52 protein-coding genes and 1 pseudogene are annotated in these 55,599 nt (G+C 71.9%); 22 read left to right on the top strand and 31 right to left on the bottom strand.

The annotated features are described in order from the left end of the window. The first annotated feature begins 97 nt into the window (after positions 1-97). Positions 98-349 (top strand): LapA family protein, encoded by a 252-nt coding sequence (locus ACZ6R6_RS19735; RefSeq protein WP_470095205.1) that lies wholly within the window; start codon positions 98-100, stop codon positions 347-349. Here ACZ6R6_RS19735 and ACZ6R6_RS19730 read toward each other — a convergent pair. Beyond that, on the bottom strand, positions 306-1,505 hold the full coding sequence (locus ACZ6R6_RS19730) for an MFS transporter (protein ID WP_470095203.1): 1,200 nt from the start codon (positions 1,503-1,505) through the stop codon (positions 306-308). The genes ACZ6R6_RS19735 and ACZ6R6_RS19730 overlap by 44 nt on opposite strands. Before the next feature lie 50 nt (positions 1,506-1,555). Between ACZ6R6_RS19730 and ACZ6R6_RS19725 the strand changes: the two genes are divergently transcribed. From ACZ6R6_RS19725 to narI, 4 genes are read left to right on the top strand one after another with little or no spacing between them, the layout of a single operon-like run. Then, positions 1,556-5,098 (top strand): nitrate reductase subunit alpha, encoded by a 3,543-nt coding sequence (locus tag ACZ6R6_RS19725; protein WP_470095201.1) that lies wholly within the window; start codon positions 1,556-1,558, stop codon positions 5,096-5,098. After that, the gene (narH, locus tag ACZ6R6_RS19720) at positions 5,098-6,726 is read left to right on the top strand and encodes a nitrate reductase subunit beta (protein WP_470095199.1); all 1,629 of its coding nucleotides are present in this window, start codon (positions 5,098-5,100) and stop codon (positions 6,724-6,726) included. Before ACZ6R6_RS19725 ends, narH begins: the two co-directional genes overlap by 1 nt. Beyond that, positions 6,723-7,301, top strand: a complete 579-nt coding sequence (narJ, locus tag ACZ6R6_RS19715) for a nitrate reductase molybdenum cofactor assembly chaperone (RefSeq protein WP_470095198.1) — start codon at positions 6,723-6,725, stop codon at positions 7,299-7,301. The genes narH and narJ overlap by 4 nt, the downstream gene beginning before the upstream one ends. A 52-nt stretch (positions 7,302-7,353) precedes the next feature. Further along, positions 7,354-8,079, top strand: coding sequence for a respiratory nitrate reductase subunit gamma (gene narI, locus ACZ6R6_RS19710; protein ID WP_470095196.1), 726 nt, complete (start codon positions 7,354-7,356; stop codon positions 8,077-8,079). A gap of 69 nt (positions 8,080-8,148) precedes the next feature. Here narI and ACZ6R6_RS19705 read toward each other — a convergent pair whose 3' ends face one another. The 5 genes from ACZ6R6_RS19705 to ACZ6R6_RS19685 all read right to left on the bottom strand — a co-directional run bounded on the left by ACZ6R6_RS19705 (position 8,149) and on the right by ACZ6R6_RS19685 (position 16,106). Then, a complete protein-coding gene (locus ACZ6R6_RS19705) occupies positions 8,149-9,228 on the bottom strand; it encodes a glycoside hydrolase family 19 protein (protein ID WP_470095194.1) in 1,080 nt (359 codons plus the stop codon). An 87-nt stretch (positions 9,229-9,315) separates the two neighbouring features. Then, entirely contained in the window at positions 9,316-11,355 is a 2,040-nt protein-coding gene (locus ACZ6R6_RS19700; protein ID WP_470095192.1) for a carbohydrate binding domain-containing protein, read from the bottom strand. A gap of 78 nt (positions 11,356-11,433) precedes the next feature. Then, complete coding sequence (locus tag ACZ6R6_RS19695) at positions 11,434-13,119, bottom strand: fibronectin type III domain-containing protein (RefSeq protein ID WP_470095190.1); 1,686 nt, start codon at positions 13,117-13,119, stop codon at positions 11,434-11,436. 8 nt (positions 13,120-13,127) lie between these two features. Next, positions 13,128-14,702: a chitinase gene (locus ACZ6R6_RS19690; RefSeq protein ID WP_470095188.1), complete on the bottom strand. Its 1,575-nt coding sequence runs from the start codon at positions 14,700-14,702 to the stop codon at positions 13,128-13,130. A 711-nt stretch (positions 14,703-15,413) separates the two neighbouring features. Continuing rightward, a complete protein-coding gene (locus ACZ6R6_RS19685; RefSeq protein ID WP_470095186.1) occupies positions 15,414-16,106 on the bottom strand; it encodes a nitroreductase family protein in 693 nt (230 codons plus the stop codon). Between the two features lie 107 nt (positions 16,107-16,213). On the opposite strand from ACZ6R6_RS19685, the gene ACZ6R6_RS19680 reads away from it, so the two are divergent. Further along, entirely contained in the window at positions 16,214-16,687 is a 474-nt protein-coding gene (locus ACZ6R6_RS19680) for an Lrp/AsnC family transcriptional regulator (protein ID WP_306856678.1), read from the top strand. Positions 16,688-16,779: 92 nt separating this feature from the next. On the opposite strand, the gene ACZ6R6_RS19675 is transcribed toward ACZ6R6_RS19680, so the two are convergent. After that, the gene (locus tag ACZ6R6_RS19675; RefSeq protein ID WP_470095184.1) at positions 16,780-17,835 is read right to left on the bottom strand and encodes a sigma-70 family RNA polymerase sigma factor; all 1,056 of its coding nucleotides are present in this window, start codon (positions 17,833-17,835) and stop codon (positions 16,780-16,782) included. A gap of 73 nt (positions 17,836-17,908) precedes the next feature. Between ACZ6R6_RS19675 and ACZ6R6_RS19670 the strand changes: the two genes are divergently transcribed. Then, entirely contained in the window at positions 17,909-18,745 is an 837-nt protein-coding gene (locus ACZ6R6_RS19670; protein WP_470095182.1) for an alpha/beta fold hydrolase, read from the top strand. A gap of 194 nt (positions 18,746-18,939) precedes the next feature. Beyond that, entirely contained in the window at positions 18,940-19,590 is a 651-nt protein-coding gene (gene leuE, locus ACZ6R6_RS19665; RefSeq protein WP_306856675.1) for a leucine efflux protein LeuE, read from the top strand. Here leuE and ACZ6R6_RS19660 read toward each other — a convergent pair. Further along, positions 19,571-19,915, bottom strand: coding sequence for a luciferase domain-containing protein (locus ACZ6R6_RS19660; RefSeq protein WP_306856674.1), 345 nt, complete (start codon positions 19,913-19,915; stop codon positions 19,571-19,573). The genes leuE and ACZ6R6_RS19660 overlap by 20 nt on opposite strands. Positions 19,916-20,240: 325 nt before the next feature. On the opposite strand from ACZ6R6_RS19660, the gene ACZ6R6_RS19655 reads away from it, so the two are divergent. Beyond that, complete coding sequence (locus tag ACZ6R6_RS19655) at positions 20,241-20,876, top strand: VC0807 family protein (protein WP_470095179.1); 636 nt, start codon at positions 20,241-20,243, stop codon at positions 20,874-20,876. A 141-nt stretch (positions 20,877-21,017) separates the two neighbouring features. Next, positions 21,018-21,863: an arginase family protein gene (locus tag ACZ6R6_RS19650; RefSeq protein ID WP_470095177.1), complete on the top strand. Its 846-nt coding sequence runs from the start codon at positions 21,018-21,020 to the stop codon at positions 21,861-21,863. 103 nt (positions 21,864-21,966) lie between these two features. On the opposite strand, the gene ACZ6R6_RS19645 is transcribed toward ACZ6R6_RS19650, so the two are convergent. Further along, complete coding sequence (locus ACZ6R6_RS19645) at positions 21,967-22,920, bottom strand: hypothetical protein (RefSeq protein ID WP_470095175.1); 954 nt, start codon at positions 22,918-22,920, stop codon at positions 21,967-21,969. Positions 22,921-23,079: 159 nt separating this feature from the next. On the opposite strand from ACZ6R6_RS19645, the gene ACZ6R6_RS19640 reads away from it, so the two are divergent. Further along, positions 23,080-23,553 (top strand): TspO/MBR family protein, encoded by a 474-nt coding sequence (locus ACZ6R6_RS19640; RefSeq protein ID WP_470095173.1) that lies wholly within the window; start codon positions 23,080-23,082, stop codon positions 23,551-23,553. On the opposite strand, the gene ACZ6R6_RS19635 is transcribed toward ACZ6R6_RS19640, so the two are convergent. Together ACZ6R6_RS19635 and ACZ6R6_RS19630 are read right to left on the bottom strand one after the other, a co-directional pair. Continuing rightward, complete coding sequence (locus tag ACZ6R6_RS19635) at positions 23,521-24,201, bottom strand: response regulator (RefSeq protein WP_306856669.1); 681 nt, start codon at positions 24,199-24,201, stop codon at positions 23,521-23,523. The two genes, ACZ6R6_RS19640 and ACZ6R6_RS19635, sit on opposite strands and share 33 nt — an antisense overlap. Next, a complete protein-coding gene (locus ACZ6R6_RS19630; protein ID WP_470095233.1) occupies positions 24,198-25,370 on the bottom strand; it encodes a sensor histidine kinase in 1,173 nt (390 codons plus the stop codon). Before ACZ6R6_RS19630 ends, ACZ6R6_RS19635 begins: the two co-directional genes overlap by 4 nt. A 259-nt stretch (positions 25,371-25,629) precedes the next feature. Between ACZ6R6_RS19630 and ACZ6R6_RS19625 the strand changes: the two genes are divergently transcribed. Continuing rightward, positions 25,630-26,259, top strand: coding sequence for a DedA family protein (locus ACZ6R6_RS19625; protein ID WP_470095171.1), 630 nt, complete (start codon positions 25,630-25,632; stop codon positions 26,257-26,259). 12 nt (positions 26,260-26,271) lie between these two features. Here the strand turns inward: ACZ6R6_RS19625 and ACZ6R6_RS19620 are convergent, their stop codons facing one another. Continuing rightward, on the bottom strand, positions 26,272-26,673 hold the full coding sequence (locus ACZ6R6_RS19620; protein ID WP_470095169.1) for a lipocalin-like domain-containing protein: 402 nt from the start codon (positions 26,671-26,673) through the stop codon (positions 26,272-26,274). Positions 26,674-26,892: 219 nt separating this feature from the next. Between ACZ6R6_RS19620 and ACZ6R6_RS19615 the strand changes: the two genes are divergently transcribed. From ACZ6R6_RS19615 to ACZ6R6_RS19605, 3 genes are read left to right on the top strand one after another with little or no spacing between them, the layout of a single operon-like run. Further along, positions 26,893-27,039: a hypothetical protein gene (locus tag ACZ6R6_RS19615; protein WP_470095167.1), complete on the top strand. Its 147-nt coding sequence runs from the start codon at positions 26,893-26,895 to the stop codon at positions 27,037-27,039. Then, positions 27,033-27,764 (top strand): DUF998 domain-containing protein, encoded by a 732-nt coding sequence (locus tag ACZ6R6_RS19610; RefSeq protein WP_470095165.1) that lies wholly within the window; start codon positions 27,033-27,035, stop codon positions 27,762-27,764. The genes ACZ6R6_RS19615 and ACZ6R6_RS19610 overlap by 7 nt, the downstream gene beginning before the upstream one ends. Positions 27,765-27,798: 34 nt before the next feature. Further along, a complete protein-coding gene (locus ACZ6R6_RS19605; protein WP_470095163.1) occupies positions 27,799-28,731 on the top strand; it encodes an acyl-ACP desaturase in 933 nt (310 codons plus the stop codon). A 174-nt stretch (positions 28,732-28,905) separates the two neighbouring features. On the opposite strand, the gene ACZ6R6_RS19600 is transcribed toward ACZ6R6_RS19605, so the two are convergent. The 3 genes from ACZ6R6_RS19600 to ACZ6R6_RS19590 form a co-directional block, all read right to left on the bottom strand. Beyond that, on the bottom strand, positions 28,906-30,123 hold the full coding sequence (locus ACZ6R6_RS19600; protein ID WP_470095161.1) for an MFS transporter: 1,218 nt from the start codon (positions 30,121-30,123) through the stop codon (positions 28,906-28,908). A gap of 287 nt (positions 30,124-30,410) precedes the next feature. Further along, complete coding sequence (locus ACZ6R6_RS19595; RefSeq protein WP_470095159.1) at positions 30,411-31,646, bottom strand: NAD(P)/FAD-dependent oxidoreductase; 1,236 nt, start codon at positions 31,644-31,646, stop codon at positions 30,411-30,413. Between the two features lie 112 nt (positions 31,647-31,758). Then, on the bottom strand, positions 31,759-32,556 hold the full coding sequence (locus ACZ6R6_RS19590; RefSeq protein ID WP_470095157.1) for a nitroreductase/quinone reductase family protein: 798 nt from the start codon (positions 32,554-32,556) through the stop codon (positions 31,759-31,761). Between the two features lie 82 nt (positions 32,557-32,638). On the opposite strand from ACZ6R6_RS19590, the gene ACZ6R6_RS19585 reads away from it, so the two are divergent. From ACZ6R6_RS19585 to ACZ6R6_RS19570, 4 genes are all read left to right on the top strand, one after another. Further along, on the top strand, positions 32,639-33,088 hold the full coding sequence (locus ACZ6R6_RS19585) for a MarR family winged helix-turn-helix transcriptional regulator (protein WP_470095155.1): 450 nt from the start codon (positions 32,639-32,641) through the stop codon (positions 33,086-33,088). 317 nt (positions 33,089-33,405) lie between these two features. After that, positions 33,406-34,065: a hypothetical protein gene (locus ACZ6R6_RS19580; RefSeq protein ID WP_470095153.1), complete on the top strand. Its 660-nt coding sequence runs from the start codon at positions 33,406-33,408 to the stop codon at positions 34,063-34,065. 225 nt (positions 34,066-34,290) lie between these two features. Beyond that, positions 34,291-34,773, top strand: coding sequence for a MarR family winged helix-turn-helix transcriptional regulator (locus tag ACZ6R6_RS19575; RefSeq protein ID WP_451929611.1), 483 nt, complete (start codon positions 34,291-34,293; stop codon positions 34,771-34,773). Further along, the gene (locus tag ACZ6R6_RS19570; protein ID WP_470095151.1) at positions 34,745-37,522 is read left to right on the top strand and encodes a PEP/pyruvate-binding domain-containing protein; all 2,778 of its coding nucleotides are present in this window, start codon (positions 34,745-34,747) and stop codon (positions 37,520-37,522) included. The genes ACZ6R6_RS19575 and ACZ6R6_RS19570 overlap by 29 nt, the downstream gene beginning before the upstream one ends. A gap of 547 nt (positions 37,523-38,069) precedes the next feature. Here the strand turns inward: ACZ6R6_RS19570 and ACZ6R6_RS19565 are convergent. After that, complete coding sequence (locus ACZ6R6_RS19565) at positions 38,070-39,104, bottom strand: LacI family DNA-binding transcriptional regulator (RefSeq protein WP_470095149.1); 1,035 nt, start codon at positions 39,102-39,104, stop codon at positions 38,070-38,072. A 78-nt stretch (positions 39,105-39,182) separates the two neighbouring features. Then, a complete protein-coding gene (locus tag ACZ6R6_RS19560) occupies positions 39,183-39,422 on the bottom strand; it encodes a hypothetical protein (protein ID WP_470095147.1) in 240 nt (79 codons plus the stop codon). A gap of 179 nt (positions 39,423-39,601) precedes the next feature. On the opposite strand from ACZ6R6_RS19560, the gene ACZ6R6_RS19555 reads away from it, so the two are divergent. After that, positions 39,602-40,570 (top strand): carbohydrate kinase family protein, encoded by a 969-nt coding sequence (locus ACZ6R6_RS19555; RefSeq protein WP_470095145.1) that lies wholly within the window; start codon positions 39,602-39,604, stop codon positions 40,568-40,570. Positions 40,571-40,725: 155 nt separating this feature from the next. Here ACZ6R6_RS19555 and ACZ6R6_RS19550 read toward each other — a convergent pair whose 3' ends face one another. The 11 genes from ACZ6R6_RS19550 to ACZ6R6_RS19500 all read right to left on the bottom strand — a co-directional run bounded on the left by ACZ6R6_RS19550 (position 40,726) and on the right by ACZ6R6_RS19500 (position 52,980). Then, positions 40,726-41,964: a cation:proton antiporter gene (locus ACZ6R6_RS19550; protein WP_470095143.1), complete on the bottom strand. Its 1,239-nt coding sequence runs from the start codon at positions 41,962-41,964 to the stop codon at positions 40,726-40,728. Positions 41,965-42,054: 90 nt separating this feature from the next. Then, positions 42,055-42,366 (bottom strand): hypothetical protein, encoded by a 312-nt coding sequence (locus ACZ6R6_RS19545; protein ID WP_470095141.1) that lies wholly within the window; start codon positions 42,364-42,366, stop codon positions 42,055-42,057. 8 nt (positions 42,367-42,374) lie between these two features. After that, a complete protein-coding gene (locus ACZ6R6_RS19540) occupies positions 42,375-43,544 on the bottom strand; it encodes a DUF418 domain-containing protein (protein WP_470095139.1) in 1,170 nt (389 codons plus the stop codon). Positions 43,545-43,746: 202 nt separating this feature from the next. Beyond that, positions 43,747-44,832 (bottom strand): N-acetylglucosamine kinase, encoded by a 1,086-nt coding sequence (locus tag ACZ6R6_RS19535; RefSeq protein ID WP_470095137.1) that lies wholly within the window; start codon positions 44,830-44,832, stop codon positions 43,747-43,749. 4 nt (positions 44,833-44,836) lie between these two features. After that, on the bottom strand, positions 44,837-45,724 hold the full coding sequence (locus ACZ6R6_RS19530; protein WP_470095135.1) for an alpha/beta hydrolase: 888 nt from the start codon (positions 45,722-45,724) through the stop codon (positions 44,837-44,839). Positions 45,725-45,819: 95 nt separating this feature from the next. Next, positions 45,820-47,214 (bottom strand): NAD(P)/FAD-dependent oxidoreductase, encoded by a 1,395-nt coding sequence (locus ACZ6R6_RS19525; protein ID WP_470095231.1) that lies wholly within the window; start codon positions 47,212-47,214, stop codon positions 45,820-45,822. A 175-nt stretch (positions 47,215-47,389) separates the two neighbouring features. After that, positions 47,390-48,247, bottom strand: a complete 858-nt coding sequence (locus ACZ6R6_RS19520) for an ABC transporter permease (protein WP_470095133.1) — start codon at positions 48,245-48,247, stop codon at positions 47,390-47,392. Then, positions 48,244-49,095, bottom strand: a complete 852-nt coding sequence (locus ACZ6R6_RS19515; protein WP_470095131.1) for an ABC transporter permease — start codon at positions 49,093-49,095, stop codon at positions 48,244-48,246. Before ACZ6R6_RS19515 ends, ACZ6R6_RS19520 begins: the two co-directional genes overlap by 4 nt. A gap of 6 nt (positions 49,096-49,101) precedes the next feature. Further along, a complete protein-coding gene (locus ACZ6R6_RS19510; protein WP_470095129.1) occupies positions 49,102-50,307 on the bottom strand; it encodes an ABC transporter substrate-binding protein in 1,206 nt (401 codons plus the stop codon). 44 nt (positions 50,308-50,351) lie between these two features. Continuing rightward, complete coding sequence (locus ACZ6R6_RS19505; protein ID WP_470095127.1) at positions 50,352-51,497, bottom strand: ABC transporter ATP-binding protein; 1,146 nt, start codon at positions 51,495-51,497, stop codon at positions 50,352-50,354. Positions 51,498-51,522: 25 nt separating this feature from the next. Beyond that, positions 51,523-52,980, bottom strand: a complete 1,458-nt coding sequence (locus ACZ6R6_RS19500; protein WP_470095125.1) for a gamma-aminobutyraldehyde dehydrogenase — start codon at positions 52,978-52,980, stop codon at positions 51,523-51,525. Positions 52,981-53,174: 194 nt separating this feature from the next. On the opposite strand from ACZ6R6_RS19500, the gene ACZ6R6_RS19495 reads away from it, so the two are divergent. Next, positions 53,175-53,669, top strand: coding sequence for an Lrp/AsnC family transcriptional regulator (locus tag ACZ6R6_RS19495; protein WP_470095123.1), 495 nt, complete (start codon positions 53,175-53,177; stop codon positions 53,667-53,669). Here ACZ6R6_RS19495 and ACZ6R6_RS19490 read toward each other — a convergent pair. Together ACZ6R6_RS19490 and ACZ6R6_RS19485 are read right to left on the bottom strand one after the other, a co-directional pair. After that, positions 53,666-54,397 (bottom strand): cytosine permease, encoded by a 732-nt coding sequence (locus ACZ6R6_RS19490; RefSeq protein WP_470095121.1) that lies wholly within the window; start codon positions 54,395-54,397, stop codon positions 53,666-53,668. The genes ACZ6R6_RS19495 and ACZ6R6_RS19490 overlap by 4 nt on opposite strands. Before the next feature lie 142 nt (positions 54,398-54,539). Then, positions 54,540-54,923: pseudogene (locus ACZ6R6_RS19485) on the bottom strand (cytosine permease); the annotation flags it as partial. Between ACZ6R6_RS19485 and ACZ6R6_RS19480 the strand changes: the two are divergent. Continuing rightward, the gene (locus ACZ6R6_RS19480) at positions 54,924-55,172 is read left to right on the top strand and encodes a helix-turn-helix domain-containing protein (protein WP_470095119.1); all 249 of its coding nucleotides are present in this window, start codon (positions 54,924-54,926) and stop codon (positions 55,170-55,172) included. Positions 55,173-55,198: 26 nt separating this feature from the next. Here the strand turns inward: ACZ6R6_RS19480 and ACZ6R6_RS19475 are convergent. Further along, positions 55,199-55,599, bottom strand: a 401-nt coding sequence (locus tag ACZ6R6_RS19475; protein ID WP_470095117.1) for a DivIVA domain-containing protein, incomplete at its 5' end; no start/stop codon positions are given.

Here is a 55,599-nt window from a genome sequence, read left to right as displayed (position 1 = left end):
CAACCACCCACCCGGTCGTCAAAACGAGACCAGTCTCTCAGCTTTCCTATCCTAGAGTAGTTGAAAAGTCGCATTCCGTGGTGACGGGAGGCAGAACATGACAAGGACACCGCCGGACGGGCCCCGCCCGTCCGGCGGCCGGCCGGCCGCGATGTCGCCGCGCGGATGGACCGCCCTGGTGCTGGCCGTGCTCGGCGGGATCTTCATCGCCCAGAACCGCGACCGCGTCCGGATCCAGTGGCTGACGTTCGCCGTGACCTCGCCGCTGTGGACCGCGCTGCTGGCCGTGATACTGGTCGGCGTGCTCATCGGCCTGCTGCTCCGCCGCCGGCCGTCAAAGCGGAGGTGAACGCCCTGCGGGTGTAGAGCAGCGCGGCCAGGGCCGTCACCGCGAGCAGGACGTAGCCGATCACGTAGGTGCCGGTGGCGGTGTAGACGACGCCCATGACCAGCGGCGGGAAGTAACCGCCCAGGCCGCCGGCCGCGCCCACCAGACCGGTCACGGTGCCCACCCTGGACGGCTCGACGAGCCTGGCGACCAGGGCGAAAACGCCCCCGGTGCCGAGGCCGAGGAAGAAGGCCATCAGCACGAAGCAGCCGCCGGCGGGGATCTCCGCGGGCGGGTTGAAGGCCAGGACCAGCGCCATGACGGTGGTCCCCGCGAACGACACCAGCAGCACCCGCACCGGGCCGGCCCGGTCGGACAGCACGCCGCCCAGCGGCCGGGCGGCGACGGCGGCGATCGAGAAGCCCGCGTCGCGCAGGCCGGCCCCGGTCTGCGAGAAGCCGTAGACGTTCTGCAGCAGGGTCGGCAGGTAGGTGGAGAAGGCGACGAACCCGCCGAAGGCGACGGCGTAGAGGAACGCGCACTGCCAGGTGGCCCTGAGCTTCACGGCCTCGCGCATGCGGGGCAGCGCCGGAGCGGTGGACGGCTTCCAGGCGGGCGAGTCGCGGCTGAACAGCAGCATGACGACGGCCATCACCGCCAGCGCGGCGGCCATCAGCAGGTGGGTCTGGATCCGGCCGACGGACTCGACCAGGCGGGGGGTGAGGAACGCCGACAGCGCCGTGCCGCCCATGCCCGCGCCGAAGACGCCGGTGGCGAAGCCGCGGCGGGCGGGGGCGTACCAGGCGTTGACGAAGGGGATGCCCACCGCGAACGAGGTGCCCGCGACACCGAGCAGGAAGCCCCACACCAGCAGCCATCCGTAGGAGTCGACCCAGCCCACGAGGACGACGGGGACGATGCTGACGGCGCAGACGACCGCGGACATCAGCCGCCCGCCGAGCCTGTCGGCGAGCACTCCGACCGGGATCCGGCCGAGGGATCCGACCAGCACCGGGATCGCGACCAGCAGGGAGGTCTGGGTCGGCGACAGGCCGAGCTGCCTGCTGTAGCCCCCGGCGAGCGGGCCGATCAGGTTCCACGCCCAGAAGGTGATCGCGAACGCGGCGGTGGCCAGGACGAGGTTGGCCGTCTGTCCTTTGCGAAGTTCATCCGACATATATACCCCCGAACACCGCAAATATTAACTGTCTGTGATGAACTGGACACATGGCGTCCGATGTCGAGAATCTACTCCTCAGGACAGGCCGGTTCTTCAGAAGGGCACCGGCGAACGACGATCCGCGAACGCTGTATCTGGTCGGGGGCCGCGAGGGCGACTCCTTCTACCGGGACCGCTGGAGCCACGACAAGGTGGTCCGCTCCACGCACGGGGTCAACTGCACCGGCTCGTGCTCGTGGAAGGTCTACGTCAAGGACGGGATCATCACCTGGGAGACCCAGCAGACCGACTATCCGAGCGTCGGCCCGGACCGCCCCGAGTACGAACCGCGCGGCTGCCCCCGGGGCGCGGCCTTCTCCTGGTACACCTACTCCCCCACCCGGGTCCGCTACCCCTACGCGCGCGGGGTGCTGGTGGAGATGTACCGGGAGGCCCGGCACCGTGGCCTCGACCCGGTCGCCGCCTGGGCGGAGATCACCACCGACCCCGGCAGGCGGCGCGCCTACCAGGCCGTCCGGGGCAGGGGCGGGCTGGTCCGGATCGGCTGGCCTGAAGCGACCGAGATGATCGCCGCCGCGCACGTGCACACGATCAAGACCTACGGCCCGGACCGGGTGGCCGGGTTCTCCCCCATCCCCGCCATGTCGATCGTCTCCCACGCGGCCGGCTCGCGGTTCGTCTCGCTCATCGGCGGGGCCATGCTGTCGTTCTACGACTGGTACGCCGACCTGCCCGTCGCCTCCCCGCAGGTCTTCGGCGACCAGACCGACGTGCCGGAGTCGGCCGACTGGTGGGACGCCGCCTACCTGGTGCTGTGGGGCGCGAACGTGCCGGTCACCAGGACCCCGGACGCGCACTACATGGCCGAGGCCCGCTACCGGGGCCAGAAGGTCGTCGTGGTCTCGCCCGACTACAACGACGCGGCGAAGTTCGCCGACGAATGGCTGGCGATCCGGCCGGGCACCGACGGCGCGCTGGCCATGGCGATGGGCCATGTGATCCTCAGGGAGTTCTTCGTCGAGCGGCAGGTGCCGTACTTCACCGGCTACGTCAAGCGCTTCACCGACCTGCCCTTCCTGGTCACGCTCCGCGAGCGCGACGGCGTCCACGTGCCGGACAAGTTCCTCACCGCCGCCGACCTGGGCGACACCGGCGAGGGCGCGCGCTGGAAGACGGTCCTGATGGGTGCCGACGGCCGGCCGGCCGTGCCCAACGGCTCGCTCGGCTTCCGCTGGACCGACTCCGGCCGGGGCCGCTGGAACCTCCACCTGGACGTCGACCCGCTGCTGACCCTGTACGGCGGGCAGGCGGTGGCGGTCGACCTGCCCCGCTTCGACGGCGGGGCGGGCGGCGTGCGCCGGGGCGTGCCGGTGCGCCGGGTGGGCGGGCACCTGGTGACCACGGTCTTCGACCTCATGCTCGCCCAGTACGGCGTGGCCAGGGACGGCCTGCCCGGCACGTGGCCCGGCGGCTACGACGACCCGGCCGGGCCGTACACCCCCGCCTGGCAGGAGCCGATCACCTCGGTCCCGGCGGGCCGGGCGGTGCGGATCGCCCGGGAGATGGCGGAGACGGCGGTGAAGACCGAGGGCCGTTTCATGATCGTGCTGGGCGCGGGCACCACGCAGTGGTTCCACGGCGACACGATCTACCGGGCGTTCCTGTCGCTGCTGCTGCTCACCGGCTGCCAGGGCGTCAACGGCGGCGGCTGGGCGCACTACGTCGGCCAGGAGAAGTGCCGGCCGCTGGCCGGCTGGGCGCAGCTCGCGGGCGGGCTCGACTGGTCCCGGCCGCCGAGGCAGGTGCCGGGCACGCCGTACTGGTACCTGCACACCGACCAGTGGCGCTACGACCGCTTCGACGCCGGGGAGCTGTGCTCGCCGCTGGGGCCGGGCGAGTTCGCCGGCCTGCACACCGCCGACCTGGTGGCGCAGGCGGTGCGCAACGGCTGGATGCCGATGGCGCCCGCCTTCGACCGTAACCCGCTGGAGCTGGGCGAGGCCGAGGACCCGGTGGAGTTCACCCGCCGGGAGCTGCGGGAGGGCAGGCTGAGGTTCGCCGCCGAGACCCCGGACGATCCGCGCAACTGGCCGAGGGTGCTCACGGTGTGGCGCTCGAACCTGTTCGGCTCCTCGGCCAAGGGCAACGAATACTTCCTGCACCACCTGCTGGGCGCCGGCTCCAACCTGCCGGCCCCCGACCCGGACGCCCCGCACGGCAAGCTCGACCTGCTGCTGTCGCTGGACTTCCGCATGACGTCCACGACGCTGTTCTCCGACATCGTCCTGCCGGCCGCGACCTGGTACGAGAAGCACGACCTGTCATCGACCGACATGCACCCGTTCGTGCACGCCTTCAACCCGGCGATCGACCCGCCCTGGGAGACGAAGACCGACTTCGACGCCTTCCACACCATCGCGGCCCGCTTCTCGGAGCTGGCCGCCGAGCATCTGGGGGTGCGCCGGGACGTGGTGGTCGTCACCCCCCAGCACGACACGCCGGGAGAGACCGCGCAGCCCGGCGGCCGCCCGCCGGACGGGCCGGTCGTGCCGGACCTGGCCGTGGTGGAGCGCGACTACGGCGCCGTCGCGGCGAAGATGGCCGCGCTCGGGCCGCTCACCGAGAAGCTGGGGCTGCCGGTCAAGGGGGTGGTCTTCAGGCCCGACGCCGAGGTGGCCTGGCTCGGGCGGAGCAACGGGCTGGCCCGCGACGGGGTCGCCCGGGGGCGCCCGCTGCTGGACACCGAGGCCAGGGCGTGCGAGGCGGTCCTGGCGCTGTCGGGCGTCAGCAACGGCCGGCTGGCGGCGCAGGGCTTCGCCCAGCTGTCGGAGCGGACGGGGACCGACCTGTCGGGGCTGGCGCACGACGGCCACCGGATCGTCTTCTCCGACACCCAGGCCCGGCCGGTCCACGTCGCCTCCAGCCCGGAGTGGTCGGGCAAGGAGGCGCACGACCGGCGCTACTCGCCCTTCACCATCAACGTCGAGCACGGCAAGCCCTGGCACACGCTCACCGGGCGCATGCACTTCTTCCTCGACCACGACTGGATGCACGAGTACGGCGAGGCCCTGCCGGTCTACCGGCCGCCGCTGGACATCGTGGCGCTGTTCGGCGAGGACGAGCAGGTGCGGGACGGGATCGTGGTCCGCTACCTCACCCCGCACTCCAAGTGGTCGATCCACTCCGAGTATCAGGACAACCTGCTCATGCTGACCCTCTCGCGGGGCGGTCCGACGATCTGGATGTCGGTCGAGGACGCCGCGGCGGCCGGGGTGGCCGACAACGACTGGGTCGAGGCGGCCAACCGCAACGGCGTGGTCGTGGCCAGGGCGGTCGTGTCGCACCGGATGCCCGCCGGGACCGTGTACATGTACCACGTGCAGGAGCGCGTGGTGGACGTGCCGCTCTCGGAGCGGACGGGCCGCCGCGGCGGCATCCACAACTCGCTGACCCGGGTGCTGATCAAACCGACGCACATGATCGGCGCGTACGGGCAGCTCTCGTACGCCTTCAACTACCTCGGTCCCACCGGCAACCAGCGCGACGAGATCACCGCCATCCGCCGCCGCTCGCAGGAGGTCGACTACTGATGCGTGTCATGGCCCAGATCGCCATGGTGATGAACCTCGACAAGTGCATCGGGTGCCACACCTGCTCGGTCACCTGCAAGCAGACGTGGACCAACCGGAGCGGCGTGGAGTACGTCTGGTTCAACAACGTCGAGACCAGGCCGGGGCTGGGCTACCCGCGCCGCTACCAGGACCAGGAGAAGTGGCGGGGCGGCTGGGAGCTCGACCGCAGGGGGCGGCTGACGCTCAAGTCCGGCGGCCGGCTGCGCAGGCTGCTGAGCATCTTCGCCAACCCGATCATGCCGTCCATCCAGGACTACTACGAGCCCTGGACCTACGACTACGAGAACCTGACCTCGGCGCCGCTGTCGGCCGACACCCCGGTGGCCCCGCCGCGCTCGCTGATCAGCAACGAGCCGATGGCCGTGCGGTGGGGCGCGAACTGGGACGACGACCTCGGCGGCGGTCCCGCGCTGGCGGCCCGGGACCCGGTGGTGGAGCGGATCGGCGACCGGGTGCGGCTCGACTTCGAGCGGGCCTTCATGTTCTACCTCCCCCGGATCTGCGAGCACTGCATCAACCCGGCGTGCGTCGCGGCCTGCCCCTCGGGGGCGATGTACAAGCGCACCGAGGACGGGATCGTCCTGGTGGACCAGGACCGGTGCCGGGGCTGGCGGATGTGCGTCACCGGGTGCCCCTACAAGAAGGTCTACTTCAACCACCGGACCGGCAAGGCCGAGAAGTGCACGTTCTGCTATCCCCGGGTGGAGGTCGGGCTGCCGACGGTCTGCTCGGAGACGTGCGTGGGGCGGCTCCGCTATCTCGGGGTGCTCCTCTACGACGCCGACCGGGTCACCGCGGCCGCCTCCGTGCCCGACGACCGGGACCTGTACGAGGCGCAGCTGTCGCTGTTCCTCGACCCCCGGGATCCGGCGGTGGCCGAGGCCGCGACGCGCTCGGGCATCCCCGACGACTGGCTGGAGGCCGCCAGGAGGTCGCCGGTCCACGACCTGATCATGAAGTACCGGATCGCGCTGCCGCTGCACCCGGAGTTCCGCACGATGCCGATGGTCTGGTACGTGCCGCCGCTGTCGCCCGTGGTCGACGCGCTGGCCGGCAGCGGGCACGACGGCGAGGACGCCGGCAACCTGTTCGGCGCGATCGAGACCCTGCGCATCCCCGTGGAGTATCTCGCCGAGCTCTTCACCGCCGGGGACCCGGCGCCGGTGACGGCCTCGCTGCGGCGGCTGGCCGCGATGCGCTCCCACATGCGCCGGATCAACCTCGGCGAGGAGCCCGACCCGTCGATCGGCGCGCGCGCCGGGCTGAGCGGCGAGGACATCGACGGCATGTACCGGCTGCTGGCCCTGGCCAGGTACGAGGACCGTTACGTGATCCCGACGGCCTACGCCACCCGGCCCGGGTCGGTCGAGGAGATCGGCTGCAGCCTCGACTACGAGGGCGGCCCCGGCATGACGGGCCCGTTCGGCGAGGCCTCCGGGCAGCCGGTGCCGGTGTCGGTCGAGAGCTTCCACTCGCTCAGGCAGCGCCAGACGAGCGAGGAGGTCACCCACGAGCGCGTCAACCTCCTCAACTGGGACGGCAAGGGCGTCCCCGAGGGCATGTTCCCCAAGAGGGAGGACCGATGAGCGGCCACCCGGCCGGTCACGGAGCGGACCGCGTGGTGTGGCAGGCCGCCGCGCACCTGCTCGCCTACCCGGACGAGGACTTCTGGGCGCGGCTGCCGCTGGTCCGCCAGGCGGCGGGCGCCCGCTTCGGACCGTTCCTGGACCACCTCGCACGGGTGGACCGGGGCGCTCTGGCCGCGCACTACGTGGAGACCTTCGACTTCAGGCGCCGCTGCTGTCTCTACCTGACCTACTACGTCGACGGGGACACCCGGCGGCGGGGCGAGTCGCTGGCGGCGTTGAAGGTCCGTTACCGGGCCGGCGGGTGGGAGCTGTGCGTCGACGAGCTGCCCGACTACCTGCCCGTGGTGCTGGAGTTCGCCGCGCTCGCCCCGGACGGGGCCGCGATCCTGCGGGACAACCGGGCCGGGCTGGAGCTGCTCCGGCTGGCGCTGCGCGAGTGCGCCTCGCCGTACGGGTCGGTGATCGACGCCGTGTGCGCCACGCTCCCGCCGCTCAGCGGCGCCGAGCGGGCGCTGGTGGCCCGGCTGGCCGGCCAGGGGCCGCCGGCGGAGTCCGTGGGGGTCGACAGGTGAGCGGGCCCGCGAGGTGCGTGGGGCCGGCGGGCACACCGGGGAGGGGGCGCGGGTGAGCTGGACGGAGATCGCATTCTGGGTGGTGGCGCCGTATCTGACGCTGGTCCTCCTGGTCGGCGGGCTGATCTGGCGCCACCGCTACGACAAGTTCGGCTGGACCACCCGCTCCTCGGAGCTGTACGAGAGCCGGCTGCTGCGGATCGGCAGCCCGCTGTTCCACTTCGGGCTGCTGTTCGTGATCATCGGCCACGTGTTCGGGCTGGTGATCCCGGAGAGCTGGACCAGCGCGGCGGGGCTGGGCGAGGCGGCCTACCACGCGGCCGCGCTGGCAGTGGGGGGCGTCGCGGGGTTCTGCACGCTGGCCGGGATCGCCCTGCTGATCTACCGCCGCCGCACCACCGGACCGGTCTTCATGGCCACCACGAAGAACGACAAGATGATGTACGTCGTGCTGGTCGCCGCGCTGCTCGCCGGGCTGGTGACCACGCTGCTCAGCGCCGCCTTCCAGGCCCACGACTACCGCCAGACGGTCTCCCCGTGGTTCCGCGGGATCTTCTACCTGCAGCCCGACGCCGGGGCCATGGCCCGCGCCCCGTGGACCTTCAAGCTGCACACCCTGGTCGGCATGCTGCTGATCGCGCTGTTCCCCTTCACCCGCCTGGTCCACGCCTTCGCCGCCCCGGTGGGCTACCTGTTCCGCCCCTATGTGGTCTACCGCAGCCGCGCCGCGACCGACCGCCAGGCCGTGCGGGCCCCTCGACCGGGATGGGACCGGTGAGCGGGGGGCCGGTGCGCGGTCCTGGCGGCCAGGGACGGAACGCCCGCGGCGACCTCCGGGGTCGTGCGCTCAGCAGCTCAGGTTGCCGCCGGGGGTGGTGCCGAGGATCTGGACGAACCGCTGGTAGGCGTTGATCCGGCTCTGCACCTGCGCGGGGTTCCTGCCGTTGCACTCCAGGGCGCCGTTGATGCTGCGGATCGTCTCGCCGAAGCCGGCGCCGTTGACCATCGCGTTGTGCGGCGTCATCGTGCCGGGGCCGTTCTGGGTCATCCAGTACCAGATGCCGGTCTTCCAGGCCACCGCTGGGTCGTTCTGCACCAGGTTGGGGTTGCGGAGCAGGTCGATGCCGAGCGCGTCACCCGCCGCCTTGTAGTTGAAGTTCCAGCTCAGCTGGATCGGGCCGCGTCCGTAGTAGGCCGCCTGACCGGCGGGGCAGCCGTAGGGCTGGCTCGCGTCGCAGTAGTGCGGATAGTTCGCGGTGTTCTGCTCGACGATGTGGACCAGGCCGCCGGTCTCGTGGTTGACGTTGGCCAGGAAGGCCGCAGCCTCCTGCCTCCTGACGGTGTCGCTGCCCGTCCTCGCGAAGCCGGGGTAGGCGTTCAGCGCCGTGACCAGGCCGTTGTAGGTGTAGAAGGGGTTGCGGCTCGGGAACATCTGGTCGAACTGCGCCTGGCTCACCACGAAGCCCGAGGAGGGCGGGTCGGTCGGCGGCGTGGTGGGACCGCAGGGGTGCGGCTCCCAGTACCACGTGCTGATGACCGGGTCGTAGCCGGGATTGTCGTGCTCGGCCCGGTAGAACTTGCCGTCGGTGTACTTGACGATGTCACCGGTGACGTACGGCCGTCCGGCCACCCAGTTCGGATAGGAGCAGCCCGGTCCGGAGGTGGGCGTCGGGGTGGGGGTGGTGCCGCCGCACGTCCCCTGGTCCGCCCAGACGTCGGCGGTGCCCGGGACCTCGTTCTGGGTCCACCACTTCGCCGACCAGTTGTGACCGTTGTGGGAGGCGACGGCGCCGCCGGTGTAGACGGCCCCGGAGTTCCACGGGGTGGCGCAGCTCGCGGCGGAGGCGGCGGACATCGGCACGACGACCGCGAGCACGCCCGCGACCGCCATCGCGGCCAGTGCCGCCATGATGCGGTTTCTCGACATTCGATCACTCCTTCACGCGGTGGGGGCCGCGCAGGTGGAAGGTGACCTCGCCGCCGGGAGTCCGTCTCTCCCGGCGGCGAGGGGCTCTCAGCCCAGGCCGTTGAGGTAGGCCCGGTGGCTGCGGGAGAACTCCAAGGAGTTGTACTTGTCCCAGTTGATCGACCAGGTCATCAGGCCGCGCAGGTTCGGGTAGACGCCGCGCGGCTTGTACGGCCCGCAGTTGGTGCCCTTGGCCAGGCAGTCGAAGGCCTTCTGGACCTCGGCCACCGTGGTGAAGCCGTTGCCCGCGTAGGCCGCGGCGGGCAGGCCGATGGCGACCTGCTCCGGGCGCAGGGCGGGGAAGACGTTGCCGGGGTTGCCGGCGATCGGGAAGCCCGCCAGGAGCATGTCGGTCATGGCCACGTGGAAGTCGTGGGTGCCCATGGTGTGATACTGGTTGTCGAGCCCGGTGATCGGCCCGGAGTTGTAGTCCTGGACGTGCAGCAGGGTCAGGTCATTGCGCATCGCGTGGATGACGGGGAGGTAGGAACCGGCCCGCTGGTCGGCCGAGCCGCTCGCGCCGGGGCCGTAGAACTGGTAGCCGAGCTGGACGAAGAAGGTCTCCGGGGCCATGGTCAGCACGAACTTGGCGCCGTATCTGGCCTTGAGGGTCTTCAGCGCCGAGATCAGGTTGACGATGACCGGGGTGGTCGGGGCGGCGAGGTCGGTGTCGCCCGGGTTGAGGTAGAGCGAGTGGCCCTCGAAGTCGATGTCCAGCCCGTCGAGGCCGTACCTGTCGATGACGGCGCCCACCGACTGGACGAACTTGTCGCGCGCGGCCGTGGTGGTGAGCTGGACCTGGCCGTTCTGGCCGCCGATCGAGATCAGCACCTTCTTGCCGAGCGCCTGCTTGGCCCGGATCCCGGCGACGAAGTCGGCCTCCGACTCGACGCCGGGGCACTCGGCGGCCGGGCACTGCTGGAAGCGGATGTCACCGGAGGTCACCGAGGTCGGCTCGCCGAAGGCGAGGTTGATGACGTCCCACTCGTTCGGCACGTCGGCCATCCGGATGTAGCCGGAGCCGTTGGCGAACGAGGCGTGCAGGTAGCCGACCAGCACCCGCCTGGGCAGGTCGCCCGAGCCGCCGCCGACCGTGGCGGAGACCTGGCCGGACCTGGCCGACTCCCCCGCCGGGTTGTGGGCGCTCACCTGGTAGGTGTGGGCGCCCGCGCCGGGAGTGTCGGTGTAGGCGGTGGTGGCCGGCGAGCCGACCTTGGCGCCGTCGCGGTAGACGTTGTAGCCGCTCGCCCCGGCGGAGGCGCTCCAGCGCAGCGTGACGTCCGCGCCGCTGACCGTGGCGGTCAGCCCGGCCGGGGTGGCCGGGGGAGGCGGGGTGTCGTTGCCGACCGTCACCGGGACCTGGTTGGACCTGGCCGACTCGCCCGCCGCGTTGACGGCGCTCACCTGGTAGGTGTAGCTGCCCGGGCCGGGGTTCTCGGCGTGGGTCGTGCCGGTGACCGTGGCGACCTTGGCGCCGTCGCGGTAGACGTTGTAGCCGGTCGCCCCGGCGGAGGCGGCCCAGTTCAGGGTGGCGGTGGTGACGTTGCCCGTGCCGGTCAGGCCGGTGGGCGCCGCGGGGGGCTGCCCCTGGCCGGGCGGGCCGTCCAGGACGACGTCGTCGGCCTGGTAGGCGCCCTGGCCGTACCAGCCGTTGACGTGGATCGTCACCGACGTGGTCGCGGCGCCCGTGGTGAACGCCCTGCTCAGCTGGGAGTAGGCCGACGGCGACGACGTCCACGTGCTCTGGTCCGTCGTCCCGGTGCCGCTCACCCCCAGGAACACGTAACCGCCCCGCACCCACGCCGACAGCGAGTACGACGAGGACGGCTTCACGCTCACCGTCTGCTGGCAGCGCGCGGTGTCGCTGCCGGCCGGCGTCGCCTGCAACGCCTTCGACCCGCCGTGCACCGGTGACGACACCGCCGTGGCACCCGAGGACGCCGAACACGTCCACCCCGCCAGATCGCTCTCGAATCCCGGATTCGACGCGATGTTGGCGGCGTGGGCGGGCGACGCGGCGAGCATCGTCCCGCTCAGCGTCAGTACGGCCGCCGCCGCGAGTTTCCTGAGGTTCAACCGAAGATTCATGACCTGCCTCGTGAGGCTGAGTAGGGGTGTCACGGTGGCGGGGCCCGCACCCCGGGCACGGGGTGCGGGCCGGGCCGGCTAGAAGCCGGCGGTGATCTTGGTGAACTCCCAGTCGGCCTGGGCGATGCCGCTGCAGTTCTCCTGGACGCCGCCGCCGGGGCAGGGGCGGTCACGGTTGACCGACCAGAACGCGAAGCGGGTCAGGCCCTTGGACTTGGCCCAGTCGCGGATCTGCGTCCACTGCGCCGGAGAGGTCTGCTCCTGCTGGTCGGACAGGCCGTTCATGCCGGAGATGCCCATCCGCGCGTAGGCCTGGGCGTCGGTCCAGCCGTTGGCCGACTTGAGGGCGTTCTTCAGGCCCTCGGAGGCGTTGATCGTGCTCTGGTACATGTTGGCGCCGCCGCCGAAGTCGAACGGCATGATCGTGTAGTTGTCGATCGGCACGGCGAGCGCCTTGGCCTGGTTGATCAGGCGGATGCCGGGGGCCGTCGGGCCGCTGGTCGAGGTGCCGAAGGTGACGACGACCTTGACGTTCGGGTTGTTGGCCTTGACGATCTTCAGGCCGTTGAGGATCCGGTCCTGCACGGTGTAGTTCTCGAACTCGTCGGTGTTCTCGATGTCGAAGTCGACCACCGCCGGGCCGACGGCGTTGATGACCTGCTGCACGGCGCCGGCGAAGGCGGCCGGGGTGGAGCAGTTCGGGCCGAGCTTGTTGCCCTGCCAGCCGCCGAAGGAGATCTGCACGCTGCCGCCGGCGGCCTTGATCTGGTTGATGGCCGCCTGGTCGGCGCCGCCGGTCAGCGGGCGCTGCCCGTCCCAGGCCGGGTTGCAGCCGCCGCTGGACAGGATGAACGCCATGGTGAAGGACTTGATGCCGGTGGCGTTCATCACCGTGACCGGGCTGGGCGGGTCGCCCCAGCCGGTGTAGAGGTAGGGCGCGCCGTCCATCTTGCCGCCGGGGGTCGGGCAGCCGGTGGTGGTGCCGGTGACCTGGGCGCTGGGGGCGGACTCGCCGACGGAGTTGTAGGCCCTGACCGTGTAGGTGTGCGCCTCGCACGTGCCCAGGCCGGAGACCGTGGCGGTGGTGCCGGTGACCTGGGCGCGCTGGGTGCTGCCCTCGTAGACGCGGTAGCCGGTCACGGTGCCGGACGACGCGCCCCACGACAGGGAGAGGCTGCCGTCGGTCGAGCCGGTGACCGACGGGGCGCCGGGCTGGCCGGGCGTGCCGCTGCCGGAGGTGGTGGCGGTGACCGGGCCACTGACGCCGGAGAGGTTCCCGGCGGCGTCGCGGGCGCGGACGGTGTAGGTGTAGCTGGTCGAGGCGGTCAGCCCGGAGTCGGTGTAGGAGGTGCCGGTGGCGGTGGTCACCAGGGTCGAGCCCCGGTAGACGTTGTAGCCGGTGACGCCGACGTTGTCGGTGGAGGCGTCCCAGGCCAGCGAGACGCTCGACGAGCTCGTGCCGGTCACGCGGAGGTTGCCGGGCACGCTGGGCGGCGTGGGGTCACCGCCGCCGGTGGCCACCTTCCACAGGGCGGGGACGTTGGACGGCTCCCAGCCGGGCAGGGACGTGTGGCCCTGGATGCATTCGTAGTCGACGCCGTTGTAGGTCACCTGGGCGCCGACGGCGTAGGCCGTCCACGCCTGCCACTGGGGGGCGGCGAACACGGCGGCCGCCTGGGGCGCGGCGTTCGCGGCGGCGGTGAGCCCGGTGAAGGTCATCGCCAGGGCGGCGAGTACGGCGAAGGCCATGCGACGTGATCTCATGCGCATTCCTAGGGGAGAGTCGCGAGATGCGGCTTGACGGTCCTGGAGAAGTTCCAGTTGTTCGAGGCGTCCCAGTTGATCGACCAGGTCATCGCGCCCCGGATCTCGGGGTAGGCGCGCGGCGGCACGAAGCTGCCGCAGCCGGTCCGGGTGGCCAGGCAGGTCAGTGCCTGGTTCACCAGGGAGGGGGCGACGATCCCGCCGCCGGCCGCGCCGGGTCCGGCGGGCAGGCCGAGCGCCACCTGGTCGGGGCGCAGGCCGTTCTCCAGCTGGATGCAGGCCAGCGCGGTCATGAAGTTGACCGTGCCCTGCGAGTAGGCGGCCATCTGGTCGCAGCCGAGCATCGAGCCGGAGTTGTAGAACTGGGTGTGGACGACCGTGAGGATGTCCTTGATGTTCAGCGCGAGCTTGAAGTACTCCGCGCCGGTGGACTGCATGTCGATGGTCTGCGGGGCCATCGTGATGATCAGGCCCGCGCCCGCCTTGGCGCGCAGCGCCCGCAGCGCCTGGCCCATGTAGGTGGCGTTGAGGCCGTTCTCCAGGTCGATGTCCACGCCGTCGAAGCCGTAGCTCTGCATCAGAGCGTGGACGGAGTCGGCGAACTTCGTCGCCGCGGCGGCGCTGGCCACCTGCACGCGGCCCAGTTCGCCGCCGACCGAGAGGATGACCTTCTTGCCACGCGAGTGGAGCGTCTGCACGTCGGCCTTGAACTGGGCGTCGGTGTAGCCGCCGAGGGAGGCCGACAGGCCGGGGTCGACGCTGAAGACGACCTCGCCGGGGGTGGTGGTGGACTCGCCGAAGGCGATCGCGACCAGGTCGTACTCGTTGGGCACCGCCGACAGCTTGAGCTCGACGGCCGGGTTGTCGAAGTTGTGCCAGTAGCCGGTGAGGAAGTGCTTGGGCAGCGGGTTGTCGGGGCAGCCGGTGGTGGTGGCGCCGGCCGGGTCACTCCTGGGACCCTCACCCGTGCCGTTGTAGGCCGCGACGGTGTAGGTGTGCGCCTCGCACACCCCCAGACCGGAGACCGTCGCCGTCGTAGCGGTCACCGTGGCCTTCAACACCGCGCCCTCATACACCCGGTAACCGGCCACCGTGCCGCTGGAGGCCCCCCACGACAGCGCGACGCTGTTCGCCCCGCCCGTCGCCGTCACCGAACCCGGCTTGCCGGGCGCGGTCTCCCCGCTCCCGCCGCAGTCGGCGCCGTTGAGCTTGCAGCCGGTCGGTACGGCGACCGCTCCGCCGGGGGTGCCGAGGAAGCCGAAGCTGACGCTGCCGCCGGCCGGGACGCTGCCGTTCCAGCCGACGTTGGCGAAGGTGAAGTGCTGGCCGCTGCGGGTCAGCGTGGCGTCCCAGAAGGATCCGACGCTCACCCCCGCCGGGAGGTCGAACTCGACCTTCCAGCTCGTCAGGGCCGTGGTGGAGTCGTTTTTGATCGTGTACTTGCCCTCGAAGCCGGAGCCCCAGTCGCCGACCTTGACGAAGGTGGCGGAGGCCGAGGCGGCCTGGGCGGGGACCGCGGCCATCATCGCCAGGATGAGGGCCGCCACGGCGACGAGAGATCGAGCGATGACGCAAAATTTCACGTTGACCTCATGGATTCGGTGGGGGGTGGCCGTACGGCTCGCACCCCCTGGGGGGTGCTCCTCGGGGAGAACGAGGAGGCGAGGCGCGAGCCGTACGGCGGGTAGGGCACGGTCCCGGCCCCGCAGGAAGGGCGGGAGCGCGCCGTGGATCAGCGCGGCCGTGCCCGGCGCGGTGGTGAGGGGCCGCCGTCACCGGTCCCCTCGGGACATCGCCCCGGACGGGTCGCCGGCCCTATGTGCCCGCCCGTCCCGGCGGCGGGGCGGGGATGGCGGAGGCGCCCGCGGCGCCGGCTCCGCCTGGTGGGAGTGGCGCGGGAAGGGGGCTTGCTGGGGCAGTCAGGACAAGTAAGGGGAGGGCGCGCCGCATGATCGCTCCCATCAGAGGGGAACTCGGGGGGATGAGGCGTCCGGACGGTCGGACTTCAGGCAGTGACGACTGCCGTCGTCGGGTTTCCGCAGCTGGCAATCCGGTCGGTCGGCGGCGGACGGGCCATGGAGGCTCCCCTTGGACATTTCTTTTAGGAAAGTTTCCTAAGAGTTGTCGCGATCGTAGCCTTGACAGACTTTCCCCACAAGGCCCAAAAACTCCAGGTTTCAACGACCCAGCTGGGCACGTTCCACCCCCCGCGCGGCCTGGTGTCGCGGAGGCGGCGACGGCGGCGGAGGCCCCGCGCGGCCGCCCGCCGCGGGGTGCCTCCGCCGCGCCGGACGTCAGACCATGGCCTCCGACAGGGGCTTGCGGACCAGGTCGGGGACCTCTGCGTCGTCGGCCGCGTAGCCGATCGGGAACAGGATGTAGGGCCGCTCGTTGCCCGGGCGCCCGCAGATGTCGGTCAGGAAAGCCATCGGGTTCGGGGTGTGGGTCAGCGTGGACAGGCCCATCGCGTGCAGGGCGGCGATGAAGAACCCGCAGGCGATGCCGACGCTCTCGTTGACGTAGTAGTGCTTGACCCTGGCTCCGTCGGGACGCACGCCGTACTTCTCCGCGAAGCAGACCACCAGCCACGGCACCGTTTCGAGGTAGCCCTTGTCCGAACCGGTCTCCAGGTGGGCCAGGGCCGCGCGCCACTCGGGGGTCAGCCGCCCGCCCTCGTAGTTCTGCCGCTCCTCGACCTCGGCCGCCTCCCTGATCCGCTTCTTCGTCTCCGGGTCGCCGATCACCACGAACTTCCACGGCTGCTGGTGGGCCCCCGAGGGCGCGGTGTTGGCCGTCCGGACGGCCAGCTCCACGCACTCGCGCGGCACCGGCTCGTCGCTGAAGAACCGCACGCTCCGGCGCAGGTCCATGTGCTCGTAGAACTCCCGGCCCCGCGTCACCATCTCGCCCTCGGGGTAGCGCACGGGCCGGTACGGGATGAACGGATGGGAATGCTCCCGCGCCACGATCGCCTCCATAGTTGACATATATGCAGGCGTAGTCTGAATCGCAGCCATAAGCGGGGCAACAGCGCGGCCGATCCGCTGGCAGATTGCCAGTATCGGGTACGGACCGCACTCCGGAGGTGGACAGATTGGCAGCTCGGAGGGACGGCCTGGACGGACTCGACCGCAAGGTGCTCCAGCTGATCAGGGAGCGCCCCCGGACCGGCCTGCTGGAGATCTCCCGCCTCCTCGGCGTCGCCCGGGGCACCGTCCAGGCCCGCCTGGACCGGATGGTCGCCGACGGCGTGATCACCGACTTCGGCCCCAACCTGTCGCCGCGCGCCCTGGGCTACCCGGTGCAGGCCTTCACCACCCTTGAGGTGGAGCAGATCTCCCGCGCCGACATCTCCACCGCCCTCGCGGCCATCCCCGAGGTCCTCGAAGCCCACATCGTCACCGGCCCCGGCGACGTCTGGTGCCGCATCGCCGGACGCGACCACGAGCACATCCAGCAGATCATCGACCAGACCCTGGCCATCCCCGGAGTACGGCGGAGCAGCACGGTGATCACCCTGTCCACCGTGGTCCCCCACCGGGTCCAGCCGCTGGCCGACGGCCGCTGAACCGGGCCCGCCGGCGGGACGGCGGACGCGGTCGCCGGCGTGACCGGCCGTCGACGCGGCGGCCGGCCCGTCGTCGCGGGGGCCGTCCCGGGTCAGGGCAGTGAGGCGGGCAGCCCGAAGGACGCGAAGTGGTCGGCGCCGACGAACGAGGTGATCTCGGCGATCCGCTCGCCGCGCAGGGTCAGCACGTTGATCGACCAGCCGAGGTGCGCGCCGGCGCCGTCGTTCCAGAGGTAGCAGCCCACGCCGGGCTGGCCGTTCGCACTGGTCGGCAGGTGCCGCCAGTTCCCGCATCTGGTCAGCGGGATCTGCACGGCGAAGTCGGTGACGGCCCTGAGGCCGTGGTACCAGTGTCCCAGCGGCGGCATCGACCAGGTGACGTCCTCGGTGAGCAGCGCGACCAGGGCGTCGGCGTCGCCGCGTTCCAGCGCGGCGGAGTAGCCGGCGACGATCTCCCGAACCCGGGCGTCGTCGATCTGGCGCAGCGTCTGCTGCTGGGTGACGGAGGGGACCTTCTCCGCCACGACCTTGCGGGCCCGGGCCAGGGCGGAGTTCACCGACATGGTCGAGGTGCTCATCATGGTGGCGATCTCGGCGGCGGAGAAACCGAGGACCTCGAACAGCAGCAGCGCCGCCCGCTGGTTGCCCGGCAGGTGTTGCAGCGCGGCGACGAAGGCCAGTTCGACGGCCTCGCGCTGCTCGTAGCGCGCGCCCGGGCCGGCCGGACCGTCGCCGAGGCCCGCATCGGGGTAGGGCCCCAGCCAGGCGACCTCGGTCAGCGGGACGTCGCCGACCACGGTGCGGTCGCTGGAAGGGCCGAGGTCGACCGGCAGGGCCCGCCTGCCGCGGGTCTCGATGGTGTCCAGGCAGGTGCGGGTGGCCACGGTGTAGAGCCACGAGCGCAGCGAGCTGCGCCCCTCGAAGCGCGCGAGCCCCCGCCAGGCCCGCAGCAGGGCGTCCTGCAGGGCGTCGTCGGCGTCGTGGGTGGAGCCGAGCATGCGGTAGCAGTGGGCGTGCAGCTCCCGGCGCAACGGCTGGACCAGGCGGGTGAAGGCGGCGTCGTCCCCCTCGCGCGCCCGGGCCAGGTCGGGGTCCTCGGCACCCTCCGCGGCCGGGCCGGCGGGCCGTGCGGAAAAAACTTCGCTCACGAGCGACGATTCTGCCCCACGGCGGGAGTCCCTTCTCCGACCGAGCACCGCAGCACCGTCGCAGGAGATTCCGATGAACCGCACGACGACCGTCACCTCCGGCTCCCTCAAGGTCCCGGGCGCCACGCTGCACTACGAGGTGCGGGGCCAGGGCCCCCTCGTGGTGCTCGTCGGCGCCCCGATGAACGCCACGTTCTTCGCGCCGCTGGCCGACCTGCTCGCCGCCGACCACACCGTGCTCACCACCGACCCGCGGGGCCTCAACCGCAGCCCCCTCGACGACCCCGACCAGGACTCGACCCCGGAGATGCGCGCCGACGACCTCTCCCGGCTCCTGACCCACCTCGACGCCGGCCCGGCCGCGGTCTTCGGCTCCAGCGGCGGCGCCGTCAGCGCGCTGGCGCTCGCCGTCGCCCATCCCGGGCAGGTGCACACCGTGATCGCGCACGAGCCCCCGCTCAACCGCCTGCTCGACGACCGGGAGGAGCGCGACGCCGCGGTCGAGGACATCATCGCCACCTACGTCTCCGGCGACGTCGCGGGCGCCTGGGCCAAGTTCATGGTCAACGCCAACATCGTGATGCCCGAGTCCGAGGAGTCCGGCGCGCCCGTGGCGGCGCCGGACGAGCCCGATCCGCAGCAGGTCGCCGACGAGCGCTTCTGGTTCCTGCACGAGATGCGCGCGACCACCCGCTGGGAGCCCGACATCGCCGCCCTGCGCGCCGGGCCGACCCGCGTCGTGGTCGGCGTCGGCGTCGAGTCGGCCGGTCAGCTCTGCGACCGCACGTCAGCCGCGCTCGCCGCGGCGCTCGGCACGGCGCCGACGGCCTTCCCCGGCGGCCACATCGCCTTCTCCGACGACCCCGACGGATTCGCCCCCCGGCTGCGCGCGGTCCTGCACGGCGGCTGAGCGACGGCGCCGCGAGCGCGGCGCGGGCCGTCGGAGCCCCGCCTGGCCTGACCGGCCAGGCGGGTGGACCGGGGAGGTCGGCGGGCCCGGGTCGCCTGGTGGGGCAGATGGCGGTCGCGGGCACCGGCCGGACCCCGTGTCCGCCATGGGGAGTACCGTGATACGGATCCCGTAACGCCCCCTGGAGCACCACTATGTTCTTCGGCATAACCGATATATGGACCTATGTCACCGGCGCCTTCTTCATCATCCTGCTGCCCGGTCCCAACTCCCTCTACGTTCTCACCACCGCCGCGCAGCGCGGGGTACGGCAGGGCTACCGGGGCGCGATGGGGGTCTTCCTCGGCGACACCATCCTGATGGCGCTCGCCGCCGCCGGGGCCGCCTCGCTCCTGCGGTCGACGCCGATCCTGTTCAACGTCGTCAAATACATCGGAGCCGCCTACCTGGCGTGGATGGGGCTGCAGATGCTGCGGGGGGCCTGGCGCTCCTGGCGGGCGGGCGGGACCGCCGAGTCCGTCGCGGCGGCGGAGCCGAGCGCGGACAACCCCTTCCGCAAGGCCCTGGTGATCAGCCTGATGAACCCGAAGGCGATCCTGTTCTTCATCGCGTTCTTCATCAACTTCGTGGACCCCGGCTACGGCACGCCCGCGCTGTCGTTCCTGATCCTGGGCGCGATCTGCCAGCTGTTCAGCGTGCTGTACCTGTCGATGCTGATCTTCGGCGGGACCTACCTGGCCCACCAGTTCCGGGCCCGCCGCAAGCTGTCGGCCGGGCTGACCTCGGGGGTGGGCGCGCTGTTCATCGGCTTCGGCGCGCGGCTCGCTACCGCGACGCTTGGTTGACCTTGATCGCCACGCTGACGAGCGAGAGGAACAGGTCGGCGTCGGCCTTGCCCTCGATCGTCATGGTCACCCACCCGGCGTCCCGGCCGGGGGTGACCCGCCGGCAGTCGGTGAGCACCCGGGCCCACCGGTCGATCACGGCCGTGGTGAGCAGCAGCTCCGCGGTGTGATCCCCCGACATCCTGACGATCTCCCGGCCGCTGGTCCGGAAACCGATCCCCCTGCGGGTGCGTTTCAGTGCCAGATCGGGCCAGCGGACGAGCTGGGCCGCCACATTCGCGACACCCTCGGTTGACCGGTCGGACGTGTGCGCGCGCACTGCCATGCATGAATCGTCTCGGACCGGACGTCATCGGGAAAGCTCCCGTTTCCTAACCGTTACGGCCACACCGTACTTCCCATGGGGCCGTCGCCCCTCACGGCCGGCACCAGGGCGGGCCGGGCCGTGCGGCCGGCGGCGGGAGCGGGCGGGCCATACGGCCTTGGAAGGTTATAGGGAAGGCATGCATTCGGTTCGGGTACGGTAAGTGGCCCGCCGACACCGGACGGCCTCGCCGTGCGCCCATACGTCGGATCCGACAGGTCTGACAGTCCCCTGTCGGGGTAGGCGCGGACCCAGCGCCGGTCATTCCACCGTCCCGTGGAGCGTTATGAGCCATCCACCCGTCGTCCTCCCCCGTCTCACCGTCCTGGCCCGGCAGGCGGTGCCGAAGGTCCTGGAAGGCGTCATCGCCCCCCTCGCCGTCTTCTACGCCGCGCTGGCCGTCCTCGGCGAGCACGGCGCGCTGATCACCGCGGTGAGCTGGGTGTACGCCGGAGTGGGATGGCGGTTGATCCGGCGGGTCCCGGTGCCGGGGACGATGGTCCTGGCCGCCATCGCGATCACCGTGCGGGCGCTGCTGGCCCTGTGGAGCGGGAGCATGAAGCTCTTCCTCCTCCAGCCGGAGCTGGGCACGATCTGCATCAGCATCGTCTTCCTGGCCTCGGTGCGGCTGAACCGCCCGCTGGTGCAGAAGCTGACCCTCGACTACATCCATCTGCCCACGGCGGTGCTGAAGCACGAACGGGTCCGCCGGTTCTTCGCCCGGATCACCCTGCTGTGGGCCTTCGTGCTGCTGGTCAACTCCGCGGTGAGCATCTGGCTGCTGGTCCACCAGTCGGTCGGCACCTACCTGCTGGTCCGCACCTCGGTCGTCGCCCTGATCAGCGGCCTGGCGGTGGCCGTCTCCGTCTACGCCTTCCGCCGCGTCCTGCGCCGCCTGCACCACGACCCGGCCCCCGCCTAGGAGCGCGCCGCGGGGGCGGGGCGAGGAGGGCCCGGACCGCGCGGCGCGACGGCGGCCCGCGGGTGCTTGTCCCGGTTGCGGGCGCGTCGAGCGAGGACCCCGGAGTGGACCTCGCCGGGTCGACCGGGCGAGACTGCGGAGATGCAACAGGAGAAGCCGGGCCCGCCCGGGGTGACGGTCGTGGAGGTGCCGCAGTGGCAGGGGTCGTCCTCGGCCACCGCCTCGCGGCTGGGCGAGGGCGCGGCGCTGCTGGCCGCCATGGTCCCCGACGCCGAACGGGTCACCGTGCGGGTCGGCCCGACGCTCGCGGAGACCGCCGAGCGGACCCGCGCGGCGCTCTCCCACGCGCGGGAGCGCTTCACGGTCACGGTCGGCGGGGACTGCGGGGTGGAGCTCGGACCGATCGCGACGGCGGCACGGCGCCACGGCGAGCGGCTGGCGGTCGTGTGGTTCGACGCTCACGGCGATCTCAACACACCCGCCTCGTCCCCCTCGGGGGCCTTCCACGGCATGGTGGCGCGCACGCTGCTCGGTGACGGCCCGCCGGAGCTGGTGCCCGACCGGCCACTCCCGCCGGAGCGGCTCGTCCTGGCCGGGGTGCGGGCGCTGGATCCCGCCGAGCGCGACTACGTCCGCGCTGCGGGGATCACCCACCTCGGCGTGGCGGACCTGGCCGGCCTCGTCGAGGCGGTGGCGGAGACCGGCGCCGGAGCGGTGTACGTCCACGTCGATCTCGACGTGCTCGACCCGGGCGTGTTCGCCTCCGTCGGCGTCCCCGAGCCGGGCGGGCTTCTCCCGGCGGAGCTCGTCGCCCGGGTCGCCGCCCTGGCGGAGCGTTTCGAGATCGTGGGCCTCGGCGTCACCGAGTACGAGCCCGGGCGGCCGCAGGACAACGACCTGCTCGCCGGGCTGGTCCCCGAACTGGTGCGGGCCTGCCTCGGTCCGGACGCCCGGCGGAGCGGGCGGCACGCGGAGGCGCGAGCGTGACGCGCCCGGCGGGCTCCGGCCGCGGACGGAAGCGCGAGCGTGACGCGCCCGGGCGGCTCCGGCGGCGGACGGGGCTCGCCCGGCCGGAACGGGGCTCGCCCGGCTAGGAGCGCTCGCGCTCGACCAGGGCGAAGGCCCCGGCCAGGCCGATGACCAGACCGGCCAGCACGGTGAACAGGGTCACCAGTTCCAGCGCGCCCCCGCCGGAGCCGCCGGATCTCAAGGCGCTGGGCGTCAGCGTGACCAGCAGCCCCCACATCGACCAGCCGAACATGCCGCCCGAACCGAGCCAGGCGAGCGCCACCGGCATCCAGAGCGGCCGCCCGGACCTGCGGCGGACGACCGTCAGCAGGCCGGCCGCCCCGGCGACCGGCAGCACGGTGTTCACCGCGTTCTGCAGCCAGGAGGCGGGGGGACGGCCGGTGAGCGCCCCGGCGGGCAGCCCGAGGGGGACGCCGAGGAGCCAGCACAGGTTGAAGGCCGCCAGGACCACGGCGACGGCCACGGCCCCCCGGGCGACGAAGGTCTGCAGCTCCAGCGTCGGCCCCGCCGGGCCGTCCGAGGTCCGCCGGGTGAACACGCCGGGCCAGCGCAGGCGCGCGTGGTGGACGAAACCGGCGACGAGCCCGAGCCCCTGGCAGACGAAGCCGGTGTAGACCACGGCGAAGACCCATCCGGCCACCGGGCCACTGCCGGGGAGCGGGCCGCCGGTGAACAGGCCGACGAGGAAGGCCGGCACGACCACGGCCGCGAGCGAGGCCAGCAGGCCGATGCCCACCCACATCGGTGCGAGGATCAGCCCGGCCGGGATCCGGCGTCCCCAGGGCCGGACGAAGGCCAGCGCGACCAGCAGCGCCACCGCGTCCAGGCCGAAGGTCAGCAGGTTGAGGCCGAAGAAGCCGCCGTCCTGGAGCACCGCCGGGTCGTCGATGCCGGCCGAGCCCCCGGTCAGCCAGGTGAGTTTGAGGGTGAGGTAGGGCAGCGTGCCCGCGACGGCCACCGCGGTCGCCGTCAGTTGGAGGGCCCCTGCCCGCGTGTCGTCGCTCACTCGTGTCATGCCCGCGACTCTTCCCGTCCCCCTCCCCCCGCTCCTCCCCCCGCGTGGGGATCCGCCTCCCCCGCACGGGGGTGGGAGGCGGGTCCCGGAGACCGGGGGAAGCCCCCGGGGCGAAACCGGCCGGGGGTAGGTGCACGAAGGAGAGGGCAGGGAGGTTTCATGGTCATCGCGCAACAACCGAAACGCTGGGCGGGGCTGCCGGTCTTCGCCGCCGCGCTGGTGCTGGTGGCGGCGGTGGGATCACTGTCGGCGGTCGACGCCGGCGGCGAGTATCTGGCGCTGGAGCGGCCGCCTTGGGCGCCGCCGCAGTGGCTGTTCGGCCCGGCCTGGACGGTGCTCTACATCATGATCGCGATCTCCGGCTGGCTGGCCTGGTCGGCTCGGGGCTGGACCTCCGCGCTCGGGGTCTACGCCGCCCAGCTCGCCCTCAACGCGGCCTGGACCCCGCTGTTCTTCGGCGCGGGCCGGTACGGCCTGGCCTTCGCCGAGATCGTCGTGCTCTGGGCGGCGATCGTGGCCACCGTCGTCCTGTTCCGGCCGATCAGCCGGGCGGCCGCCTGGCTCCTGGTGCCCTATCTGCTCTGGGTCACCTACGCGGCCTCACTGAACTTCGCCATCTGGCGGCTCAACTGAGCCGAGCAGCCCGGCCTCGTGGGCGAGGATCGCGGCCTGGACCCGGTTGCGCGCCCCGAGCCGGGTGAGGATCGCGCTCATGTGGGCCTTGACGGTCCCCTCCACCAGGTAGAGGCGGCGGGCGATCTGCCCGTTGGACAGCCCCTCCCCCACCAGGGCCAGCACGTCGCGCTCGCGTGGGGTGAGGGCGGCCACCTGCTCGCGGGCGGCCGCCGCCCGGGTCATCCGGCCGCCGGCGAGCTCGGTGATGACCCGGTGGGCGACGCGCGGCGAGAGATAGGCGGCGCCGTCGGCCACCGCGTGGATCCCGGCCAGCAGCTCACGCGGGTCGCCGGACTTGAGCAGGAACCCGGCGGCGCCCTCGCCGAGCGCCCGGGCGATGTAGTCGTCCTCGCCGAAGGTGGTCAGCATCAGCACGGCGGTGCCGGGCGCGGCCCGGCGCAGCTCGGCGGCCGCCGCCAGCCCGTCCATCCGGGGCATCCGGATGTCGAGCAGGACGACGTCGGGACGGTGGCTCAGGGCCAGCTCGACCGCCTGCCGGCCGTCGCCCGCCTCCGCGACCACCTCGATCTCCGGGTCGGCGGCCAGGATGGCCCGCACCCCGGCCCGGATCATGACCTCGTCGTCGGCCAGCAGCACCCGTATCACGTCGCTCCATCCTCGTGGGGGAAACGCGCGACGACCTGGAAGCCGCCGCCCTTCGGTCCTGATTCGAACGTGCCGCCCGCCAGCCGCACCCGCTCACGCAGCCCTATCAGACCCAGCCCGCCGCCGCGGAGCCGGGCCGGCGCCGTCTGGGCCGCCTGGTTGGTCACGCTCACCGTGATCTCGGCGGCGGACCTGAGGACCTCGACCGTCACCGCGGAGCCGGGGGCGTGCTTGGTGGCGTTGGTCAGCGACTCCTGCACGACCCGGCAGGCCGTGTGGTCGCGCAGCGACTCCGCGCCGCGCAGCTCCACCCGCACGCCCGACTCCCGCGCCCGGTCGACGATCTCGGCGACGCTCTCCTGCGACGGGGTCAGCGGCGCCTGGTCGCCCGCGCGGAGCACGCCGATGACCCGGCGCAGGCGCTCGGTGGTGTCGGCGGCGGCCTCGCGGAGCTCCCCGACCGCTCTGCGGTGCCGTTCGGGCAGGTCGGGGGCCATCTCCAGGGCCGCGGCGCGCAGGGCGATGAGCGCGAGGTCGTGGCCGAGGGAGTCGTGCATGTCCTGGGCGATGCGGTTGCGCTCGCGGAGCTGCGCCTGGTCGACGACCAGGCTCCGCTCGCGGGCGCGGCGCTGCGCCAGCCGGCCGACCCCCCACGGCAGCAGGCCGGACAGCAGGACACCCGACAGGGCGGGGATCCAGAACTGCGTGGTCACGGCGTCGGGCCGCGGACCGCAGGAGGAGGCCGTGCTCAGGAGCGCGCCCACGCCCAGGATCGCGGCGAAGGCCAGCGTCGCGGGACGCGGATCGGCCGTCCGGCGGCCGGCCAGGTAGGCGAGCACCATGATCGCGGGGGTCAGCGTGTTCAGCGGCCACACCTTGACCGGGTCGTCGAGCTGCCAGAGATGGACCGTGGCCAGGCCCTCGCTGACGTTCCACGAGCCCGCTGCCAGGACGAGCAGCATGGCCACCGGCGGAGCCCCGCGGCTCACGAGCACGGCGGCCCCCAGCACGACCACCTCGGCGGCGGCCCAGCCCGGCGACGCCCAGCCGGTGGCCGGCTCCCACCGGGGAGGGACGACCGGGGCCACGGCCACCGGCAGGCACAGCAGAACCCACAGCCACAGGTCGCGCCGGACCTCCCGCCGGCTTGACCGCCGGATCCGTCTCATCACGCCTGTGACGTTACAAGGCCGCCACGGCCACGCGTCTCGGTCGGAGGTAGCAGACCTCCCCTGACGAAAGTAGGGGGTCGAGGCGTCCGATCGCGCGATGTGCCGTCCCCTGTCCGCTCCCTAGGTTCGAGGAGACGGATCCCTGAGGGATCTCAGGGGCAAGGTCCGCCGGCTTCCGGGGCCGCCCCCGATGCCCGGAGAGCGGCGGGCCGTCAACGTGCTGTAGGAGATCTCCCCCACACCCGTAGGAGCTGCTGTGACACAGGCCATCCTCGACGCCCTGCACAATGTGATGACCTCGCCCTGGATCTATCTGGCGCTGTTCGCGGTGGCGATGCTCGACGGGTTCTTCCCCGTGGTGCCCGCCGAGACGGCCGTCATCACGGCGGGGGTGTTCGCCGCCTCCACCGGCGCGCCGAACCTCGCGCTGGTGATCGCGGTGGCGGCGCTGGGCGCGTTCGCCGGCGACCACGTCTCCTACGCCATCGGACACACCACCGGCAACCGGCTGCGCGAGGGCAGACGCAGCGGCAAGGCGTTCGCCTGGGCGTCGAAGGCGCTGGCCGAACGGGGCGGGCTCGTGCTGGTGGTGGCCCGATACATCCCCGGCGGCCGGACCGCCTGCACCCTCACCATGGGCGCGGTCGCCTACCCCCGGCGCTCGTTCGCCCTCTTCGACGCCGTCGCCGCCGTCTCCTGGGCGCTCTACTCAGGACTGATCGGCTACGTGGGGGGCGCGGCCTTCGAGAACGACCCGGTAAAGGGTCTGCTGCTCGGCCTGGGCATCGCTCTGACGATCACCGCGGTGGTCGAGGCGGTCCGGCACGTGCGGCGCGGCCGGGGCGCCGGGGAGCCGGAGCGGGCCCTCGCCGGCCTACGCGACTGACCGCCGCCGCGCTCAGGCCCGCCGCCAGATCAGCGTGTGCCACCTGCCGTTGTCGGCGGCGGCCAGGATGAGTCGGTTGCCGGCGAAGTTCACCTCGTGGATCCGGGTGACCCCGGAGAGCGCCGGATTGAGCGCCATCTCGATGTCGTGGGCCACGTGGCCGTCGCGGATCTCGTAGCGGCCCGAGTAGCACAGGAACGACGCGGCCGCCTCGGCCCGTTCCTGGGGCGAGGCCTGCGAGAGACCGGCGCCGGGCAGCGGCGGGCGCCCCGCCCGCGCGATGGTGGCGCTCATGTGGCCGTCAGGGGTGTAGCAGAGCAGGCCCACCGCGTCGCGGCCGAAGGGGTGGGAGGTCCGACCGCCCGGGTGGGTGATCCGCCACTCGACCAGTCGCCAGGCTCCGACCAGATCCATGCCCGCGAAACTATGATAATCGAAGTCAGCCGGTCAACTGCCCTGACCTTGATATCAGGGAATTCTCCTCCAAGTCAGGGCAGACCCCCTATGGCTCCGGCACCGCCGGGCACGGGACGCTGCCACTGGTCCACCGGAGGGCCGCCCCGGACGCCTCCGCGAGACGTCCGGACCGTCCCGCCATGTCTTCACCCGCGATGAGAGATGAGAGGAGTGCGCATGACTGCAGTGGCCGCCGGCCTGGCGCCGCCGGGACCGCCGCGCTCCGCGCCCCGGAGCGCACCGCAGCGGTCCGGGGCGTCGGCCCATGACCACCCGGCCTCCCCGGCCCGGCCCGGAGCGATCCACGAGGAGGCGGCGTGGTGAACACGGCCCCGGCACGGCGCCCGCCCGCAACGACGGCGGACCCGCAACGGCACCGGCCCGCGACGGCCGCGGCCCCGGTGCGGCGCTGGCCGGGGATGGCGGGGGCGGTCGCCGCTCTGGCCCTGACGGCCTACGCGCACGTGGCCGCCGCCGGCCCGGTGGATCCGATCAGGGACCCGGTCGGCGGCCCCACGCCGTTCGACGCCCGCGTCTGGGCCATGACCGGCGGCACGATCATGCTGGCCATGGCCTGCCTGTGGGTCGCCTACGGCCTGGCACGCGTGGACCCGGCGCGCAGCGCCGCGGCCCGCGTCCTGTCCGTCGCCGGCGCCCTGGGGCTGCTGCTCACCGCGGTGTTCCCGGCCGACGCGGCCCCCGGTCCCACCCCGGCCGACGGGGAGATCCACAGCTGGTCGGCGGCGGTGGTCTTCACCGCGCTGCCCTGCGCGGGCTGGATGCTGGGCCGCCGGTTCCGGAGTCCGGCGCTGTCGGCCCTCAGCGTGCTGTCGGTGGCGCTCCTGGCCGTGTTCCTGGCCGTCCGCCCGGGCTCGCCGGCCGCGGAGCTGATCGGCGGCTCCGACTACCACGGCCTGGTCGAACGCCTGCTGCTGCCGGCCGGGGCGGCTCTGGTGTTCCTGGCCGCCCGGAGCACGGGAACCCTACCAGGCAGTAACAAAGGTGACATATCCCGCTTACCGACCCCCGCTTTACCTACGCTAACGTAGGTTACGGTTCCGTAGTCAGTGAGGGAGAAGCCATATGCGAGAGTTCAGCCAGACCGAGCTGCTGCTTGAGCTTGAGCCCGTTGTCGCCGGGGAGCTGGACCGTCACCACAAGGTGGCCAAGGAATGGTTCCCCCACGAATACGTCCCGTGGTCCGAAGGCAGGGACTACGACGGCGTCTTCGGCGGCGACGCGTGGGTCGAGACCGACTCCAAGCTCCCCGAGGAGGCGCGGGTCTCCCTCATCGTCAACCTGCTGACCGAGGACAACCTCCCCAGCTACCACTACGAGATCGCCACGGCCTTCGGCCGCGACGCCGCGTGGGGCACCTGGGTGCACCGCTGGACCGCCGAGGAGGGCCGCCACGGCACCGCGATCCGCGACTACCTGACGGTCACCCGCGCGGTCGACCCCGTCGCGCTTGAGCGCGCCCGCATGACGCACATGGGAGAGGGGTTCACCAACTCCTACGAGGGCGTGCTCCACTCCCTGGCGTACGTCTCCTTCCAGGAGCTGGCCACCCGCATCTCCCACCGCAACACCGGCAAGGCGTCCCAGGACCCCAACTGCGAGCGCCTGCTCGCCAGGATCGCCGCCGACGAGAACCTGCACATGCTCTTCTACCGCAACCTGCTCAACGCGGCCTTCCAGCTGACCCCGAGCCAGACGATGCGCGCCGTCACCGACGTGGTGACCACCTTCCAGATGCCCGGCACCGGGATCGAGGGCTTCACCCGCAAGGCGATGACCATCGCCAACGCCGGAATCTACGACCTGCGCCTGCACCTCGACGACGTCCTCATGCCGGTCCTGCGCCAGTGGGCCGTCTTCGACATGAAGGACCTCGACTCCGAGGGCGAGAAGGCCCGCGAGGAGCTGTCGGACTTCCTCGCCCGCCTGGAGGTCTCCGCCTCCCGCTTCGTCGAGCGCCGCGAGGCCCGCCGCGCCCGCCAGGCCGCCCAGGCCTGAGCCCCGGGCTCCCGAGGGACCGCCCACCGGCGGTCCCTTCCTGTTTTCTGCACGCTGTTCTCTGCACGCGGACCCGGAGGAGGTCTCCGCCGCCCCCAGCCCCGCGCACGGCAGGAGCCGGGCGGCCGGACCTCAGCAGTGGGCGGCCGGACCCCAGGGACGGGCGGCCGGACCTCAGGAGGCGGTGACCAGCTCGCGGGCCGGGAACGGGCCGGTCGCGGGCCGCAACCGGCGCAGGAAGGCCAGTACGAGCAGGGCCGCCAGGCCGGTGGTGACCGGCGGGACCACGAAGGCCAGCGGGGCGCCGACCCGGTCCACCAACTGCCCGGCGACCGCCGCGCCGGTGGCGATGCCCAGGCCGATGGAGCCGTTGAGCCAGGTGAACGCCTCGGTCCTGACCTCGGCCGGGACGAGGGTCTCGACCAGGGTGTAGCCGGTGATGACGGCGGGGGCGATGACGCACCCGGCCATGGCCGCCCCGCCGTACAGCAGGGGGATGGATCCGGCGAGCGTCAGGGCGGCCGTCGTCGCGCAGAGCAGGCCGACGGTGACGGCCAGCCGGGCCGGGGCGCCGACCCGCCATCGGACGACGCCGTAGAGGATGCCGCCGACGAAGCTGGCGCCCGAGAAGGTCGCGTAGATCGGCCCGGCGGCGGCCGCCTGGCCGAGCGCGGCGGTGTAGGAGGTGATGCCGACCTGAAGGCTGCCGAAGACGGTGCCGAGGGCGACGAAGGCCACCGCGAGCACGGCCACGCCGCGCAGGCGCAGCACGCCCCGCCGGGAGCGGACCCGGACCGGTATCGGCTCCGGGGCGCCCCCGCGGACCGCGGCGAACACCAGCGTCCCGGCCACCACCATGACCAGCGCCGTCAGCAGCGCCCAGACCGGTGAGAAGCCCGTCGAGAGGGCCACCAGCAGGACCGGGGCGAGGGTGAAGGTCAGCTCGTCGGTGATGGATTCGAGGGCGAAGGCGGTGCCCAACCGCTCCGAGCGCCCCAGCAGGTGCGCCCAGCGGGCCCGGACCATCGAGCCGACCTGCGGCACCGAGGCGCCGGCCAGCGCCGCCGCCGCCACCAGCGGGAGGGCCGGGGCGTGGGCGGAGGCGAGCACGAGCAGCGCGCCCAGCGCGACGGCGTGCACGGCGACCTGCGGGATGAGCACCTTCGGCTGGCCGTACCGGTCGGCGAGCCGCCCGGTCTGCGGCCCGGCCAGCGCCTGCGCCACGGCCGCGGCCGCGGCCGCGATCCCGGCGGCGCCGTACGAGCCGGTCGACCACTGCACGAGCAGGAGGATGCCGAGCTGCAACATGGCGTACGGCAGGCGCGCGAGGAACGCGGGGACGAGGAAACGCCAGGCACCGGGGGAACCGAGCACGGCAAGGTAGGACTTCATCACTCTCCGTCGGAGTCCAGACGGAGCGCCGCCCGGTCCGGGAGCGCACCGTCGTGGTGGGCTTCGACCGGGGTAGATACCGCCTATAGCGGCCGCCATGCGGTCATTACCTGCATCCGTTCAGAACGCACGAATCAGCCATTTTATGCCATGAAATGGACTCAGCGAGAGCCTGCCGCCCGCCACCGCGTGCCCCGGCCCCGGCGGCCGGGCCCCGCACCCGTTCTCACGCCGGGGCCGGGCCCCGCGCCCGTCCTCGCGTCGGGGCGGGGGCACGCGGCCGCCGGTCAGCCCCGCACGAGGTCGGCGAACGGCACCGAGGGGTCGGCGAGCCGGTCAGGGGCGACCGGGGCGCCGCCGCGGATCAGCTCCTGGACCGGCGCGATGCCCTCCTCCCACCGGTTGACGTGCATCCCCGCCACGACACGGCCGCCGGCGAGCCAGAAGGCGTGGAAGTCCCGCGTCTCCAGGTCTCCCCGGACGACGACGGAGTCGTAGCCGCCCGGCGCGAACCAGCCGGAGAACTCCATGCCGACGTCGTACTGGTCGGTGAAGAAGTAGGGCGGCCGGTCGTAGACGACCTTCTGGCCGAGCATGGCCCTGCCCGCGGCCAGGCCGCCGTTGAGGGCGTTGGACCAGTGCTCGACGCGGATCCGGGCGCCGTACAGCGGGTTGAAGGCGTTGGCCGCGTCACCGGCGGCGTAGATGTCGGGATCGTCGGTGCGGAGGGACTCGTCGACGACGATCCCGTTGTCGACGGCCAGGCCCGCACGTTCGGCGAGCTCGACGTCCGGGCGCACGCCGACACCGACGATCACCACGTCGGCCGGGATCTCGCCGCCGTCGTCGGTGAGCACCGCCTGGACGCGCCCGTCGCCGCGGAACCCGGTCACCCCCCGGCCGAGCCGTACGTCGACGCCCTGGCGCCGGTGCACCTCGGCGAAGAAGGCGCCCATCTCGGGCCCGAGCGCCGCCTGCAGCGGCACCGGCCGCGGCTCGACGACCGTCACCTCGCAGCCGTATCCGCGGGCGGCGGCCGCGGTCTCCAGCCCGATCCAACCGGCCCCCACGACGACCACCCTGCCGCCGCCCCGGACGGCCCCGCGCAGCCCCTCGGAGTCGTCGAGGCTGCGCAGGTAGTGAACGCCGTCCAGGTCCGCACCGGGCACGTCGAGGCGGCGCGGGGACGCGCCGGGGGCCAGGAGCAGCTTGGCGTATCCGAGCCGCCGGCCGTCGTCGAGCTCCACCTCGTGCGCGGACCGGTCGACGCCGGTCACCCGGCGTCCGGTCAGGAGCTCCACGGAGTGCTCGCCGTACCAGCCCTCGTCGTGGACGTAGACCTTGGCCTTCTCCTCCTTGCCGAGCAGGTAGCCCTTGGACAGCGGGGGCCGCTCGTACGGGCGCTCGGCCTCGGCGCCGATCAGCGTGATCCGGCCCGTGAACCCCTCCTCCCGCAGGGACTGCGCGGCCTTCGCCCCGGCCAGGCCCGCTCCGACGATGACGAACGTCTGCTCGGTAGTCATGGATCTCTTCCTATCGGATTCCCATCCGGGTTCCAACGGAGGCGGCGGCGCGCGGCGCGCGGCGCGGGCCGGAGCCACCGGCGCCACCGCCCGGCGGGACCGCCCGCGCGGCTCAGCTCAGCTCGTTCAGAGCGGCCACGAGCTGCTGTTCCTCATAGGCGAAGTGAGCTTCCAGCTCGGCGGCCAGCCGGTCGAGGTCGGCCTGGACCCGCTCGACGTCGCCACCGTCGAGCAGCGCCCTGATCTCGCCGGTGATCCGCGCCACCACCACGTGCTCCTCGCGCAGCCGGGCCAGCGCCGGGGCCAGTTCGGGGAACTGCCGCTCAAGGCGCGGGAACCCGAGCTCGTCCTCTCCGGTGTGGTGCGCACGGAGCGCCTCGCAGTAGAGCAGGCAGTGCGTCCGCAGGTCCTCGCCGGGATCGGCGCCGCGGAGGTCGGCGAGCCGTTCGCGGAGCTCCTGGTGGATTTTGACCAGGTGCTCGCCGAGCGCCCCGGCGCGGGCCGCGTCCCTGCGGTACAGCGCGACCACCGGGATGACCCGGTCCGTGCCGGCCTGGTAGGCGGAGAAGGCCGGATCGAGTCCGGCCTGCCTGGCGTAGAACCGGTCGCGCTCCTCGCCGTGCAGCACGACGGCGGTCGCCTCGTAGGTCTCCGCACCGGTCTCGACGGTCACCCGCGCGTCGGCGACCAGGTTGTGGTACCAGGCCGGATGCTTCGGGCCGCCCGCGTTGGAGGCGAAGACCATGATCCGGTCGCCCGCGGGCAGGTATACCGCCGGGGTGGTGTGACGCCGGCCGGATCGGGCGCCGGTGGTGGTCAGCAGCACCAGCGACACCCCTTCGAACGGGCCGCCCACCTTCCCCCCGTTGGCCCGGAACTCCTCGATGACCTGCAGGTTGAAGTCGGACATGGATCGTCCCCTCGGGATAGGCTGACGACGTCAGCCATTTTGCTTTGATAGCAAAGCTAATTTAATCAGCAAGGTATCTGAGATGTCGACCGATGGCCTGAGCGTGGACGAGGGCGTCCGCACGCTGCTGCTGTTCATGCCGCGCATGGTCAGCCGGGTGAAGCGCATCCGCGTCCCCGAGGAGCTGCGGTCCTTCAACCTCGCCCCCCGGCACCTGTCGCTGCTGGCGTTCCTGCTCTTCGACGGGCCGATGGGCGTCAACGAGCTGGCCTCCCGGCTGAAGGTCGCACCGGCCACCGTCAGCCTGATGGTCGGCGACCTGAGCCGCAGCGGCGTCGTCGAGCGGCGCGAGGACGACGCCGACCGCCGTCGCACGATCGTGCGCATCGCCCCCGAGCACCAGACCTCGATCGAGAGCTGGCTCGCCAAGGGGGCCCACGCCTGGCGGCAGGCTCTCGAACCCCTGACGCCGGCCGAGCGCAGGCTGTTCGTCGACACACTCGCCGCCTACGAGCGAGCCCTCGCGGAGTGAGCGCCGGGCGGCGCGGAACGCACCGGAAAGCATGCGGACCAATGGCGGAAAACATTTCCGGACCTACGGAATTCCGCACCGCCCGATAAAGGCCGGGACGGCTCCCCGGCGGCGGCGTCCGACATCCCGGACCGCCGGGAAAATGCAAGCTCACCTGCCGTCAGGGCGATAAAACTTTCATTTACCATACCGCAGGCCAAATTCTCCGCCCCGGGCCGGGAGAGTATATATATTGCCTACGCCGTCAAGATCACGCTGCGGGTGAGAATTCCACCGAATCCATCCGTTGCGGGCCTTTCACATAAGGAGCATGCTGCATGCCATCGAAGCGACGTCTCATCCAGGCCGCGGCCGGCTGCGCGTTCACCGCGGCCGCCGTGCTGAGCCTCGGGGCCTCCTCTTCCGCGCAGTCAAGCGTTCCGGACATCTCGCCCGCCTCTCCACCCTCGGTGATAGATCCGCCCACCACACCCAAGGCCCGCGCGCTGACGGCCAAGGAGATCCAGCAGAGAGGACTGGACCGGTATATCGACATGTCCCGCCAGCGGGAGACCGCCCCCACCCTCGTCGACGCCTCCCAGGGCAAGTCCGCCGCGAGCATTCCCGCCCCCGCCAAGAAAGCCGCCGGGAGTGCCGCCAGCCGTCTCGCCTCGGGCTGCTGGTATCTGCAGACGGGGTACGGCTCCGCCACCCTCGGTGGGACCGCGGACCACACCTGGTGCGGCGACGGCTACTCGGTCACATACGTCTCGGCGAGCTGCACCGGGGGCACGAACTGGCCCACCTACCGATATGAGGGCTGTCAGAACAACCAGAGCTACGGCGTGGGCTGGAACGTCTGGGACGTCACGGACCGGTGGCACTTCTGCACTTCCTACAACCCCTCCACCGGGGCGTGCGGCGCCCGGACGCACCCGTGGCAGAAGAACCGCTACGGCGCGAACGGGCAGGTCTGGCTCCTCGGATGGGGCGGCTGAGGGATAACTTCACCGCGTGTTCCAGGCGACGGCGCCGGTCCCATCAGGGCCGGCGCCGTCGCCGTGCCGTCTCCCAGAGGTCACCGGGCCGACCGGCGCCGAGCGGGCCGGCGGGGGTGCGGCGGACCCGGCCGCCCACTAAATTTCATCACTTGTTGATTTTCTGGCCGACGCGGCCTAACGTTGCAGGCACGCACTAGTTGCAGTGATGCAAGGAGTTGTCCGATGGGACCCCTGGACGGCGCGGAGCGCGACCGGCTGGCCGACGACATCGGCGACTTCCGGCGGGCCCTGATCCCCGGCACCGTGCTCCAGCTGCTGCGCGGGTTCGAGGGAGAGGAACCCTCCGTGATCCAGATCGCCACCCTCTACGTTCTCGACCGCCCCGACCCCCCGACGCTCCGCGAGCTCGCCGGGCGCATCGACCGCTCGGTCTCGGCCACCAGCCGCCTGGTCGACCGGCTCGTACGGCGGGGCCTGGTCGGCCGCCACAGCGACCCCGGCGACCGGCGGGTCCGGCGGATCGCCCTCACCGCGGACGGCGCGGGCTTCCTGCGGGGCTTCGAGCGCGCCAGGGCGGACGCCCAGTTCGAGGTCATGGCCCATCTCACCGCCGACGAACGCGAGCTCGTGATCCGGGCCATGGCGCTGCTCGGCGAAGCCTCAAGGAGACGCACCCATGCGCACCCCACTCGTCCTGAAATTTGATGACATCAGGGCAGAGATGCTGCCCCTCGTCGGCGGGAAGGCCGCCAACCTCGGCGTGCTCACCGCCGTCGGCCTCCCGGTCCCGCCGGGACTGTGCGTCACCACCGAGGCCTACCGCAGGGTCACCGGGCAGGCCGGCCTCGACGGCGTGCTCGACGCCCTGGCCCGCACCCCCGCCTCGGACGTCAGGGCCCTGAACGGGCTGGCCGCGCGGGCCCGCGAGCTCGTGCTCTCCGCCCCGGTCCCCGATGACATCGCCGACACCGTACGGCGCAGCGCGCACGGCCCCGTCGCGGTCCGCTCCTCCGCCACCGCCGAGGACCTGCCGCACGCCAGCTTCGCCGGGCAGCAGGACACCTACCTCAACGTGATCGGCGACGAGGCCGTGCTGGAGGCGGTCCGGCGCTGCTGGGCCTCGCTCTGGACCGACCGGGCGGTGGCCTACCGCGCCGCCAACGGCATCGACCACCGGACCGTGCTGCTGGCCGTCGTGATCCAGGAGATGGTCCAGTCGGAGGTCGCCGGGGTGATGTTCACCGCCAACCCGGTCACCGGGCGGCGGCACGAGGCGGTGATCGACGCCAGCCCGGGGCTGGGCGAGGCCGTGGTCTCCGGCGCGGTCAACCCCGACCACTACGTGGTCGACACCGCCACCGGCCGGATCACCGAGCGCCGGCTGGGCGACAAGCGGCTGGCCGTACGGTCCCTGCCCGGCGGCGGGGTGGAGCACGTCGAGACCGGGATGGAGCGGGCCTGCGTCACCGACGCCCAGATCAGGGCGCTGGCCGAGCTGGGCGGCCGGGTCGAGGCCCACTACGGCTCGCCGCAGGACACCGAGTGGGCCATCGACGCCGACGGCACGCTGTGGCTGACCCAGTCCCGCCCGATCACCACTCTCTTCCCGATCCCTAGGCACGCCGAGCCCTCGGCGGGTCCCGCGCCGGACGGGCCCGCCGACGCCGGCGGGACACGGATCTACTTCTCCTTCAGTGTCGCCCAGGGCATCTACGCGCCGATCACCCCGATGGGCGTGTCGGCCTTCCGGCTGCTGTCGTCGTCGGCCGCCGACCTGCTGGGGGCCCCGGTCGCCGACCGGGCCGGCGGGGCGCCGCTGCTGGCCGAGGCGGGCGGGCGGGTGTTCATCGACGTCACGGGGATGATGCGCAGCCGGGTGGGCCGGGCGCTCTTCCCCCGGGTGCTCGACGTGATGGAGGCCAGGTCCGCCGAGGTGCTGCGCGGCCTGTCCGGCGATCCCCGCTTCAGCGTGACCCAGCGCTCGGTACGGCCCGCCCTGCGCAGGCTCGCCAGGAACGCGGCCCGCTTCCGCATCCCGCAGCGCGCCGTGCAGGCCGTGCTGGACCCGGCGTCCGCGCGCAGGCGCGCCGACCGGCTCGGCGCCGAGCTGCGGACGCGGCTGGCGTCCCCGCCGGACGCCACCCCCCTCCAGCGGCTCGACCGCGTCGAGTGGATCCTGGGCGGCCGGGCCGTCCCGGTGCTGCCCCAGGTCCTGCCGGGCCCGGCGGCCGGGTTCGCCATGCTCGGCCTGGCCTACCGCCTCCTCGGCGACCACGCCCGGCCCGGTGAGCTCCAGACGGTCCTGCGCGGGCTGCCGCACAACGTGACCACCGAGATGGACCTGGCCCTGTGGCATCTGGCCACCCGGATCCGCGCCGACCGGGAGGCCGCCGACCTGCTGCTCGGCACCCCGCCGGCCGAGCTGGCCGGACGCTTCCACGCCGGGTCGCTGCCCGGCGTGGTGGAGCGGGGCCTGAAGGAGTTCCTGTCCGTCTACGGCGTCCGCGCGGTCGCCGAGATCGACCTCGGGGTGCCCCGCTGGTCGGAGGATCCGACGCACGTCCTCGGCGTCCTGGCCAACTACCTCCGGCTGGAGGACGCCGCACTCTCCCCCGACGCCCTGTTCGCCAAGGGCGCCGCGGAGGCCGCGCTCATGATCAAAACGCTGGCCGCCCGCGTGGGAGGCGTCCGGGGCCGGGCCGTCCGCTTCGCCCTCGGCCGGACCCGGGCGCTGGCCGGCCTGCGCGAGCTGCCCAAGTTCTACATGGTCACCATCCTGGCCGCCATGCGCGCCGAGCTCATGACGGTCGGCGCCGACCTGTCCGCCCGCGGTCTGCTGTCCGCCCCCGACGATGTCTTCTTCCTGACCGCCCGGGAGGTCCGGGCCGCCCTCACCGGCGCGGAGCCCTCGGCGGACGGAGCCGCGGCGGCCACGGCCGCGGCCGGCGCCCCGCACACCCGCGACGCCGCCGCGGAGCCCCCGGCCGGCGCGGTCGCGTCGCGGCCCGCCACGCTGCGGGCGCTCGTCTCCGGGCGGCGCGAGGAGGCCGCGCGCGAGCGGCGCCGCAGGCACCTGCCGCGTGTCCTGCTGTCGGACGGCACCGAACCCGAGGCCGTCGCCACCGCGGCCCCGGTCGACGGTGCGCTGACCGGCACCCCCGCCTCGGCGGGCAGCGTCACGGGGACCGCCCGGGTGGTCCTCGACCCGGTCGGCGCCCACCTGGAGCCCGGCGAGATCCTGGTCTGCCCCTCCACCGACCCCGGCTGGACCCCGCTGTTCCTCACCGCGGGCGGCCTGGTGATGGAGATGGGCGGTGCCAACTCCCACGGCGCGGTGGTCGCCCGTGAGTACGGCATCCCGGCCGTCGTGGGCGTCGCCCGCGCGACCGAGCACGTCGTCACCGGCCGGCGGATCACCGTGGACGGCACCTCGGGCGCGGTGATCATCCACTGAGGCCGCCGTCCCGCCCCCGCGCCGTCACCGCCGGCTATTAGTCCACTCATAGCCCGGCAAACACCAGCAAACAGGAACCGCCATTGACAGCCCCCGAATAGACAGGCCATTTTGTCGGAGGAAGTACCGGCGGTTAAGCCGTCATCACTCGCCTCTCACTTACTCGGCGAGGCGACATCCTTCGGCCGTCGGGGATATGCACGGCATTCGGACTCTTTCCGATTTCAGTAGTGTCGTGGATTCACTGAGAGGAATACGCCCGCGAAAAGTTCTCGAGCGCATGACCCGACGTCCGGCGCGCCCAGGCGCGCGCCGGCCGGCGTCGCCGTCCTTGCCCTGACGGCGGCACCGCGGCGGCGCCCGCCGCACCGACGGGCCCTCCCGCGCGAGGCCCGGGCCGAGTTCAGGGCCGGGCCAGATCCAACACCGGGCCGGGGCCGACGCCGGACCAGATCCAAGGCCAAGCCAGGTCCAACACCGGACCAGGTCCAAAGCCAGGCGTGCCGAGCTGGGCCGGGCCGACCGGGCCGGGGCGAGGTCCTGGAGGTCACCGGCCTGTGGGGACCGCCGCCGAGGGGCGCAGTTCCCCCGACCCCCTGGTGATCAGGCGGGTGGGCACCACGACGGTCCGGGCCCTGGACCGCTCGCCGTCCAGCCGGGCCATCAGCAGCTCCGCCGCCGCGCGCCCGATGGCCGCGGGGTCCTGCGCGACCACGGTCAGCGCGGGCTCCAGCACCTCCGCGAGGGGCAGGTCGTCGAAGCCGACCACCGCCATGTCCCGGCGGCCGAGCCTGGCCAGCCCGAGGACCACGCCGGTCGCGGCGGAGTCGTCGGCCGCGAACACCGCCGTCACCGGGCTCCTGACGCCGAGCAGCCGGGTGACGGCCGCCGCCGCGGCCTCGTGGTCGTGACCGATCTCCACCAGGCTCCGGTCGAACCCGATCCCGGCCTCGGCCAGCGCGTCACGATAGCCCTGCAGTCGCTCCCGGCGCGTGTAGAGCTCGGGCAGGTCCCCGACGAACGCGATCCTCCGGTGCCCGTGAGCGATCATGTGCGCGACGCCCGAGCGCGCCCCCTCCCGGTTGGAGGAGACCACGGAGTCGGCCGTGAGCCCGCTGGCGGGCCGGTCGAGGAAGAGCAGCGGCAGGCCCGCCGCCCGTTCGGCCCGCAGGTGGCGGTGGTCGCTGTCGGCGGAGGGCACCACGATGAGCGCGGCGACCCGCCGGGCCAGGAAGGTCGAGATCAGCGAGCGCTCGCGCTCGGCCGTCTCCGCCGAGGAACCGACGATGAGCGTCAGGCCGCGGGCCCGCACCACGCCCTCGAACCCGCCGGCGACGGTCCCGAAGAAGGGGTTGCCCATGTCAGGGATGATCAGCCCGACTGTGGAGTCGCGCGCGCCCACCCGCATGTTGCGCGCCATGAGGTTCGGCTGGAACCCCAGCCTGCCCATGGCCTCCAGGATGCGCTCGCGGGTCTCGGCGGCCACCGGGCCGTCGTCGTTGACCACCCGCGAGACGGTCTTGGCGGTGACGCCGACCTCGCGGGCCACATCCGTCATGGTGGCGCGGCGAACCTTGGACATGGATCACCGCTCTTCTCGTCGGGGGCACGGCGTCGGAAACAGGCTAAAGGGTGCTCACCTGCCTCCGGCACGCCAACCTCAGGAGAGACCGATGGCGCGGGCCGCCCCCTCCGCCTTGGCCGCGGCCTCGGCGCCCTCCTTCGGCTTGACGAAGAAGGGGCTGGTCTCGGTCTCGGCGACGAGGCCGATCTTGATCGCCGTGGAGTCCGCCGAGCCCCCTCCCGTCCCGGCGGAGTCACCGCCGCAGCCCGTCACGGTGGCCGTGGCGGCGAGGGCGCAGGTCGCGAGTGCGCCGAGGGCGCGCATGCTTAAAGGCATCGAGTACTCCCTGGCGGGTCTGGGAGGTTCAAAATGTCAACGTTGACACATGTCAACGTTGACATCTGCTGCCATGGATGATGGGGTCCGCGAAAGGAAACGTCGATGCCTTACCGCTGCAACGGATCGGCAACGCCACCGGACCGCGTCGCGTCGCCCGCCCCAGAAAGGCAAGTCCCATGCCCCCCACCCAGGTAGCCGTGCTCGGTGAGTGCGTCGCCGACGCCTTCACGACCGGGAGCCCCGCGCAGGGCGAGCTCGCCCTGCGCGTCCTTCCCGGCGGGAGCCCGGCGAACACCGCTGTGGCCCTCTCCCGCCTCGGCACCCCCACCCGCTTCCTCGGCCGCATCTCGCGGGACTCCTTCGGTGCCCTGTTCCGCGCCCACCTCGGCGCCTCCGGGGTCGACCTGACCGGCTGCGTCGCCGCCGACGAGCCCAGCACGCTGGCGGTGGCGACGCTGGACGGGTCGGGGCAGGCCGTCTACACCTTCTACGCGAAGGGCTCCGCCGACTGGCAGTGGAGCACGGCGGAGCTGACCGCCGACCGGCTCGGCGACGTCTCCTGCCTGCACACCGGTTCCATGGCCCTGGTCGGCGCCCCCGGCGCGGAGCGCATCGAGGAGCTGCTGGCCAGGACCGCCCCCCACGCCACCGTCTCGATCGACCCCAACGTGCGCGCCACGTTCGTCGACCTGGCCGTCTACCGGGAGCGAATGCCCGTGTGGTGCGCGCTGGCCGACCTCGTCAAGCTCAGCGACGACGACCTGGAACAGATCCACCCCGGCGAGCCCCTCGAACAGGTCTGCGACACCTGGCACGCTGCGGGCGCCCGCCTGATCGTGGTGACCCGCGGCCCCAGGGGCGCGACCGTCTCCCTCGACGGCGAGCGGGCGACGGTGCCGGCGCCCGTCACGGAGGTCGTGGACACCGTCGGCGCGGGCGACTCCTTCACCGCCGCCCTCCTCCACCGGCTGCACGCCTCCGGCCTGCTCGGCGGGCGGCTCGACGCCCTCAGCCTCGATCAGGCCAAGGACGCGGCGTCCTTCGCCAGCCGTGCCGCCGCGCTCACCTGCTCGGTGGCCGGAGCCAACCCGCCCTGGGCCGGTGACCTGACCGGGGACCTGGGCGGGCCCACCGCCGGCGGGTGACCCGGCACGGGACGTGAGCCGGCCCACCGCGGCCGGCTGACCTCCCCGCCCGCGGCGCCGTCCCCGCGAGGCCCTCGGGCCTGACGCGGGACGCGGCCGCGCCGGCCGGTCGAGCCGGGGCGCGGGACAGTACGGCCGGGGACGGCCTAGGTGGTTCAGGTGGCCGGGGCCTTCTCCTCCTCCGGCTCCCCGCGCCGCGCCGTCCCCGGCGTCCCGCGCCCCTCCGGCCTTCTCCGCCGCGAGAGCGCCCGCCCGATCGACTCCGAGCGGCTGGCCACCAGCGGCCCGAGCAGGGCGAGGACGAGCACGTATCCGGCGATGAACGGCGCGAGCCTGCCGTCCAGCCCGGCGGCCAGCGCCATGGTCGCCAGGACGAGGGCGAACTCACCGCGCGAGAGCACGGTGAGCGAGATGTTGACCGCCTCCGCCCTGCCGAAGGAGTTCAGCTTGGCGGCCAGCACGCCGGCCACGACGTTGAGCAGCACGGTGATCACCACCGCGATCACGATGGGCCAGGCCACCGAGAGCATGTCACCCGGCTCGATGGACAGGCCGAACACGAAGAAGAACAGGGCGGCGAAGGCGTCCCGGAGCGGGTGGACGAGCTGGCGGATGCGCGGCGCCGCCCTGGTCGAGCTAAGAATGAGCCCGATCATGAAAGCCCCGATGGCGTCGGAGACGCCGAGCTCCTCCGCGACGCCGGCGGTGAAGATCGCCAGACCGGTGAACATCACCACGAGCAGCTCGTCGTCCCTGGTGGTCACGAGCATGTTGACCAGCCGCGTTCCCCACCGGGCCAGGGCGGTCAGCACGATCAGGAAGGCGAACGCCTTGCCGAAGGAGATCGCGGCGGCGGTGAAGGTGTCGGCGCCGCTGAGCACCGGCTGCAGCACGGCCAGGTAGAGGGCGAGGAAGACGTCCTCGACCACGATGATGCCGAGGATGAGACGGCTCTCCGGGTTGCCCAGGCGCCCGAGGTCCACCAGCAGCTTGGTCACGATGGCCGAGGAGGAGATTCCGATCACCCCGGCCAGGACCAGGGCCTCCCTGGTCCCCCAGCCCACGGTGAACCCGAAGGCCAGGCCGCCGCCGACGTTGAGCAGGATGTAGCCGACCCCCGCCAGCACCAGCCGCCTGCCCCCCGAGACGAGGTCGTCCAGGGAGAACTCCAGGCCGAGGTAGAACAGCAGGAAGATCAGGCCGAGCGCGGCGACGACCTTCAGATCCGCCGGGTCGTCGACCAGGGCGAGACCGGGGGTGTGCGGGCCGAAGAGGATGCCCGCGAGCATGAACAGGGGGATCGTCGGCAGCCCTGTCCGGGTGCCGAGTCTGGCGATGATCCCGGCGGCCAGAAAGGATCCACCGAGGGCGATGAGAGCGTCACCCAGTGCCACGATGGCCCCCTTCGGGGCAGAATCCGGGCATGGTGAACACGTGTTCGTGGAACATGAAGACCTCCGTCGAGCGATCTGGGTGTCAGTGCGTCACAGATCGCTGGACGGAGGCGCTCGGGGGCCGGAGGTGTCGTGTACGGTCCGCACGGCGGGGGCCGTCCGGGGCGGCCGGAGGGCCGGGGCCGGTGCCCCCTCCCCCGGCCCGGCCGGACCGGCGGCCGGCGGGGCCAGGCAGCGGTCCTGCTGATGCTGGACGGCCGGGGGCAGTATCGCCCCGCCCGCCAGTGTGATCGCGAGTCCGGGCTCGTGGTGAAGGCCGGGGGGCGCCGGGAACGGCGCGTGGACGACGGCGAACAGGACCAGCAGAAGGGCGGCGACCGTACCGACGACCTTCCGCGACAAACCGGACCCTAACGCTTGATGGAATTGTCCATTATTTTATCATTCGCCACCCGGCGGGACTGGGGGGCCGTGTAGGCCCACTGCCAGAGCAGTTCGAGCGGTCCCCGGTCGTAGCGCCGCAGCCACAGCGTGGACAGCGCCATGAACAGGGCGCAGATACCCGCCCAGGCGCCGATCACCCACCAGGGCCGCAGGTCGGCGAACCGCGCGGCCAGCCCGAGCCCCCAGCCGTAGCAGAGCGTCGCGGCGGCCAGGTTCTGGAAGACGTAGCAGCTCAGCGCGGTGCGGCCGACGGCGGTCAGGCCCCGGCGCATCGTGCCGGGAGCGCCGCTCATCCGGTGCACGACCGTCGTGACCAGGCCGAGCAGGCCCAGCGCCACCAGCGGGGGCAGCAGATAGCGGTCGACCAGGAACCACGCCTCCCCGGCGAAGGAGGTCAGCAGGTTGAGCGGGAGGGCCACGCCGAGCCCGGCCAGCATGAGCCGCCCGCGGAGGGTAGCGCCCTGGACGGAGTCCTCGAAGATCCCGGCGCGCATCAGGCGCGACCCGAGCAGGAACAGCACGATCCCCATCGGGATGATGAACACGGCCTCGACCCGGTAGACGCCGATCAGCTGGATCCGGGCCGCGACCTGGTCGAGGTAGGCGCCCTCGGAGAACAGCGTGGACGCCTCCGAGGCCGGGGGGACCGTGCTGACCTGGCCGTAGACCATGATGAAGGTGGCCAGCCCGATCAGCGCCACGAACGCCGACCCCACGGTGATCATCCAGGCTCTGACCACCCGGTCGCTCCGGCCGATCAGATAAGCCACGATGATCGAGGTCACGGCGTAGCCCATCAGCACGTCGAACTCGAAGATCAGCACGTAGTGGATCAGGCCTTCGAGGAACAGCAGCCCGGCCCGCCACAGGTACCAGCCGGGCCAGGGCGCGTTCCGGCGCGCGGCCGAGCGGTACTGCAGCTCCAGCCCGACCCCGAACAGCAGGGTGAGCAGGGCCAGGAACTTGCCGTTGGCCAGGAATCGGAGGAAGGTCTCCACGGTCCCGGACTGGGCGAGCGCGTCCAGCGCGTTCGCCGGGCCGCCCGGGCTGGTGAAGATCCAGATGTTGGTGCCCAGGGTCCCCATGATGGCGACACCTCTGAGCACGTCCAGCACGTCTATCCGTCGCGTCGTCACGCTTTCAACGATGTCCGCTCCCGGGCGGCCGGTCATCGTCACGCGGACCCATCCGGGATGTACATCTATGGATGTAGGCGTTCAGCCTTTGGTCGACGGCCCGGCCCGGTTCAGGCTCCGGCCGGCACCCCGGCCCGGCGAGCCCCGCCCACCTCGTGCCCGTCCCCGCCGGAGCGGGACGCCGGCCTCCGCGAGGCTCCTGTCACACCTGCCGCAGGATCCGCCGGTGCAGCCGCCCCGCCGCCTCGCCGTCCAGGCCGAAGGCCCGCTTGGCCGCCAGCCAGGCCGCCCCCGCGGCCCCGTCGCCGGCCAGGACCGTCGAGGCGCCCAGCCCCTCCCGTACGGCCGAGCAGACCGGCCCCCCGGTGGTCAGGACGCTCCCGGCCAGCACGATGGGGGTGTCCTCCCCCGCCTCGCGCACCTCGGCCACCGTCGCGCGGAGCAGTCCGGCCGCCGTCGCCACGATCTGCAGCGCGGCGGGGTCGCCCGCGTCGGCGGCCCGGCTCACCAGTGGCGCCAGCCTCGCCAGCTCCAGCGGGGAGCGCCCCTGGGCGTGGACCACGATCCGGACGGCCTCCGCCCTGCCGTCCGCGGGCGGCCACCCGGCCCCGCCGCCACTCGGCCGGCCCGCGGACGCCCCAGCGGGCGCTCCGCCGCCGTCCGGCCGTGCCGTCTCCTCGCCTCCCAGATGCGCGCTCGCGGGCGCTCCGCCGCCGTCCGGAGGCGCTCCGGCGCGGTCGGCGCGGATCTGCTCGGCGACCAGGCGCGTCAGCAGCCCGCCGCTCTCACCCCGGGTGAGGCTGCGGACGGCCTCGCGGGCCGCCTCGCGCCCCAGCCAGAACCCCGACCCCTGGTCCCCCAGCAGCCAGCCGAGCCCGTCGGAGATCACCACCGGCTCCTCGTCCTCGATGCGGGCGGCGGTGGCGCCGGTCCCCGCGATGAGCACGGTGCCGCGGGGCTCCGCCGTACCGGCGGCGAAGGCGATGGTGAGGTCGCCCGTCACGGCGGGAACGCAGCGCAGTCCGGCGGAGGCCCACATCCGGTCGAAGACGGCCCGGTCGAGTGCCCCCGCCCCGGCCATCCCGACGACCGCCCCGGCCACCTGGGTGGGGTCCACGCCGCGGAGGGCGGCCTCCAGCGCCTGCCGGATGTTGGCGGCGGCCGTGGCGGTGCCGTGGGCCGCCGGGTTGCCGCCGGCGGCCCTGCCGTACCCGGTCCGTCGGCCCGAGGCGTCGGCCAGCACCGCGCGGGAGGAGGTGCCGCCGACGTCCAGTCCGAGAACGTACATCGGCTTACAGGTGTTCGCCGAGGAACGCCACGGTGGCCTCGACGGCCTGGGTGACGTAGGGCTCGGTGTCGTAGAGGTCGATGTGGAGCCTGGCGTCCAGCCAGTGGAGCCTCTTGGGGCCGTCCATCCGCTTGTACGCCTCCTCGGCGCCCTCCGGGGAGCAGAAGCGGTCCACCACGCCGTGCACGATCAGGCCGGGCTTGGGGGACAGGAAGTCGGCTCCGGTCATGTTGTCCACGGTGATCAGCTCGCGGACGGAGGCCCTGGTGACCTCGTTGCGCCAGTGCGGCCGGGCGCCGCGCTCGGTGCCGTAGTAGGCGAACGGCTCGTCCCCCGGCATGGCGGCCTCGCCGCCGACGGCCACGGCGGGCAGGTATTCCACCGGGCCGCCCCGGTCCTGGCGCTCCAGCACCTCGGTGAAGGAGGCCAGCGCGCCGTGGTAGCCGTCGGGCGACATGGCCGCGCGCATGCCGTAGGGGTTGTTGTAGGCCCCGGCGATGCCCGCGAAGACCTTCACCCGGGGGTCGAAGGCGGCGAACCGGAGCGCGTATCCGGCGCCCAGGCAGACGCCGACCGCGCCGATCCTGTCGCCGTCGGCCTCGGGCCGCGAGCGGAGCAGCGAGACCGCGGCCCGCAGGTCGTGCAGCTTGCCCTGCGCGTCCTCGTGGCAGCGCGGCGTCCCGCCCGACTCGCCCCAGTTGCGGTGGTCGAAGGCCAGCGTCACATATCCCGCCTCGGTCAGCCGGGCCGCGTACAGCCCGGTGACCTGGTCCCGCGTGCCGGTGAACGGCCCGGTGAGGACCAGGGCCGGGTGCGGGCCGGCCGCGGCCGGCACCCGCAGGTCGCCGACGAGCCTGATCCCGTCGGCCTCGAACTCAACTGTCTCGGTCACGCTGTCCAGTCTGTACGGTCCGCGCACCGCGGGGCGAGGGAGCCCGCCACCGCGCTCCCGGTCCCCGCCGGTACGGCGGGGACCGGAAGTGCCGGCTACGAGTCGAACCCGAGGCCCATCCGGTCCAGGGTGCGCAGCCAGAGGTTGCGGCGGCCCTGGTGGAGGTCGGCCTGGGCGATCGACCAGCGGGTCATCTGGATCCCGGCCGAGCGGACCGGCTCGGGCGGGAAGGGCAGCGGCTTCTCCTTGACCATCCGCAGCTCCGTCCGTTCGGTCGGCTCGCCGTTGAGCAGGTCGAGCATGACGTTCGCGCCGAAGCGGGTCGCGCCGACGCCCATCCCGGTGTAGCCGACGGCGTAGGCGAGACGCCCGCCGTGCGACTGGCCGTAGAAGGCGCTGAAGCGGCTGCAGGTGTCGATGACGCCGCCCCACCGGTGGGTGAAGCGGAGCTCCGACAGCTGCGGGAACGTCGTGGCGAAGTGCCCGGCCAGCTTGACGAAGGTCTCGTCGCGCTGTTCGTACTCCGGCTTGATCTTGCCGCCGTTGTAGTAGACCGCGTCGTAGCCGCCCCAGAGAATGCGGTTGTCGGCGGTCAGCCGGTAGTAGTGGAACTGGTTGGCCGAGTCTCCGACGCCCTGCCGGTTGTGCCAGCCGACGGAGGCGAGCTGCTCGGCGGAGAGCGGCTCGGTCATCAGCGCGTAGTCGTAGACCGGCACCAGGAAGTGCTTCAGCCGCCGCAGCAGCGGCTGGAACACGCCGGTGCCGAGGGCGACCCTGGCGGCCCTGACGGTGCCGTGCGGGGTGAGCAGCTCCATGCTCGCCTGGGTGTCCTTGATGTTCCTGACCGGCGTGCGCTCGTAGATGCGCACGCCCACGGAGAGGCAGGCCTGCCGGAGCCCCCAGGCCAGCCGGGCGGGGTCGAGCATGGCGCAGCCGTCGCGCTCCCAGAAGCCACCGATGTAGGTGGGCGAGTTCACCTCCGCCCGGGTCTGGTCCTGGTCGAGGACGTCGAAGCGCAGACCCATCTCCTGGGCGACCTGGACGCTTTCCTGCATCTCCGCGAGCTGCCAGGGCTCGGTGGCCACGTTCAGCTCGCCGGTGCGCTCGTAGCCGCAGTCGATGCCGTATCTGGCGACGGTCTCGCCGATCTCGTCGAGGTTGGCCAGCCCCAGCCGCTCAAGCGTGACGACCTCCTCGGGCCAGCGCTCCAGCCCGTTGGCGATCCCGTGGGTGAGCGTCGCCATCGCGAAGCCGCCGTTGCGGCCGGACGCCGCCCAGCCGATCCTGCGTCCTTCGAGCAGGACCACGTCGAGCGACGGGTCTCGTTCCTTGGCCATCAGGGCGGTCCACAGCCCCGAGAAGCCTCCGCCGACCACCGCCAGATCGGCGGTCGTGTTTCCGAAGAGCCGCGGCTGCGGCTCGGGTTTCGCCGGACTGTCGAGCCAGTACGGCTTGCGCTCCGCATCAGCAAGAGCCTTCAGCGGATCCACAAATCTCACTTCCCTACGGTGAGTCAAATTATTTTTGTGTGTGTATCGCGTGGTCATGAAGACCACACGCGGGTTCCCCCCGCCTGAATCCGATCTCGCCTCCCTGTTCTCTGCCGAGGATCTGGGTACACCGAAGCCCCGTGCCACCCGGTGACGGCACGGGGCTTGACGGCAGCTAGGTGCGGCGGCGCGAGAGCACCGTGTTGAACACGGCGATCGCGACGCCTACCGCGAATATAAGGGTTCCGATGATGTTGACCTGTGGCGGCACCCCGATACGGGTGGCGCCCCAGATCCACAGCGGGAACGTCTGGAGTGCCCCGCTGGTGAACTGGGTGATCACGAAGTCGTCGATGGAGAGCGCGAACGCCAGCAGCGCGCCCGCGACGACGCCGGGCAGGATCATCGGGAACGTCACTCGCCAGAACGTCACCCACGTGGAGGCGCCCAGGTCACGGGCGGCCTCCTCGATCGAGCGGTCCAGCCCGATCACCCGGGCCCGCACGGTGATGGCCACGAACGACAGGGAGAACAGCACGTGCGCGATGATCACGGTCGCGAAGCCGGTCTGCACCCCGCTGCTGATGAACAGCGACAGCAGTGAGGCTCCCATGACGAGCTCCGGCGAGGCGATGGCGGCGAACATCACGAGGTTGGTCGCGCCCTGCCCGCGGAAGCGGTAGCGGCCCAGGGCCAGGCCCATGAGCGTGCCGATGACCGTCGTGATCAGCGTGGAGAGCACGGCGATCTGGAGCGAGTTGACCACGGCCCTGGTCAGCTCGGGATATTCGCCCAGCCGTCCCCACCAGTTCAGGGTGAAGCCCTGCCAGGTCACGTTCGACTTGCTCTTGGTGTCGTTGAAGCCAAAAACGATCATGACCGCGATCGGCAGGAACAGCCAGGCGATGATCAACCAGACGTAGACCTTGAGCAGCCGGTCGCCGATCCGGGTCCTGCTCCGCCCACGTCCGGCGGGCGCCGCCGTCTCCTGGGCGGCCGCCGGGGCCGCCGCGCCGAGTCCAGTGGTGCTCATCGGGCCGCCGCCTCCAGCACGTTCTCGGTGCCGAGCGCCTTGGCGTAGGCGAAGATGCCGATCAGCATCGCCGCCATCAGCGTGAACGACAGCGCGGCGGCGGTCGGATAGTCGTTGTTGACGAGGTATTCGGTCTGGATGATGTTGCCGATCATCGTGTTCTCCGGGCCGCCGAGGATGCCGGCGTTGACGTAGTCCGCCGTCATCGGGACGAACGTCATCAGCACCCCGGCGAACACACCCGGCAGCGAGAGCGGCAGCACGACCTTGGTGAACGCCTCACGCCGGGCGGCGTACAGGTCCTGGGCGGCCTCGACCACCCGGGGGTCCACCCGCTCCAGCGCGACGTAGATCGGCAGGATCATGAACGGCAGGTAGTTGTAGACCAGACCGCCGATCACCGCCACCGTCGTCTGCAGCACGTGGAAGTCTCCGGACACCAGGCCCGCCGACTTCAGCGGTGACAGCAGCATGCCGTCGTCGGCCAGCAGGAACTTCCACGACACCGTGCGCAGCACGAACGAGACGAAGAACGGCAGCAGCACCAGCAGCAGGTAGGTGGACTTGCGCGGGCCGCCCTTGAAGGCGATCCAGTAGGCCATCGGGTAGGCCAGCACGACGGAGATGACCGTCGCGGTCAGGCCGTAGCCGGCCGAGCGCAGGAACTGCGTCTGGTACTGGGCCAGCGCGTCGCCGTACACCGAGAAGTTGAACGTCTGGACGAACCCGTTCACCACGTCGCCCTCCTGGGTGGAGACCGAGGCCATGAAGACCATCGGCACCACCAGGAAGATCGCCAGCCAGAGGCCGCCCGGCAGGATGAGCAGGTAGGGGGCGAGGCGTTTCATCCCCGGTCAGCCCTGGGTGACCGGCTGGAAGATGGACTCGAAGACCTTCTCCTCAGCCGTGGTCAGTGCCTTGTAGGAGCGCAGCTTGGCCATGTCGGCGTCGGAGGGGAAGATCAGCGGGCTGTTGGCGATCTGCTCCAGGGACGCCTTGTCCTCACCCTTGGCCTTGGCGGCGTCGGCGAGGACCAGATCCTTGGTGGCCGGCACCGGGGTGATGTAGTTGATGTATTCGACCAGCATCGTGGCGATCTTGGGCTGGTAGACGTAGTCCATCAGCGTCAGGGCGTCGACCGGGTTCTGCGCGGTCTTGGGGATGCACATGTTGTCGGTCCAGATCGTGCCGCCCTCCTCGGGCACCACGAACCTGAGGTCCTTGCCCTCGGCGACCTGCTGGAAGATGTCACCCGACCAGGCCATGGTGATCCACACGTCGCCCCGGACGAGGGCGTCGACGTAGTCGTTCTCGTAGTATTTGCGCACCAGCCCCGCGTCACGCTGCTGCCGGAGCTTGTCCCCGGCCTTGCGCCAGTCGGCCTCGGTGGACTTGTCGGGGTCGAGGCCCAGGGCGAACAGGCCGAAGTTGGCGACCTCCTGGGTGTCGAGCATCATGCCGACCTTGCCCTTGTACTTGGGGTTCCAGAGGTCCTGGATGCTCTTGACCTCGTCGACGTACTTGGGGTTGTAGGCGATGCCGGTCAGGCCGACCGTCCACGGGATGGTGTGGGTGTTGCCCGGGTCCCAGGTCGGGTTCTTGACCTTCTGGGCCGCGTTGGCCGCGAAGTTCGGCAGCTTGGAGTGGTCCAGCGGGACCAGGTAGCCCAGCGCCATGGCCTTGCTGAGCTGGAGGCCGTTGGTCATGACCATCAGGTCGTAGCCGATGTCGTTGTTGGCGGCGAGCAGCGGCTGGATCTTGCCGAAGAACGTGGTGTTGTCCTGGATGGCCTCCTGGTAGGTCACCTTGATGCCGGTGTCGGCGGTGAACATCTCCAGGGACGGATACTTCTTGCCGTCCTTGTCGATGTAGAGCGGCCAGTTGGCGAAGCGCAGGGTGCCGTTCTGCTTCTGGGAGGCCCAGTAGTCAGTGACGGCGTCCGCCTTGGGCGCCTCGACCTTCTTGCCCTGGACTCCGCAGCCGGCCAGAGCCAGGCCCGCCGCCGACAGCCCCGCCAGGCGGAAGGCGTCACGGCGGGTGATCGAGCGGCTCTGCGTCATGCCTCGCAGGAAAGCCGGGTCTTGGGAGTGATGCATGGCGGTACTCAACTTCCGATCGCGTACGAGTGGTGCGGCTGCCACGACAGCCAAACGGCGTCGCCGCGCTCTGCCGTACTCGTGCTGTCAAGCGCGTTCTGCTGGAAGACGGTGACCTCGGCGCCGTCGGCCAGGCTCACCGTATAGCTGTTGTAGAGGCCCAGATAGACCACCTCGGAGACGACGCCGGGCACGATGCTGACATCGCCCGCCGGCTCCTCCGTGGAGATGGTGATCTTCTCGGGGCGTACGGTGACCGCGATCGGGTCCGCGACCCGGAAACCGTCTCCCGCCACCAGGACCCGGCCCTCCTGTCCCAGCTTAAGCATGGCCGAGCCGGGGACGAGCCGGTCCACGGTGCCGCTGAGCAGGTTGGAGGTGCCGATGAAACCCGCCACGAAGGCGGTGGCCGGGCTCTCGTAGATCTCCCGGGGCGAGGCGAGCTGCTCGACCTGGCCGTCGTTCATGACGGCGATGCGGTCGCTCATGGTGAGCGCCTCGCTCTGGTCGTGCGTGACGTAGACGAAGGTGATGCCGACCTCACGCTGGATGCGCTTGAGCTCGATCTGCATGGCCTGGCGGAGCTTGAGGTCGAGCGCTCCGAGGGGCTCGTCCAGCAGGAGCGCGCGGGGCCTGTTGACGAGGGCCCGGGCCAGGGCCACCCGCTGCTGCTGGCCGCCGGACATCTCCCGGGGGCGGCGCTTCTCGCGGCCGGTGAGGGCCACGATCTCCAGCATCTCGCCGACGCGCCGCTTGATCTCGGCCTCGGCGACCTTCTTTCGCCTGAGACCGAAGGCGACGTTCTCCCAGACGTTCATGTGCGGGAACAGCGCGTAGGACTGGAAGACCATGTTCACGTCGCGCTTGTTGGGCGGCACGTTGGTCACGTCCTGACCGTGCAACCGCACCGTGCCGCGCGACGGATCCTCGAACCCGGCGATCATGCGCATCGTGGTGGTCTTGCCGCACCCGGAGGGGCCGAGGAGCGAGAAGAACTCCCCTTCGGCGATCGTCAGGGTCACTCCCTTCACCGCCTGGACGACTTCTCCGTGGGCGAGGTATTCCTTGACGACTCCGTCGAGCTCGATGGCGGGCACCTGGGCGGAGGTGGAGGCGGCCGGCGCCGCCTCCGTGCCCGCCTGGATATCGGTCATACCAGGCTTATCCCTCTGTTCGCGGCTATTCGCCGATGTAGTGCATTACGTGCTTGACGCGGAGGTAGTCGTGGAGCCCGAAAACGGACAGGTCCTTGCCGTAACCGGAGTGCTTGAACCCTCCGTGCGGCATCTCGGAGACGAACGGGATGTGGGTGTTGACCCATACGACGCCGAAGTCGAGACGCTTCGACATCCGCATGGCCCGGCCGTGGTCGGAGGTCCACACCGAGCTCGACAGCCCGTACTTGACGCCGTTGGCCTTGGCCACCGCGTCGGCCTCGTCGGAGAAGGTCTGGACGGTGATGACGGGCCCGAACACCTCGTTCTGCACCATCTCGTCGTCCTGCTGGAGGCCGTCGACGATGGTCGGGGCGAAGAAGTAACCCTTGTCGCCGACCTGGTGACCGCCGGTCAGGACCTTGGCGTGGCCGGGGACCCGGTCGAAGAAGGCCGCGACGCGGGCGAGCTGGTTGGCGTTGTTGAGCGGGCCGTACAGCGCGTCCTCGTTGGACAGGTCACCGGTCACGGTGCCCGCGGCCGCCTCGGTCAGCGCGGCGACGAACTCGTCGTGGACGTCCTCGTGGACCAGCACGCGGCAGGCGGCGGTGCAGTCCTGGCCGCCGTTGTAGAGACCGGCCGTGGCGATGGCCTCGGCGGCGGCCTTGAGGTCCTTGACGTCGTCGAAGACGACGACCGGGGCCTTGCCGCCGAGCTCCAGGTGGACCCGCTTGAGGTCCTCGGCCGCGGTCTTGGCCACGGCCATGCCCGCGCCGACCGAACCGGTGATCGCGACCATCTGCGCCGTCGGGTGCCCGACGACGAGGGAGCCGGTCTCGCGGTCGCCGACGACGACGTTGAAGACGCCCTTCGGCAGGACCTCACCGAGGATCTCGGCCAGCTTGAGGGTGGAGACCGGGGTGGTGTCGGAGGGCTTGAGCACGATGGTGTTGCCCGCGGCGAGCGCGGGGGCGATCTTCCAGACCGCCATCATCATCGGGTAGTTCCAGGGCGTGACCTGGCCCACGACGCCGACCGGCTCGTGCCGGATGACGGAGGTGTGGTCGGCGAGGAACTCGCCCGAGGTCGGGCCCTCCAGGGTGCGCGCGGCGCCCGCGAAGAAGCGGAAGTGGTCGGCGGCGATCGGCGTCTCGTCCTCGGCCATCCGGGCCCGGGGCTTGCCGGTGTTACGGCACTCGGCCTCGTTCAGCTCGTCGGCCCGGGCGTCGATGGCGTCCGCCACCTTGAGCAGCAGGTTGGCCCGCTCGCCCGGGGTGAGGCCGCTCCACGACTCGAAGGCGGCGGCAGCGGCGGCGTACGCTCCGTCGACGTCCTCCGGACCGGAGATCGGCGCCTGAAGGTAGGCCTCTCCGGTGCAGGGGTCGATGACATCGGAGAATCGGCCGCTCTTGGCGTCCACGAACGCACCGTTGATGTAGTTGCGCAGACGGGTGGACTCATGGTTCTCAACCGGGGTGGTCAACGTTGACCTCCTTGCACAGTGGGGCCGAGTTGTCGCGACTCTTACAGAGTAGGTGCCTCGCGACAAGGGATTTCGTTGTGAAGATACCAAATTGCTACGAATTCGCTTGACAGAGCCTCAAGAACTGACACCATGTCGCATCGGAGCCGCAATCTGTCGGCGACAGCCCCGCAACATGACGCCAGGGAGCGCGGATGACGACGCCACCCAAGGTACGCCGCGAGAACGACGCGAAGCCAAGCCCCGTCGTCCTCGACGAGATCTCCAAGCAGATCATCGAACAGTTGCAGGGCGACGGGCGCAAGCCGTACGCCGCCATCGGCAAGGCCGTCGGCCTGTCCGAGGCCGCGGTCCGCCAGCGGGTCCAGCGCCTGCTCGACGCCGGGGTCATACAGATCGTCGCGGTCACCGACCCGCTGATCCTGGGTTTCCCCCGGCAGGCCATGATCGGCATAAAGTGCGAGGGCGACCTGGAGATGGTGGCCGACGAGCTGTCGGCCATCAAGGAGATCGACTACGTCGTGCTGACCGCCGGATCCCTCGACATCATGGTCGAGGTCGTCTGCGAGAGCGACCAGCACCTCCTGGAGATCCTCGGCAAGATCCGCGCCATCCCCACCGTCCGCGCCACGGAGACCTTCGTCTACCTCAAGCTCCACAAGCAGACCTACTCCTGGGGCACCCGCTAGCCCCGCCCGCCCGGCGGACACCGGACGGGCGGGACGGGGCCGGAGCGGGCGCGGGGCGGGCCGACGAACTGCCCGGGGATGTTGACCGACAGGATGGCCACGGTCGCGGCGAGGAGCCAGGCGGCCATGCCCCGCCAGTTCCAGCCGTGGGTGAACCAGGAGCGCCCGCCGCGCTGGCGGCGGTTGAAGACCTGCAGGGCCTCGGGGTCGTACCAGCCCCGGCGCGTCACGTAACCGAGCATCATGATCACCATCCAGGGGGCGGTGCAGGTGATGATCAGGGTGGCGAAGGTGGAGATGCTCTGGGTCAGGTTGAGCGCGAACCGGCCGAGGAGGATGAAGCCGATCGACAGCACACCGATGAACACCGTCGCCTGCACCCGGGTGAAGCGCGGGAAGACGCCGGAGAAGTCCAGGCCGGTGCCGTACAGCGCGGTGGTGCCGGTGGACATGCCGCCGATCAGGGCGATGAGGCAGACCGGCAGGAAGTACCACGCGGGTGAGACCGCCAGCAGGCCGCCGACGTAGTTCGGGGCGGCCGGGCCGACGTAGTCGGCGGCCTTGGTCGCGATGATCGACGCGGTGGCCAGGCCGAAGAAGAACGGCAGGAGCGTGGCGAGTTGGGCCAGGAAGGCCGCGCCCATCACCCGGGTGCGCGGGGTCGCGGCGGGGATGTAGCGCGACCAGTCGCCGAGGAAGGCGCCGGAGGAGATCGGGTTGGAGAGCACCGATCAGGGCGGCGCCGATGAACGACGGCCAGAACGCCGGGTCCGCCGTGGAGGCGAACACCCCCGGGTAGGACGGGTCGAAGTCACCGGCGAAGGCGAGGACGCCGAGCACGGACAGCACCGAGGCCGCCGCCACCGCGATCTTGTTGACCAGCAGCATGAAGCGGAAGCCGTACACGCAGACGACCAGCACCAGCCCGGCGAACAGCGCGTACGCCAGGCCGTAGGAGAAGTCCGACTCCGGCAGCCCGACCAGCCGGTGCGCGCCGCCGACCAGGGCGTCGCCGGAGGACCAGACCGAGATCGAGAAGAAGGAGATCGCGGTGAGCAGGGAGAGGAACGGACCGACGACGCGGCCGTGCACCCCCAGGTGCGCCGAGGAGGAGACGGCGTTGTTGGTGCCGTTCACCGGGCCGAAGACGGCCAGCGGCGCGAGGCTCAGCGAGCCGACCACCAGGCCCAGCACGGTCGCCGAGAGCCCCTGCCAGAAGGAGGGACCGAACAGGATGGGGAAGGCGCCGAGCACGTGCTCGGCGAGGTGCTCCGCTACGACGCGGCCCACGACTCCCGGCTGCTCGCCTCGGTCCGCACCTGGATGGAGCGGGACCGGCGCACCGAGGACGCGGCGGCGGCGCTGCACATCCACCCCAACACGCTGGCCTACCGGCTGCGCAGGTTCACCGCGCTGACCGGCCGCGACCTGTCGTCCACCGGGGCGTTCGCCGAGGTGTGGCCGGCGGTCCGGGCAGCCGGGCAGCTCGGCCTCACCGACTGAGACGCCCGCCGGGGGACGAGCCGGGCTCACCGGCCGAGGTGCGCCTCCAGGACGTCGGCGACGCCGGTGAGGAACTCGTCCACCTCGCCGACGGCGTAGCCCGGTCGGAGCATCACCGTGGCGAACCTGGCCGCGCGCACGTCACCGGGGGTGACAGGCTGGTCGGTGGTGCCGCGCAGGGTGGCGACGACCCGGTCGAGGAAGGCGTCCACCTGGTCCTCGTTGTAGCCCATGCCCAGCCGCCCGGCCCGGAAGGCGGCCCGCTCGATCCAGACCGCCTGCTCCTCGGGGGTCGGGAGCCTCCCCGGCCACTCGGCGGACGCCTCCTCGCCCTCCGCCGGGAGGTCACCGGCCCACGCGTCTCCGGCGGCCGGCCGGGAACCGGCGGGCCCGGGACCACCGGCGGGCGGAGACGCATCGGCGGGCG

This window comes from Streptosporangium sp. NPDC048886 (genome assembly GCF_055586905.1).
This window is presented reverse-complemented; position numbering and strand designations above follow the sequence as displayed.

What these genes read in the sequence shown, in the direction of transcription:
- ACZ6R6_RS19695 (WP_470095190.1), bottom strand. Translation starts at nt 13,119, where the DNA reads ATGAGATCACGTCGCATGGCCTTCGCCGTACTCGCCGCCCTGGCGATG.
- ACZ6R6_RS19645 (WP_470095175.1), bottom strand. Translation starts at nt 22,920, where the DNA reads ATGACACGAGTGAGCGACGACACGCGGGCAGGGGCCCTCCAACTGACG.
- ACZ6R6_RS19535 (WP_470095137.1), bottom strand. Translation starts at nt 44,832, where the DNA reads ATGTACGTTCTCGGACTGGACGTCGGCGGCACCTCCTCCCGCGCGGTG.
- ACZ6R6_RS19670 (WP_470095182.1), top strand. Translation starts at nt 17,909, where the DNA reads ATGAACCGCACGACGACCGTCACCTCCGGCTCCCTCAAGGTCCCGGGC.
- ACZ6R6_RS19735 (WP_470095205.1), top strand. Translation starts at nt 98, where the DNA reads ATGACAAGGACACCGCCGGACGGGCCCCGCCCGTCCGGCGGCCGGCCG.
- ACZ6R6_RS19595 (WP_470095159.1), bottom strand. Translation starts at nt 31,646, where the DNA reads ATGACTACCGAGCAGACGTTCGTCATCGTCGGAGCGGGCCTGGCCGGG.
- ACZ6R6_RS19650 (WP_470095177.1), top strand. Translation starts at nt 21,018, where the DNA reads ATGCAACAGGAGAAGCCGGGCCCGCCCGGGGTGACGGTCGTGGAGGTG.
- ACZ6R6_RS19555 (WP_470095145.1), top strand. Translation starts at nt 39,602, where the DNA reads ATGCCCCCCACCCAGGTAGCCGTGCTCGGTGAGTGCGTCGCCGACGCC.
- ACZ6R6_RS19590 (WP_470095157.1), bottom strand. Translation starts at nt 32,556, where the DNA reads ATGTCCGACTTCAACCTGCAGGTCATCGAGGAGTTCCGGGCCAACGGG.
- ACZ6R6_RS19725 (WP_470095201.1), top strand. Translation starts at nt 1,556, where the DNA reads ATGGCGTCCGATGTCGAGAATCTACTCCTCAGGACAGGCCGGTTCTTC.
- ACZ6R6_RS19510 (WP_470095129.1), bottom strand. Translation starts at nt 50,307, where the DNA reads ATGACGCAGAGCCGCTCGATCACCCGCCGTGACGCCTTCCGCCTGGCG.
- ACZ6R6_RS19630 (WP_470095233.1), bottom strand. Translation starts at nt 25,370, where the DNA reads ATGAGACGGATCCGGCGGTCAAGCCGGCGGGAGGTCCGGCGCGACCTG.
- ACZ6R6_RS19700 (WP_470095192.1), bottom strand. Translation starts at nt 11,355, where the DNA reads ATGAATCTTCGGTTGAACCTCAGGAAACTCGCGGCGGCGGCCGTACTG.
- ACZ6R6_RS19620 (WP_470095169.1), bottom strand. Translation starts at nt 26,673, where the DNA reads ATGGATCTGGTCGGAGCCTGGCGACTGGTCGAGTGGCGGATCACCCAC.
- ACZ6R6_RS19520 (WP_470095133.1), bottom strand. Translation starts at nt 48,247, where the DNA reads ATGAGCACCACTGGACTCGGCGCGGCGGCCCCGGCGGCCGCCCAGGAG.
- ACZ6R6_RS19730 (WP_470095203.1), bottom strand. Translation starts at nt 1,505, where the DNA reads ATGTCGGATGAACTTCGCAAAGGACAGACGGCCAACCTCGTCCTGGCC.
- ACZ6R6_RS19685 (WP_470095186.1), bottom strand. Translation starts at nt 16,106, where the DNA reads ATGTCAACTATGGAGGCGATCGTGGCGCGGGAGCATTCCCATCCGTTC.
- ACZ6R6_RS19495 (WP_470095123.1), top strand. Translation starts at nt 53,175, where the DNA reads ATGACGACGCCACCCAAGGTACGCCGCGAGAACGACGCGAAGCCAAGC.
- ACZ6R6_RS19560 (WP_470095147.1), bottom strand. Translation starts at nt 39,422, where the DNA reads ATGCCTTTAAGCATGCGCGCCCTCGGCGCACTCGCGACCTGCGCCCTC.
- ACZ6R6_RS19585 (WP_470095155.1), top strand. Translation starts at nt 32,639, where the DNA reads ATGTCGACCGATGGCCTGAGCGTGGACGAGGGCGTCCGCACGCTGCTG.
- ACZ6R6_RS19515 (WP_470095131.1), bottom strand. Translation starts at nt 49,095, where the DNA reads ATGAAACGCCTCGCCCCCTACCTGCTCATCCTGCCGGGCGGCCTCTGG.
- ACZ6R6_RS19505 (WP_470095127.1), bottom strand. Translation starts at nt 51,497, where the DNA reads ATGACCGATATCCAGGCGGGCACGGAGGCGGCGCCGGCCGCCTCCACC.
- ACZ6R6_RS19570 (WP_470095151.1), top strand. Translation starts at nt 34,745, where the DNA reads ATGCGCACCCCACTCGTCCTGAAATTTGATGACATCAGGGCAGAGATG.
- ACZ6R6_RS19580 (WP_470095153.1), top strand. Translation starts at nt 33,406, where the DNA reads ATGCCATCGAAGCGACGTCTCATCCAGGCCGCGGCCGGCTGCGCGTTC.
- ACZ6R6_RS19575 (WP_451929611.1), top strand. Translation starts at nt 34,291, where the DNA reads ATGGGACCCCTGGACGGCGCGGAGCGCGACCGGCTGGCCGACGACATC.
- ACZ6R6_RS19565 (WP_470095149.1), bottom strand. Translation starts at nt 39,104, where the DNA reads ATGTCCAAGGTTCGCCGCGCCACCATGACGGATGTGGCCCGCGAGGTC.
- leuE (WP_306856675.1), top strand. Translation starts at nt 18,940, where the DNA reads ATGTTCTTCGGCATAACCGATATATGGACCTATGTCACCGGCGCCTTC.
- ACZ6R6_RS19660 (WP_306856674.1), bottom strand. Translation starts at nt 19,915, where the DNA reads ATGGCAGTGCGCGCGCACACGTCCGACCGGTCAACCGAGGGTGTCGCG.
- ACZ6R6_RS19615 (WP_470095167.1), top strand. Translation starts at nt 26,893, where the DNA reads ATGACTGCAGTGGCCGCCGGCCTGGCGCCGCCGGGACCGCCGCGCTCC.
- ACZ6R6_RS19655 (WP_470095179.1), top strand. Translation starts at nt 20,241, where the DNA reads ATGAGCCATCCACCCGTCGTCCTCCCCCGTCTCACCGTCCTGGCCCGG.
- narJ (WP_470095198.1), top strand. Translation starts at nt 6,723, where the DNA reads ATGAGCGGCCACCCGGCCGGTCACGGAGCGGACCGCGTGGTGTGGCAG.
- ACZ6R6_RS19640 (WP_470095173.1), top strand. Translation starts at nt 23,080, where the DNA reads ATGGTCATCGCGCAACAACCGAAACGCTGGGCGGGGCTGCCGGTCTTC.
- ACZ6R6_RS19600 (WP_470095161.1), bottom strand. Translation starts at nt 30,123, where the DNA reads ATGAAGTCCTACCTTGCCGTGCTCGGTTCCCCCGGTGCCTGGCGTTTC.
- narH (WP_470095199.1), top strand. Translation starts at nt 5,098, where the DNA reads ATGCGTGTCATGGCCCAGATCGCCATGGTGATGAACCTCGACAAGTGC.
- ACZ6R6_RS19705 (WP_470095194.1), bottom strand. Translation starts at nt 9,228, where the DNA reads ATGTCGAGAAACCGCATCATGGCGGCACTGGCCGCGATGGCGGTCGCG.
- ACZ6R6_RS19605 (WP_470095163.1), top strand. Translation starts at nt 27,799, where the DNA reads ATGCGAGAGTTCAGCCAGACCGAGCTGCTGCTTGAGCTTGAGCCCGTT.